We start from the raw sequence: 46,092 nt of genomic DNA on the forward strand, positions 1-46,092 counted from the left end.
CCACGAGCGCTGGGCCCGCAACATCATCTGCGCCCTCGGCCGGCTCGACGGCCAGGTGGTCGGCATCGTCGCCAACCAGCCGCAGACCCTCGCGGGCGTCCTCGACATCGAGGCCAGCGAGAAGGCCGCGCGTTTCGTGCAGATGTGCGACGCCTTCAACATCCCGATCATCACCTTCCTGGACGTCCCCGGCTTCCTCCCCGGCGTCGACCAGGAACACGGCGGAATCATCCGCCACGGCGCGAAGCTGCTCTACGCCTACTGCAACGCGACCGTGCCCAGGATCTCCCTGATCCTGCGCAAGGCCTACGGAGGTGCCTACATCGTCATGGACAGCCAGTCCATCGGCGCCGACCTCACCTACGCGTGGCCCACCAACGAGATCGCGGTGATGGGCGCCGAAGGCGCGGCCAACGTCATCTTCCGCCGGCAGATCGCCGAAGCGGATGACCCGGACGCCATGCGGGCCCGCATGGTCAAGGAGTACAAGGCCGAACTCATGCACCCCTACTACGCGGCCGAACGCGGCCTGGTCGACGACGTCATCGACCCTCGCGACACCCGCGAAGTGCTGGCCGCAGCGCTGGCCATGCTGCGCGGCAAGCACGCCGACCTGCCCTCCCGCAAGCACGGCAACCCCCCGCAGTGAGCAATTGACTTGAAGTTCGGTTCAACTTCTACGTTCGTCGACGTACGCCTTCAGTCGACGCACGCCCTCACTCTCGTAAGGAGACTCGTCATGTCCGCCACCCCCTTGCGGATCATCGTGATCAGCAGCAGTGTCCGGGAGGGCCGGTTCGGTCCCACCGTCGCCAACTGGATCACCTCGCTGGCCAAGGAACGCGAGGATATGCAGGTCGATCTGATGGACCTCGCCGAGCATCCGCTGCCCCACTCGCTGTCCTCCGGCCCCAGTGAGGAGGTGGCCGCCGAACTGGCGAAGGTGTCACCACGGCTGACCGAGGCCGATGCGTTCATCGTGGTGACGCCCGAGTACAACCACAGCTTCCCCGCCTCGCTGAAGACCCTGATCGACTGGCACAACACGCAGTGGCAGGCCAAGCCCGTCGGCTTCGTCTCCTATGGCGGGTTGTCCGGCGGTCTGCGCTCGGTGGAGCAACTGCGTCAGGTCTTCGCCGAGTTGCACGCGGTGACGGTCCGCGACTCGGTGAGCTTCCACAATTGTTGGGGCCAGTTCGACGAGACCGGCGCCCTCAAGGAGCCGGAGGCGGCGACCCTCGCCGCCAAGACTCTGCTGGATCAGCTCACCTGGTGGGGCAAGGCATTGTCCGAGGCCCGGTCGAGGACTCCGTACGGAAGCTGACCCCGGCTCGCCGGATCCCCGTGGGGTGTGCCCGGTGCCGCCGGGCACACCCGCCGCCGTACGCCCCCGTCGACCGTCGTACGCCCAGCGAAGGAGATCTGCCATGACCATCGACCAGACGACGCATCAGCCCGTGCGCCGGCCCTCGGAGGCCGCGGTCCCGTCCGCCGAGGACTCCGTACCCGTCGCGCCGACGGCTCCCGTGCCGCCGACGGCTCCCGTGGCGTCGGCAGTTGCCTTCCTGCCGGCCGGGGAGGACGAGATCGACGGGGCGGAACCACATATCGTCCGGGGAATCGACTGATGCCCCGAGGGCGTTCCGTTCTCCTCGTCCTCCTGGCCGGCTCCACCCTCACCGTCATGACCGGTACGGTCCTCAGTCCCGTTCTGCCCCTCATCCGCCGCGAGCTCCAGTTGGGCGGCACAGCGGCCGGGCTCCTGCTCACGGCGCACGGCCTGGCGCTCGCCGTGGCCAGCCCGCTGGCCGGGTGGCTGCTGGACCGTTACGGCATCCGCCGTCCCCTGGCCGCCGGACTGCTGCTGTACGGCGTGGCCGGCGGCTCGGGTCTGTTCATCGACTCCTACGGCGTGCTCTTCGCCGCGCGACTGGCCTTCGGGGCCGGCGCGGCGGCCGTCTTCTCCGGCACCACGCTCGCCCTGCTGACCCTCTATCAGGGGCCCGAGCGGGAGCGCGCGATGGGCCGACGCTCCACAGCCATCAGCCTCGGGGGCATCCTGTGGCCTCTGCTGGGCGGGGCACTCGGGACGATCTCCTGGCACGGCCCCTTCGCCATCCATCTGATCGGCCTTCCGCTCGCCCTCGGCGTACTGCTCCTGCTGCCCGCCGACACGGGCACCCGGACGGCGGGCGGCGGAACCGCGTTCACCCTGTTGCGCCTGCGGCCCCGGCTGCTGGGCCTGTACTCGATCTCGTTCACCAGCTCGCTCCTGTTGTATGTGCTCTCCGTGTTCCTGCCGCAGCGGCTGGCCCAGGCGGGCATCGACGAGCCGGCTCTCATCGCCCCTTACACCGCGGCCAGTTCGCTGGCGGCGAGCGCGGCGGGGTTGGCGTACGCCAGGGCCAGGGTGTATCTGGGGTACTCCGCGTTCCTGCGCGTCGCCGGGGCCTGCTGGACGCTGGGGCTCCTGGTCGCCGGGACGGCCAGCCGTCCGGCAGCGCTCCTGGCCGCGCCCGCGCTGTTCGGCCTGGGCATGGGCATGTCCGTACCCGCCATGACCGTGCTGATCAACCGCACGGCTCCGCCTCATCTGAAGGGGCAGGCCACGGCGTTGTCGGGTACGGCCGCGTTCTCCGGGCAGTTCCTGTCCCCGGTGTTCTTCGGCCCTTTGGTCGCCGCCACCTCGCTCGCCCACGGATTGCTCGCGGCGGCGGGCCTGGCGGCCGTCGTCCTGCTGGCCGTGCTGGTCCTGCCCCTCCCGCTCCCCGACGCCGGCGAGGCGCTCCCGTCCTCCACAGCCGGCGCGCACCGGCTCTCCCGGACCGATCCGGCCGGGACGCGACATCCGTAGGAGTACCGATGCCCGTCGAATGCGCCAACTCCCTGCCTGCCTCGGCGATTGAGAACGTACGGGAGGTGGTACTGGACGGCGGCCGCAGCCCGCTGTCGGCCCTGCTGGCGCTGCCGCGCGACGCGCCGCCCCGGGCGGTCGTCGTCGCCCTCCACGGGGGCGGCATGCGCGCCGCGTACTTCCATGGCGCGGCCCATCCGAGCCTGTCCCTGCTCAAGCTCGGGGCGTCCCTGGGGTTCGCGGTGCTGGCCGTCGACCGTCCCGGCTACGGGCTCTCGACCACCGTGGTTCCCCGGGGGGAGAGCCTGGTCGAGCAGGCCGGTACGCTCAGCACCGCCCTCGAGGACTTCACCGCCCGTCAGGCCACCGGGGCGGGGCTCTTCCTGGTCGGTCACTCCTACGGTGGCAAGGCCGCCCTCGCTGTCGCGGCCCACCCCGGCGAGGTGGCGGGCGGTCCTCTCCTCGGCCTCGACGTGTCGGGGGTCGGCCACCGGTACGCGATCGACGTCAACGGCCTCGGCGGCTTCCACGGCCGTCGCACGACACGGCTGCACTGGGGACCGCTGCGGCTCTACCCGCCGAACACCTTCCGCCTGGCGGAAGGGCTCGTCACTCCCATGCCGGAGAGAGAGGAGGCAGAAGCCTCGCTCTGGCCCGAACTCTTTCCCGGTGTCGCGGGCCGGGTACGGGTACCCGTGCGCTTCACCTATGCCGAGTACGAGCGGTGGTGGCTCCACGACGAGGCCACGCTCGAAGAGATGACGGGGCTTCTCACCGCACCCCGGGTGGTCGTCGACCGTCTGCCCCGCGCCGGCCACAACATCAGCCTGGGCTGGGCGGCACGGGCGTACCACCTGCGAGCGCTCGCCTTCCTGGAGGAGTGCCTGTCCGGTCGGGAACAGTCCCCGCGCTAGCCGTGCACCGCGCCGGTCAGGCGTCGGCGGCGAAGCGGAAGCCGACGCCGTGCACGGTGGTGATCCACCGACCGCCGCCCAACTTGCCGCGCAGACTGCTGACGTGGGTGTCGATGGTGCGTCCGGTGCTGTTCCATCTGTCCCCCCAGACCTTCGTCATGAGTTCCTGGCGGGACACCACAGCGCCGGGACGCGAGGCGAGCGTTCGGAGGAGGTCGAACTCCTTGTCGGTCAACCGGACGGACCGGTCGCCCAGCACGACCTCACGCGTGTCGAGTTCGATGCGCAGCGGACCGAACGACATCCCTCTCGTGTGGTAGGACTGCAGCCTCACCCGCCGCATCACCGCGCCCATCCTGGCCGTCAGTTCCCGGAAACCGTACGGCTTGTCCAGGCAGTCGTCGGCTCCCGCCCGCAGTACGAGGGTCCGGGTGAACTCGGAGTGGTGCCGCGACGCCCCGATCACCGGGATGTCGGAGACGGCTCTGATGCGCCGACAGGCCTCCACTCCGTCCATGTCGGGAAGGTCGAGGTCGAGCAGGACGAGATCGAATTCCGTCAACACGCGCAGGGCATCCTCGACGGCGGAAAGACCCACCGCACGGTGACCGCACCTCCTGAGCCCGCGGACGAGGCAGGCGGCAAGCTTCTCGTCGCTTTCTAAAAGGAGAACGTCCAAGGCGAACCTCCGAGGGGGAGTGACAACATTCGACTCATGTCACCTTCCGCAGTGAGCCAAACGATGCGCACTGTTAACAACGGATGATGCGACGAAGGTCACTCCTTGCCGGGCCCTCGCCCAAGGACGAATCCGGCGCCGCGTACTGCCACGATCCAGTCACGTGAACCGAGTTTTCGGCGAATACTGCTCACATGACTGTCCAGGGTCCTGCCCGTACCTGGCTGAATGTCGCGCCACACCTCCTGGAGTATCTGCCGGCGCGGTATCACCTCATCAGGACGGCAGGCGAGAAGTGCGAGCAGGTCGAATTCCTTCCGGGTGAGCGACACAATCCGGCCATGGAGGCGCACTTCCCGTGACTCCAGATCGATCCGCAGCGGACCGCTTTCGATGATCTTCGGCGGCTGTCCGGTCAGCGAGCCGTGGAGCCGACGGGTGACAGCCTCGATGCGTGCCGTGAGTTCATGCAGGCCAAAGGGTCTGACCAGGCAGTCGTCCGCGCCCGCCTGAAGGGCCAGGACCCGGTCGAGTTCCTCGGTGCGGACGGTGACACACACAAGGGGCAGATCGCTCAGTTCCCTGACGCCCCGGCAGACGTCCAGGCCGTCACGATCCGGTATGTCCAGATCGAGCAGGACGAGGTCGACCCGGACGAGATCACGCAGGGCCTCCGCGCCGGCGCGGACGACCTCGACGGTGAACCCGCTCCGGGTCAAGGGGGCTTCGAGGGCCGCGATCCTGGCGTCGGCCGTCACAAGACGTATGTGCAAGGGGGTCACTCTCCCTCGGCGGCAGGCATCGGTCTCGCCAGATGCGGGACCCGCGCCCGCGCCCATAGGACCTTTCGGGACAGCTTCGGGCGGCAGCGGTACGGCCGGATCCCCTGACCGGCGGCGCCACCGATCAGTGCTCCGCTCCGGGGGCAGCGGAGCACGACCACGGAACGACTACGGACGGGGGGCAACGGATCACCAGAGGTGACGGGGCGCCTGACGGCGCGGGAGCAAGGGCTTCCACGGCGGACACCGGCGCGGGAAGGGTGAAGTCCTTCGCGGTGAACCGAGACGCCGAGACGACATCGAAGAAGATGTGTCGGAAGACGCCTCGGAAGACGTGTCGCTTGACCGCGGGCCGAAAAAGGGCACACGTCGACTGCCCGAAGAAGCGTGACACCCCACTCACTCACTGTCAACACGCACTCGTCCCGACCACCCTGGGTGACGGGAGTTGCCTGGCAATTGCCGGGGGCGAGCGACAGCCGCAACGCAAAACGACAATATATGACCGCTTCGTGATCTTCCTCTCCCTGCCGGGCTTGACGAACTCCTTGAGGCTTCATCAAAATTGACCCAGGCAATCGCTTCCGTGCTCTGCACCTGAGGAGCACTTCAAGGTAGATCGCTCACCCAGCCCATCAAACGTCTGCCAAATCAGCGTCAGATATCCCTGCACCGTGCGACAGCCATCTTCCTGCCGGCCGCAGCGCGATTCGTTTTTGTGATTCATGAACATGTCTCCGGGGCCGGAGGGAGAACAATCGTGCCCTCATCCAGGAAATTACCTCCAACTCTTCACATATCCCTCAACACATCTCTCGAAAGCGTCCATGCGCCAAGCTGCCTCCGAGCAGAGGGCCTGCGCGTCGCTCTGCGCAAAGTCGTGAATTTCCACCACGAGAGCGAGCACGAACTGACGTCGTCCGCGCACGGGCTGCGGGAGCGTGTCAGCGGCAGCAGGCCGATGGGTATCACCCTCGACGAGTCCGTGCTCGCCCTGCGGTCGCGGATCACCGAGCTGCTCACCTCGTGGGCCCGGCTGGTCATCGAGGAGCGCGGAGTCGCCGCGCCCCGGAACCGCAGCGTTCCGGGCCTGGCCGAATTCCTCGGCCGACACCTCTCCTGGCTGACGGAGCATCCGGCGGGACCGGACTTCGACCGGGAGGTCACCGCGCTGATGCGCTCCTGCCACTCAGTGCGCGAAGAGACCAGGTCGGCACGCCGGGAGTTGGGCGGCTGCCCGGAGCCAGGCTGCTCCGGAACGCTGTACGCAGTGCTGCGTCCGACCGAAAGCGCCCCGGGACGGCCTGGTTCAGGCGTGGTGTGCGACCAGGGGCATGCCTTCGCGCCGCACGACTGGCTGCTGCTCGCCGGTCCACGGCAGTCTGCCGGGATCCGGCCGTGACCACCGGGGAAGGCAAGCACACCGTACCGACCGAACTCGCGGCCCTGGCCATGGGGGTCTCGTCGGCGACCATCCGGAAATGGGCCAGTCGAGGAAAGATCACCCGTCTTGGCACCGCACAGCGCGCGGAGTACGACCTCGACGAGTTGTACAGGTTGCGACAGACCCGACACCACGAAGCCCCGAGCCGGGCCAGGACCGTCGATGACGCAGCCGACTCCGGCCCGGATTGAAGAGGGCCGGTGCGGTCACGTGAGCTGTTCGCGTACACATTTCGAGATTTCGCGTAGACATGCAGTGCAGGACCGGAGCTGACGTGTGGTCGGCCCGCCACGAGGCCGGTGGGCACGGTCTCGTCGCCGTTGCCTGCCACCCTCACCACACGGCACTTGCGGCCCGGCCGCTGAGCCGAGGGACTGCTCCCGTTCCCGGACGAAGTCCCCGCAGGACGTGCTGCGGCGGCTGCTGCCCGCGGCGCCCGCGCGCGTACTGGACGTCGGCGGCGGCATCGGGGGGCACGCGGCCCGACCTAGGCGCGGGAACTCGACGACGGCCGGCGCCACGGACTCGCCGGCGGCCCGGGCGGTCCCTGGCGGGCCCCTCTCTCCGACACCGTACTCTTAGGTAAGCCTTAGCTGATTAAGGGGCCGGGAAGTGATGGAGAAGGGTGCATGTCGGGAGTCGTAGGACACCGTGTCGGCCGATTGGCCGCCGCCCTTCTCCTGTTGTCGCTGGCCGTGCTGCTGAGCCTCGCGGTCGGCAGCCGTACGATCCCGCCGTCGGCGGTGTGGGACGCGCTGGCGCATGGCGGCACGACCGATGACGCCCAGGTCGTCCGGTCGTTGCGGGTGCCGCGCACGGTCATCGGTGTGCTCGTCGGCATCGCGCTGGCCGTCGCCGACACGGTCCTGCAGGGCATCACCCGTAACCCGATCGCCGAGCCCGGCATCCTCGGCATCAGCCAGGGCGCCTCGCTCGGCGTCGTCTGCGCCATCGCCTTCCTCCACGTGCACACACTGACCGGGTACGTCTGGTACGCCTTCGCCGGTGCCGGAGTCGCGGCGGTCTGCATCTACACCGTCGCCAGTGGCGGGCGTGGAGGGGCGTCGCCGGTGAAGCTGGCGCTGGCCGGGGCGGCGATGAACGCGTTCCTCGCCTCCGTCGTCTCGGCGATCCTCACCACCAACGCGCGGGCGCTGGACGAGTTCCGCTTCTGGGACGTCGGCTCGATCAGTGGGCGGGACGCGACGGTCGCCGGCCAGGTCTGGCCGTTCCTGCTCGCCGGTCTGCTGCTGGTGCTGGCCATGGCCCGCGGCCTGGACGCGCTCGCGCTCGGCGACGACATCGCCCGCGGGCTCGGCCGCAACGTCGCTCTGCTGCGGGCCACCGGCGCCCTGGGCGCGACCGTCCTCACGGGCGCCGCCGTCGCCGCAGCCGGCCCCATCGCCTTCGTCGGCCTCGCCGTACCGCACATCGCCCGCGCCCTCGTCGGCCCCGGCCATCGCCTGCTGCTGCCCATGGCCGCGCTGCTCGGCCCCGTCATGGTGCTCCTCGCGGACGTCCTCGGCCGGATCGTCGTACGGCCCTCCGAGGTGCCGGTGGCCGTCATGACCGCGCTCGCGGGCGTGCCGTTCCTGATCGTGCTGGTGCGGCGGAAGGCGGTGGCGGCCGCATGACGTCCGTCGATGAACCACGCGCTTCCCTCTCTGTTCGTCCCGCCGGGCACGCTGTCGTGCGGGCCGGGCGAGGAAGCAGTTTCCTGGTGCACCGGCGGGCGCTCGCCGTGGCCGTCGTGCTGGCCGTGCTCCTCGCGGCGGCTGTGGTGGTGTCGTTGTGTGTCGGGGAGGCGTTCGTCCCGCCCGCCGAGGTCGTGCGGGTGCTGCTCGGGCTGCCGAGCCCGGACGAACTGGTCGTCGGCACGCTGCGGTTGCCGCGACTGGTGACCGGGCTGCTGGTGGGGGCCGCGTTCGGGCTGTCCGGGGCGCTGATCCAGACCATGGCCCGCAACGCGCTCGCCAGCCCCGACGTCATCGGTGTGACACACGGCGCGGGCGCGGCGACGGTCGCCGCGATGACGTTCGGCCTCACCTCCTACGCCGTCCTGCCGTACGTCTCCGTCGTGGGCGGGCTGCTGGCCGCCCTCCTCGTCTATCTGCTCGCCTGGCGGGGAGGGCTCTCCGCCTCCCGTTTCGTACTCGTCGGCATCGGCATCTCCGTGGCGCTCGGCTCCCTGACCCGGCTGCTGGTCACCAAGGGGGACTATCTGGTCGCCCAGCAGGCCAAGGTGTGGCTCACCGGGTCGCTCAACGGCCGCGGCTACGACCAGGCGGCCCCGCTCGCCACGGTCCTGCTGCTGCTCGTGCCGTTCCTGCTGTGGGCGGCCCGCGCGCAGCGGAGCGCGGCGTTCGACGAGGACACGGCCACCGCGCTGGGCATCCGGCTCGGCCGGGTACGGCTGGGGCTGAGCGTCCTGGGTGTCGTCCTCGCCTCCGCCGCGACCGGGGCCGCCGGTCCGGTCGACTTCGTGGCGTTGCTCGCCCCGCAGATCGCCCGGCGCCTGACCCGCACCCCGCAGACCCCGCTGGTGTGCTCCGCGTTGACGGGCGCGCTGATCGTGGTCGTCGCGGACGTGCTGGCCCGCAAGCTCCTCTCGCCGCTGGAACTGCCGGTCGGCGTCTTCACCGCCCTCGTGGGCGCCCCCTGTCTGATGTGGCTGATCGTCCGCACCCGCGGCAACCGCTCCGGAGGAACCGCGTGACCGACGAACGCCCCGCCGAACTCTCGCCCGTTCAGGACGCCGTTCCCGCTCAAGTCCCCGTAGGCAACCGGTTGGCCGCACGCGGGCTCACCCTCGCCTACGAGGACCGTACCGTCGTCGAGGATCTGGACCTGGAGGTGCCGGACGGGAAGGTCACCGTCATCGTCGGGCCGAACGCGTGCGGCAAGTCGACGCTGTTGCGGGCCCTCGGCCGGCTGCTGAAACCGCGTCGGGGCGCCGTGCTGCTCGACGGCGCCGAACTGGCGCACGTACCCACCCGGCGGATCGCCCAGGTGATCGGGCTGCTGCCGCAGACGCCGATGCCGCCGGAGGGGATCACGGTCGCCGACCTGGTCTCGCGGGGACGGCAGCCGCACCAGAAGTGGTGGAGGCAGTGGTCCGACTCCGACGAGGCGGCCGTCGCCCACGCCATGGAACGCACGGGCACCACGGACCTCGCCGAGCGTCCGGTCGACGAATTGTCCGGCGGTCAGCGCCAGCGCGTGTGGATCGCCATGGCCCTCGCCCAGGACACCGACCTGCTGCTGCTCGACGAGCCGACCACCTACCTCGACATCGCACACCAGGTCGAAGTCCTGGACCTCGTACGGCAGTTGAACAGGGAGCGCAGCCGTACGGTGGTCGCGGTGCTGCACGACCTCAACCAGGCCGCCCGCTACGCCGACCATCTGATCGCCATGCGGGCGGGCCGGGTCGTGGCGCAGGGCCCGCCCGCCGACACCGTCACGGCCGACCTCGTCCAGGAGGTCTTCGGCCTCGCCTCGGTCGTCGTACCGGACCCCGTGACGGGTGGTCCGCTCGTGGTGCCGGGCCCGCCCGGTGTCCGAAGGAACACACCCCGCGGGCTCCCGGCCCACAGGAAACCCATAAAGTAAGGCGTACCTAAGTTCTACGACGGGAGCTCTCCCATGTACCTCCGCCGCCGCGGCACCGCCGCCGCAGCCCTCGCCTCCGCGCTGACCCTGACCGCGTGCGGGAGTTCCTCCGGCGGCGAGGGGTCGGGCGCCGGGTCTTCCCAGGGGGCCGCCGGGAAGAAGGACGTTGCCAAGGGCGGCAAGGACTTCGCGGACGCTGCGAGGAAGACAGCCGCGATGGGCACCGACGCCAAGGCCGGCGAATGGCCGCGCACCGTCGAGCACGCCATGGGTGAGACGAAGATCGAGGCCCAGCCGAAACGCGTGGTCGTCCTCGACGTCGGTGAGCTCGACAACGTTGTTTCGCTGGGCATCAAGCCCGTCGGACTCGCCCCCACCGAGGGCTCCCCCGAACTGCCGTCGTACCTGAGGAAGGACGCGGGCAGCCCGAAGAACGTAGGCACCATCAACAGCCTCAACCTGGAGGCGATCGCCGCGCTGAAGCCCGACCTGATCCTCGGCAGCCAACTGCGCGCCGCGGACAAGTACGACGAGCTGTCCAAGATCGCGCCGACCGTGTTCTCCGTCCGGCCCGGCTTCACCTGGAAGGAGAACTACCTCCTCAACGCGGCGGCCCTCGACAGGACGGCCGAGGCGAAGGACGAACTGGCGTCGTACAAGGCGAAGGCCGACGCGCTGGGCAAGAAGCTCGGCGCCGACAAGCCGACGGTCTCGATGGTCCGTTACATGCCGGACGGCGTCGTCCGCCTGTACGCCAACGCCTCGTTCATCGGCACCATCCTCAAGGACGTCGGCGTGCCCCGCCCGAAGAACCAGGACATCGAGGACCTCGCCGCCGAGATCAGCGCCGAGAACATCGACCAGGCCGACGCGGACTACATCTTCACCGGCGTGTACGGCGACCCGAAGGCCACGGACAAGTCCAAGGCCCAGGGCAACCCGCTGTGGAAGAACCTCTCCGCCGTCAAGGCGGGCCACGCCTACGACGTCCCGGACGAGACGTGGTACCTCGGCCTCGGGGTGACCGCCGCCGACGAGGTGCTCGGCGATCTGGAGAGCTACCTCTCCGAGTAGCGGTCGAGGCACGGCGTCGGGGCCAGGGTGTTCTCAGTGGAGAAGATCGAGTTCCGCTGCACGGCTTCGAACTCACCGCATGGGGTTCGCCAGCACGGTGCGCAGATCACCGCCGATCGTGACAAGGCAGCCCGCAGGACCCGGCCGGCGACCGCATCACCGCGGCGCTCACGGGCGCTCCGAGCACCGGCCTCGCCGCCGTGGCGGAGCTGACCGGCACCGCCCCCCGTTCCTGTTCGCGACCGGGTCCGTGCGCGGCCGCCCTTGGGTGGTGGGCTCGGCGCCGCCGGACCGGCTGCCGCGGACCGACCCTGTCCCGGCCCACCCGGGCCCAGTGAAGTGCCACTACCTCTTCAACGGGTTGACCCGTAGGGGCAGTTGTTGACAGCACTGGACAATCATCGCCTCCGTCACCGTGAGTACGACGTTGCCCAGGTGGTGCCACCCCCCTCCCTCTGGGCCGTGTTCTGGTCACGTATGAAGTCGAGCAGGGCGTAGTGCGCCACGGCCTGCTGGGGTTCGGTGATCACGAGACCACCGTCAGCACGATCTTGCCTTGGATGTGGCCCCGCGTGGCCCGCGTGTGTGCGCTGCCCGCCTCGGGCAGCGGATATGTGCTGTCCACCCCGACCTGGAGCTTGCCCTCGTCGAAAAGGCGCCCGATCTCGGCGAGCTGGGGGCCGTTGGAACGTACCTGAATGTTGGAGACGGTGATGCCCAGACGCGCCGTCTCTTCGGGGTCGTACTGGGCGAAGAACACCGGAAGCATGGTGCCGCCGCGCTTGAGCACGGTCAGGAAACGTGAGCTGTCGGGGCCACCGACGGTGTCGATCACCAGGTCGACGCCGCCGACCACGTCCGTGGCCTGCGTAGTGGTGTAGTCGATGAACTCGTCGGCACCGAGCTCGCGCAGGAACTGCTCGTGCCGGCTTGAGGCCACCGCGATGACGTGTGCCCCCTTCCATTTCGCCAACTGCACCGCGAAGTGGCCCACTCCACCGGCGGCCCCGTTGACCAGCACGGTCATCCCTTGCGTGATCGGCACCGGCTGGTGCACCCGGCCAGTGAAGGGAGACGGCACGTCGTGGCCGAGATCAACCAGGTACTGCCAGGCCGTCAGCACGGCCATCGGTGCCCCGGCCGCCTGCACGTGGTCGATACCGGCCGGCTTGTGAGCCAGGTCCGAAGCCGGCGCGGCCACGTACTCGGCGTAGGTCCGGCCGTCGAATCCGGGGAACCGCAGCATGCCGAAGACCTCGTCACCGACGGCGAACCCCCGCACATCCGGAGCGACCGCCTGGACCACGCCCGACATGTCCGTGCCGGGGATCAGAGGAAACTCCAGCACCGGCCTCATCTCGGCCGGCATGACTTTCATCCCCTCACGCAGGTACCAGTCCGGCGGGTTGATGCCCACGGCGTGCACCCGCACCAGCACCTCACCCGGGCCGATCTCGGGGACCGGCACCTCGTCGTACTGCAGAACTTCCGGCCCACCTGCTTCGTGGAACTGGATCGCCTTCATCGCGCCTGTCGCTTTCTCGGGGAGACGTTGCTCCTTCAGTCAAGATCCAGGACGGCATGGCCGTCCAAGACCGGTTCGGCAACCTCGTCATTCCGAAACGGCATGACACGTACGCTGCAAGGGTGAACGATCTCGGACAGGACCTGGAACTGCGGCTGGTGCGCTACTTCACCGTGGTGGCGGCGCACCAGCACTTCGGCCGGGCCGCCGCCGAACTGCACGTGGCCCAGCCGGCGCTCAGCCGCCAGATCCAACGGCTCGAGAAGTATCTCGGCACACGACTCCTGGACCGCACTCCCCAGGGCACCCGGCTCACTCCGGCCGGCCAGACGTTCCTCCCCCAGGCCGAAGCCCTGCTGCAGGCCGCCCACCGGGCCGAACTGGCCGTGCGCGAACAAACCCAGATCGAACGAATCGCCATCGGCTACCTCGAAGACCTCGTGATCACTGCCGCCGTACGGGAACTGCGCCGCCGTCAGCCTGACGCGGAGATCAGTACCCGGCATCTGAGCTGCCGCGACGTCGGGGCGCTGTCCGACAGGCGTGTCGACGCCCTGATCGCGCGGGTCCCGCTGCCGCTCGCCGCCGAGGACGTGGTCACCACCCCGCTGTACGAGGAGCCCCGGATGCTCGTGGTCCCGCACGGTCATCCCTTGGCCGACCGTGCGTCGGTGACCGCGGAAGAGCTGGCCGGCGAAGAGGCGGCGCCGTGCGCGTTCGAGACCGCGGACTGGACTTCCTACCGGATCCTCGGGGCCGGCGTGCCGCCGATCGAGAGCTACGAGGACAAGCTCGAACTCGTCGCGAGTGGTGAGGCGATCGCCGTGCTACCGGTCGGCGATCGGCGCAGCTCACTGCGTCCCGACCTCGTCACCGTCCCGATCGAGGGCGCTCCCCCCAGCAGGGTCGTCCTGGTCAGCCGCAAGGGCGACCCGAATCCGATGATCAGGAATCTTCGGCTGGCGGCCAAGGCCGTCCTGACCGCCCCGCTATCCTGACCGGGACCGTGCCGGCCGATGACCAGAGATGGCAAACATCGTCCAGCTGAGGGGTACAACCCAAGCGCGGCGTCGACTTCGCCCCAGCGCGCGAGCACGACGCGACCACGGCAGTTTCGACCGGGCTGCCCGTTGCCGAGTCCGTGGTCACATGGCGGAGTTGCCGCTCTACCTGGTCGTACGGCACGGCAAAGTGCCAGGCGGCCTCGCGGACCTGTGCGTAGCGGAGGACCTCGACGGGGTTCGTGATCAAAAACCACTTGGGTGATCTCGTCGGCGTCGTCGAAGTGGAGCAGGCCGACGAGGTGGGAGTCGAACAGCCAGAAGTCCTCGCGCGGCAGGCCCAGCTCGTCCGCCCAGGCGCGGGTGAGGACGCGGATGTGTTCGCCCACCGCGGCGTTCCGGCGGGCGTTGTCGAGGAGGTACAACTGGCCGGGCGTCGGCGGCTCGTCGAGGATACACACCCGCTCGAACCTCTTCCCGGGCGCGGACTGCTCGCGCCGGCCCCGGCACCACTCGTCGTCGAAGTCCAAGTCGACGCGGCCCTCGGCGAGGAACTGCGCGTAGGTGTCCCTCTCTCGCCGGAGGCGTACCGGCGGCGGGTGGACGGGCTCCTGGGGGCCGAAGTTGGCGAGCAGCTCCCGGGTGTTTGCAAGCACTTCTGCTCTGCAAGATCTGCGCCAGAGCCCGAAAGTCACTGGCTTACAGTCGCCCTCCTGCGGTGAAATCGCCGCTGTGTCGCTTCACCAGGACGAGATCCCCGTTGACGAAACGTTAGTCCGGTCATTGCTTCAGGCACAGCTGCCAGAGTGGGCTGACCTGCCGTTGTCGCCCGCCGGCGCGGGCACGGACAACACCATGTATCGGCTGGGCGAAGACCTGCTCGTGCGACTGCCGCGAACCGCCGCCACGGGACAGTCCGTGCGGAAAGAGCAGGACTGGCTTCCTCGCCTGGCGCCCTTCCTCCCATGCCGGATTCCCGAACCCGTCCACACGGGGAAGCCCACCGATGCCTTCCCCCTGATCTGGTCGGTCTACCGCTGGATCGACGGTGAGGAAGTCGGCCCGGACACCGTCCACGACTGGGCCGCCTTCGGAACCGACCTCGCGGCGGTGGTACGGGAACTCCACGGCATTGACCTCATGGGAGCAACTCGCACAGCTGACCTCAGCTGGTACCGCGGCGGCAGCCTGGGGCCATGCGACCAGTGGATCAGCACGTGTCTCGACGACTGCCGAACCACCGTGAGCTCTCAGCTCAACGTTGACCTTCTAGAACAGTTGTGGCGAGACGCGCTCACGCTGCCCGAGCCCTCCGGACCTCACGTGTGGCTCCACGGTGACCTCAAGCCAACCAACCTCCTGGCCCGGGACGGCAAACTCCACGCAGTCATCGACTTCGGAGGACTCTCGATCGGCTTTCCCGACGCCGAGCACTCCACACTCTGGGACCTGCCGCCACAAGCACGACAAGCCTACTGGGACGCCTTGAACCTCGACGATGCGACCTGGGCCCGCGCCCGCGCCTGGGCCATCGCGGTAGGCGTCAGCGGCATCTCCTACTACTGGCACACCTTCCCCGCCTTCGTCGACGAGTGCCGAACACGACTTCAGGCAATCGTCGTCGACGCCGCCGCGCGTTGAGCGGCCCCCTGATCCGAGAAGAAGAGCCACACAGCGTACCGACGACCTTCACCAGGCCTCTGCGCCCGGCACTTGATCCCGTGCCGGCGCACGGTTCGAAAATACAGTGGCAGAGAGACCCGCCCCCGTGCCAGGCTCCAACCACCGAAGGGGCGTAGCTCAGCCCGGCCAGAGCAGCGGATTCCAAACCCGCACGCCGCAGGTTCAAATCCTGCCGCCCCTGCACAGCAGAGCGGCCAGATCCATGAGGACCTGGCCGCTCACTCATGAGCCGACGGGCTGGGCAGGCGCCGATGTCCTGCAGGACCGCCAGGCACCACCCGCAGCCTTGTACTCAGCCGAAGTCGGGTCGCCCGGCTATAGAGGCGCATGTCCAAGGTGCCGGGGTGGGGTTGTCGGCGCCCAGGCCCGCTGACAGGCGGGAAGCGTCCAGAGACCAGGGAACTCTCCCTGGGAGCAACCCGGTACAGGCGGCTACCGACGTGACCAGCTGTTTCAGCGCTCTGGCAGCGACGGAAGCGGAAGCCGATGGCAGCCGTGCCATCCTGGGCCGCGCCCGGCCCTCGCCAACCGTCCCCGCAGGTGCGAGGAGCAGGTGGAGCCGTGTGCCTCCAGGCGGTGGATGTCGGGACCATCCCCGCGGGCACGGTGAGCACTTGGCGCATTTCAGTGCCTGGGCTTCGGCGAGGGCTGAGCAGCGGGTCAGTGCGCGGCCGCCGGCGTAGTAGCGGGCGAGCGTCAGCAACCCGCAGCCGTACGCCTTGGTCTTGCCCAGGCCATGGACGCACCGGCTGACGATGGCCCCTGAAGGGCTCCGGCGACGAATTGAATGCCGGAGCCCGCGCGCCCTGCTCCAGGCGCTCGGTGGCGCCTGCCGCCCGTCCGTCACACGCTGAGCGCTGCTCGTACGGTCTGCTCGGACTCCGCTCCTCCCGATCCCGAGGAGGTGACTCGTCCGGCTTCCAGTACGTAGTACTGCTGAGCGGCGCGCATGGCGAAGCCGACGTGCTGTTCGACGAGGAGGACGGACAGGCCGCCGCGCCGGGTCAGGGCGAGGATCGTCTCCTCGATCTCGGCGACGACGGAGGGCTGGATGCCCTCGGTCGGTTCGTCGAGGAGGAGGAGCCTGGGTCGGGTGATCAGGGCGCGGGCGATGGCGAGTTGCTGGCGCTGGCCGCCGGAGAGCAGGCCGGCGCGGCGGCCGGACAGCTCGCGCAGGACGGGGAACAGGTCCAGGGCCTCGGCGATGGCCTCGTCGCCGTCCGGGCGGCCGTCGGCGACGAGTTGGAGGTTCTCGGCGGTGGTCAGGTGCGGGAAGGACTGCTGACCCTGGGGGACGTAGGCCATGCCGCGGGCGACCCGCTGGTGCGGAGCGAGGCGGGTGATGTCCTCTCCGTCCAGCAGGATCGTCCCGTTGGTCGGCTTGATCAGGCCCATGGCCGCACGCAGAAGGGTGCTCTTGCCTGCGCCGTTGTGGCCGAGCACGGCCGCGACGCCGTCCTTCGGTACCGCGACGGTCACTTCGTGCAGCACGGTGGTGCGGTCGTAGCCCGCCCGGACGGTGTTGATCTCCAGCATGGGCGTCACGCCTCCTCGGCGACGGGAACGGCAGCGGGCTCGGGTTCGGAGGCGCGCCCGAGGTAGACCTCCTGGACCTTGGCGTCGGCCTGGACCTCGGTGACGGAGCCTTCGCTGAGCACCTTGCCGGCGTGCAGGACGGTGACGCTGCGGGCGAAGGAGCGCATGAAGTCCATGTCGTGCTCGATGACGACGACCGTGTGGTCCTCGCTCACACGCTGAAGGAGTTCACCGGTGGCCTCGCGTTCGTCGTGGCTCATGCCGGCGACGGGCTCGTCGAGCAGCAGCAGCTTCACGTCCTGGACGAGCAGCATGCCGATCTCCAGCCACTGCTTCTGGCCGTGGGCGAGCACGCCCGCCGGGCGGTCCCGCAGCTCGGTCAGGCCGGTGGTCTCCAGTGCCTTCGTCACCGCCTCGGGGACGCCCTTGCGGCGCCGCAGCATCGTCAGCGGACCGCGCCTGGCTCCGGCGGCGATGTCGAGGTTCTGCAGAACGGTCAGCTCTTCGAAGACGGTGGCCGTCTGGAAGGTACGGCCGATCCCGAGGCGGGCGATGCGGTGCACGGGCTTGCCCAGGAGTTCCTCGCCGCCGAAGCGCACGGACCCGGTGGCCTTCACCAGTCCGGTGACCGCATCGACCAGGGTGGTCTTGCCGGCACCGTTGGGGCCGATGAGAAAGCGCAGGTCTCCGGGGCGGATGTCCAGGTCCACGCCGTCGACGGCCTTGAACCCGTCGAACGTCACCCGCAGGTCGCGGACGGTCAGTCCCTCGCCGCTCATGCGGTCTCTCCAGTCGTACGGGTAGGGATACGTCGCTTGCGCAGAACGGTCACCAGCGAGGCCAGACCGCCGGGCAGGAAGCCGACGGCCACCACGAACAGCAGGCCCTGGAGGTACGTCCACGCGGCGGGGTAGGCGTCCGAGAGCGTGCTCTGCGTCCAGGCCACCGCGACCGCGCCGAGTACGGCGCCCACCAGGCTGGCCCGACCGCCGACCGCCGCGCCGATGACGAAGCCGATGGACGGCACGATCCCGATCAGTGCCGGGGAGATGATGCCGACGGCGGGGACGAAGAGCGCGCCGGCCAGGCCCGCCATGCCGGCCGCGACGACGTACGCCACGAGCTTGACGTTGGCCGGGTTGTAGCCGAGGAAGCGCACCCGCTCCTCGGAGTCCCGTACGGCGATGAGGAGTTCGCCGTAGCGGCTGACGAACAGTTGGCGGGCGGCGGCCATGAGCAGGAGCAGCACAGCGGCGATGATGAAGTACACCGTCCGCTGGTTGACCGGGTCGTTCAGGTCGTAGCCGAAGAAGCCCTGGATGTCGGTCAGGCCGTTGGTGCCGCCCGTGGTGGCCTGCTGGCCGACCAGCCAGATCGCGAGGGCCGCGGCGAGTGCCTGGCTGAGGATCGCGAAGTACGCGCCCTTCACCCGGCGGCGGAAGACGAAGAAGCCGAGCAGCGCGGCCACCGCCATCGGCAGCAGCACCGTCATGGCGAGCGCGAACGCCGGGTTGGCGAACGGCTTCCACCACCAGGGCAGGACGTCACCTGTGCCGTACAGCTGCATGAAGTCGGGCAGTGTCTGGCCGGTGGCCGCGGCGTCGGCGAGCTTGAGGTGCATGGCCATGGCGTAGCCGCCGAGACCGAAGAAGACACCCTGGCCGAGGACCATCAGTCCGCCGCGGCCCCACGCGAGGCTCACACCTACGGCCACGATGGCGTAGCACAGGTACTTGGCCAGGAGGTTGAGCCGGAAGTCGGACAGGACGATCGGGGCGATGCCGAGGAGGAGGACGGCGCCGAGGAAGAAGGCGCCCGGGACGCGGAAGCGTTCCAGAAGGGACGCCGACGGCTGCGCGACGGACGTCGTCGTCTTGGCCGGGGAGGTCGTTGTCGTCATGCCAGGCTCCGGGTGCGCAGTGTGTACAGGCCCTGGGGTCGCCATTGGAGGAAGGCGACGATCGCCACGAGCACGATGACCTTCGCGACGCTCACGGTGGTCGAGTACTCCAGGACCGACTGCAGCACGCCGAGCGCGAAGGCGGTGATGATGCTGCCCTTGAGCCGGCCGATGCCGCCGACGACCACGACCAGGAAGGCGTCGACGATGTAGTTGGTGCCCATCGTCGGGCCGATCGGGCCGACCAGGGTGAGCGCGACGCCGGCCACACCGGCCAGGCCCGAGCCGATGAAGAACGTCGTACGGTCCACCCGCTCGGTGGCGATGCCCGACACCTCGGCGAGGTCGCGGTTCTGCACGACGGCCCTGATGCGGCGCCCGAGCGGGGTGAGCCGCAGGATCAGCGTGAGGCCGAGGACGCACAGGAGCGCGAGGCCGAGGATGAACAGCCGGTTGTTGGCGAGGGTGGTACCCGCGACCGAGATGTTGCCGGTCAGCAGGTCCGGGGCGGCGGTCTGCACGTTGGGGGCGCCGAAGATGTCACGAGCGAGCTGCTGGAGCATCAGGGAGACGCCCCAGGTGACCAGCAGGGTGTCCAGCGGCCGGGTGTACAGGCGCCGGATGAGCAGCCACTCCAGGAGCGCTCCCATGGCGCCGGCGACGAGGAAGGCCAGTGGCAGAGCGACGAGCAGGGAGAGGCCGGCGCCGCTGATGGACTTCTGCAGCACGTAGGTGGTGTAGGCGCCGGCCATGATGAACTCGCCGTGCGCCATGTTGATCACGCCCATCTGCCCGAAGGTCAGGGTCAGGCCGAGCGCGATGAGCAGCAGGACGGCGCCGATGCTGACGCCGGTGAAGGACTGGTTGAGGATGACCGTCATGAAGCGGCTCCGGGTCCGGGACGAGAGGTGCGGGCTGTCCATGGGCGTGACCCGGCCTCACGACGAGGCCGGGTTCCACCGGTGGAGGACTGGGCTCAGGAGAGGCCGGAGGCCCAGTCGTAGCCCTTCAGATAGGGGTCCGGCTTGACCGGCTTGCCCGAGTTCCAGACCTCCTCGATGAGGCCGTCCGAGCGGACCTTGCCGATGCGGGCCGTCTTGTGGACGTGCTGGGTGGCACCGTCGACGGTGACCTTGCCCTCGGGGGCGTCGAAGGTGATGCCGTCGGAGGCGGCCTTCACTTTGGCGACGTCGAAGGAGCCGGCCTTCTCGACCATCGCCTTCCACAGGTAGACGGAGATGTAGGCGGCCTCCATCGGGTCGGACGTCGGCTTGTCCTTGCCGTAGGCGGCCTGGTACGCCTTGACGAACTTCTCGTTCGCGGCGCCCGGAGTGGTCTGGTAGTAGTTCCAGGCCGTCAGTTGGCCTTCCAGGTACTGGGTGCCGATGCTCTTGACCTCCTCCTCTGCGATGGAGACCGACAGCACCGGCAGGCTCTTCGCGGTGAGCCCGGCGGACTTGTACTCCTTGAAGAAGGCCACGTTGCTGTCGCCGTTGAGGGTGTTGAACACGGCGTCCGCGCCGGAGTCCTTGACCTTGTTGACGATGGTGCTGAACTCCGTGGAGCCCAGCGGCGCGTAGTCCTCGCCGAGCACCTCCATGCCGTTGGCCTTCGCGTACGCCGTGATCTCCTTGTTGGCGGTGCGCGGAAAGACGTAGTCGCTGCCGACCAGGTAGAGCTTCGTCAGGCCCTGCTTCTTGAGGTAGTCCAGCGCGGGCACGATCTGCTGGTTGGTGGTCGCGCCGACGTAGAAGATGTACGGCGACTGCTCAAGGCCCTCGTACTGCACCGGGTAGAACAGCAGCGACTTGTTCCGCTCGAAGACCGGCTTGACGGCCTTGCGGCTGGCCGAGGTCCAACAGCCGAACGTGGCCACGACCTTGTCGTCCGTGATCAGTGTCTGCGCCTTCTCGGCGAAGGTGGGCCAGTCGGAGGCTCCGTCCTGGCTGATCGGCTTGAGCTTCTTGCCGAGCACACCGCCTGCGGCGTTGATCTCCTTGACCGCGAGCAGCAGCGCGTTGTGGACGGTCACCTCGCTGATGGCCATGGTGCCCGAGAGCGAGTTCAGCAGACCGACCTTGACGGTGTCGCCCGAGGTGTCCGCCTGCGCGCCGGCGGAGGACGTGTCGCTGCCGGTCTTGGCGCCGCACGCGCTGAGGGCGGCCGAGGCGCCGAGGGCGGATACGCCTGCCAGGAGACCGCGCCTGCTGATGTTGAGCCCGGACATGCAAAACCTCCTTGCCCCGAAGGGCGATGTGAAGCGAGCGGAAGACTCTGGGGAGGAAAGGAAAGAGGTGGATCAGACGCGCTTCAGTGGCGGCGGCGTTGGCGCGCGACTCCCCCAGCCGTTCCGGGGTGGCCTCCGGGCTGGTCGCTGAAGTGCGTCCACAGCCTGCGGCGGAACTGTTTCACACGCGTTTCGGCGCAATTGAAGAACAGTTTCCAGCGGAAGTATCAATGTGGGTCAAGAAAGAGAGAAGCCGCCATTGGTGACTCACGACTGACGGCATCTCAGTGACCACATTTATTGCTTCCAGCAGAAAGGTTTAGATCTGGGAATGCTCTGACAAGAGTGAGGTGATCGACGGTAGGCTCACAGCATCCCCGCCGCGGGGAGGTTGCGGACGCAAGCTGAGGAGTGCAATGGCGAGGCGGCCCCATGAACTGCTCCACCTGCTGACCCGGGCCGAGCGCCTCTCGGTGCGCCGAGTGCAGTCCGTGCTCGACGAGTTCGACTGCTCCATCGAGGCGTGGCGGGTGCTCGACCTGCTCTCCGACGGCGAGGGGCACAACATGACGGCCCTCGCCGACCATGCCTTCCTGCCGGCACCCACCCTGACGAAGCTGATCGACCAACTCGTCGACCAGAACCTGGTCTTCCGCCGCATCGACCCCGCCGACCGGCGCCGCGTCCTGGCCCAGCTCACCCCACGGGGCCGAGAGCGCTGGCAGCGACTGTCCCGCGCGGTCCGGGTCGACTGGGGCGACGTGGAGCCTCCGCTAGCGGAGGACGAGGAGGAGCAGCTGAAGATCCTGCTCGATCAGCTGGCCGGAGCACTGGAGGGCAACGGCTCCGTCACAGCAGCTCGTGCGGAGCGCGGAGTTGGGCGAGCACGTTGAAGTCGAGGCCGTCCGCTTCCGCCAGGTAGATGCGCTGGCGCACGTGCCGTCCCTCCAGGCTCAGCAGGCCGCGCGGGCCTTCGTAGGCGACGTGCTCGGCGGCCGCCCCGATGGCGGAGACGTCCAGGGTGCGGGCCCGTTCGATGAGCGCCGCGAGCAGCAGCACGCCTTCGTAGCAGGACTCGCCGAGACTGCCGGGCACCGGTGCGTCCACGCCGAAGCGACCGGCGTACCGGCCGTGGAAGTCCATGGTGTTCTGGTCGGCCAGTGAGGCGAAGAACCCGGCCGTGCTGTGGAGGTCGGCGGTTGCCTCGGGGCCGCTCGCCAGCAGCATGCTCTCGTCCATGAGCGTGCTCAGCCGCAGGCAGCGCTGGTCGAGGCCGGCGGCACCGAAGGCCCGGTTGAAACGGACCGCGTCGCTGCCCACCAGGAGCATGAGCACGCCGTCGGCGTCCGTCCGTTCGATGCGCCGCAGGACGTCGGTGAAGTCGTCGGTACCCAGCGGGAGGTACGCCTCGCCGCAGACGCGGCCCCGGCACTCGCGGGCGTAGCGGCGGGCGGCCTGGGCGGTGCGCCGGGGCCAGACGTAGTTGTTGCCGACGACGAACCAGCGGCGCACGCCCCGCGCCTCGGCGAGCAGCCGCATGGCGGGCAGCAGCTGCCAGGCGGGGGTCTCGCTGGTCATGAAGACGCCCTCGGTGCTCTCGCCGCCTTCGTACAGGGCCGTGTAGACGTACGGCACCCGGTGCGCGATCCGCGGAGCCACGGCCTGCCGCACCGAGGAGATGTGCCAGCCGCTGACGCCCTGCACCGCGCCCGTGGCCACCAGGGCCTCGACCTCGTCCGCCACCCGCTGGGGATCCGCGCCGCCGTCGACCTCGAGCAGCCGCAGCTCCTTGCCGAGCACGCCGCCCGCCTTGTTGATCTCCTCGGCGGCCAGCCGTCCGCATGCCTCACAGGTGGGCCCGAAGATCCCGGCAGGCCCCTGCATCGGGTACACGAACGCCACATTCAGGGTTGACTCGTCGGCCGTGAACCACTCGGGGGCGTGGAGGCGGAGCGACGGCGGGTACATGGGCCCATCTTTGCCGCACCGCCCTCGGCGCCCAAGCGGTGGCCCGGATCGAGACCGATTCGTAGAAATGCAGAGATGGGGCGCGACTCGCTGTCTCGGCAGCCGGATCAGGTCTGCGCTGCCCGGTTCTCGTCGGCGATCGGTGGCAGGATCTGATCAGCGTCCCAGATCTTGGCTGCTGTCTGGGCCGCGACCAGGTCGAGATCGCCGAGGAGGGCCTCGCCCGCGGTCTGCGCGTTGGCGGGGAGCAGGCCGAGGAGAGCGGAGGCGAGGACGGACTTGCCGCAGCCGCTCTCACCGGTCACAGCCAGGCACTCCCCTGCCACCACGGCGAAGTGGGCGTCGGTGACGGCGGCGACGCGGCGCCCACCGGGCATGAGGAAGCGCACCGACAGCCCGCGCACCGAGAGCACAGGTTCTCGCTCGGTCAAAGCATCAGATCCGATCGGCGGCGGGGGTTTGCGCCGCCACACCGACCGCGAGACCGGCAAGACCACCATCAAGACCGTTTACGCCGTCACCAGCCTCACCGCTGAGCAAGCCAACCCCGCCCAGCTGGCGACCCTGATCCGTGATCACTGGCAGATCGAGGCCCTGCACCACGTCGGGGACCCCACGTTCGCCGAAGACGCCTCCCAGCTGCGTACCGACAACGCGCCCCGGACGATGGCCACCTGCCGCAACCTCGCCATCGGCGCCCTGCGGCCGACCGGCGCGCCCTACGTTGCCGCCGCTGCTGCCTGCGTTGGGCTTGACCAGCTGAACACCGTTGCCACCAAGGCTGCTTGAGGCAGCCAGGGGTTGTCAGTGGATGGTGGCAGGATCACCGGCATGGTTTTCGTACGTACGACTCCGCCGCGGCCTGTGGATGTGACTGCGGTCTTTCCCGAGCTGGCGCCGTTGGCACGTCCTGCGATCCGGCTGCATCCCCGTCCCGGGTCGCCTTCGGTCGAGGAGAGCTCGGTCGGGGGGCCGTTGTTGTGGCCGGTGGACGAGCCGTGGCCGCACTGTGAAGCCTCGCACCTGCACTATGACAGTGGGTTCCGCCAGTCACCGGCCGACGTCCGGCTCATGAGGCGCAGGGCGGCCCGGTGGCATGGTGATCACAGTGGTCCCTGGATGACACCCGAGGAGCAGGCGGTCAAGGAGCAGAACGCCGCGGTGCTCGCGGAGCGGCTCGGCACAGGCGCTCCGCCTGCGGACTGTCCGGTCCCCATGCTGCCCGTGGCCCAGCTGTATCTGCGCGACATACCCCTGTTGCGGCCGCCCGGCAAGGCCGATCTACTCCAGGTTCTCTGGTGCCCCTACGACCACGAACCGTATTGCAAGCCGTCGACCGCGCTGTTTTGGCGGTCCGCCGCCGAGATCGTCGATATCCTCGCCGCACCGCCCGAGCCGTACGAAGTGAACGATGACGGCTACCTGCCGGAGCCGTGCCTGCTGGCACCGGAAGCGATCATCGAATACCCCAACAGCCTCGATCTGAGCCCGCAGATGCAGCTGATGGTGGAGGACTGGAGCAGATGGCAGGCAGCCGGCGCCGACGTGGACAGCTCCTACGCGGACTATCCACGGGACTTCTATGACCCTGTCCTGGCAGACGCGCCCGGCTGGAAGGTAGGTGGCTGGCCTCCGTGGGGACGCACCGACCCCAATCCCCTGTTTTGCACCGCCTGTGATGCGCGGATGGTCCCGCTGCTGACCATCGCCTCCTTCGAGTGGGACGGCGGCGAGGGACTCAGCTGGGCACCCTACGAAGATCAGGCCGCCGCCCACGCCAGCGGTCATTGCTGTGGCCAGGGCCCCTCGCAGCCGACCCAGGTAGAAGTGGGCAGCACCGACAACATGCAGATCTACGTCTGCCCGACCTCCCCCGAGCATCCCCACACCGACCTGATCCAGTGAGCTGCCAGGCCTGTCACGCACCCTCCCGCAGCCGGTGACAGAAGGGCCGCCGAGCCAGGGTGCGTGACGGGCCGCTCGCCTCACGGCGGCGGGACCCGCAACGCACGAGGCTCCTGTGCCGCTGGGTGAGGTGTTCGAAGCCCTGACCCGTCGGCACAGGAGCCTCGTTGGTTCCCCACCCTGCCGCACTCGACCTGCCGCACGCGCTGCAGCCCAAATCGAATGTCGTCAATCGCGGCCGCGGCCCTCAACACAGCGCGCGGACCGAGCCGCCAGCCGACGTAATCGCGGACATCGTCCCGGATCGCGTCGGCATCCCAGCAGGCCCCGTGCAGCAGATGCTGCAGGCCCGCCGGATCGCGGTGGCCAGCCCATTCGGCCAGCTGCCAGCCGTTCTTCCGCTCGACCGGCGCCAGCAGACCACGCACGTAGTCCCGCATCCGCCGTCGCAGATCCACCCGGGCGAACCGGCCCGCCACCCACGCGAACACCGATTCCAACTCCGCCTGCCACCGGTCGACTTCAGTTGTCGCCTCCGTACCCGACAACGACAACCACCAGCTCAAGAAACAAAATCCAACCGGATTCCTAGGCCCAGTGCGCAGAGGACCGACGGCTGGTCCTGACCTGTGCGGGTCGGACCAGTCGGCCCATGCTGCGAGGGGTGGCGATGGCCATCCTGAGCGTAAGCGAGCGCTCTGTGGAAATCACGAGCCAGTAAGGTAGCTGGTGATGTTGTATGTGCCGCTGCGGGGCAGTGTGTACCAGCCGGACTCCATGTAGGCCGGGTCCGATCCAGCCTTCTTGATCGAGCAGTAGTTCTCGTAGTAGCCATTCGCCGGCGAGTAGATCGTGCACGTCCAGTTGTAGGTTCCCGCACCCAGGTAAAGGCTGCGGGAGCCAAGGCTGTCGACGTAAGCGACGTTGTCCGAAGTGGCCACCGACCAGCCGTAGGTGTCGGCCGCCAGGTAGATGGTCCTGCTGACGGATGCGGAGGCACCCATCGTTGGCGAATTGGTCAGCTGTAGTTGGCGGTTGAGCGTAGCCGTGCCGGCTGTGGCCTGAGTGGCGGCGAGCATCACGGCACAGACGCCAGCGGTCGTGACTGCTGCCATTCGCGAAAGCGCGCGCCTGCCTAGGTCAGAGGCATAAGTGGTTCCCCCACATCATCTTCTTCACTCCGGTCAGAGCAGCCACAGCCTTCCCATGCAGTGCGGACGGGTCAATGGGAGTGGACGCTCAGCCAACACTTTGTGTTCTCGTTGCCAAACGAGCCGATGTCAGCGGCGGTAGCACCGCGAGTTACACCCGGCTGATGGAAACCGACGGCATCTGCGACCAGCTCCCCGGTCTCTTGCGCGGCTACGTCCCCCAGACCGAAGCGCACTAGGTGGTCAATCTTCTGCCCGGGAAGATCCCGATCAGCAAAGGGGATCTCGAGCCCCCCGGCGGCCCAGAACCTAACGAAGCACTACTAGGACTTGTCCGGGCGATCAAGATCCGGACCACACGCGGGCCAACACTCTTCGATCGCGGACCCGACTTCCGCTCTGCCTGGTCAACCACTATGCGGGGCATACGACCAGCAGACCAAGAACCTGCTGGCCCTCGTCAGCGCAGCGCTTTTCGGATCGGGCGCAAGCCGCGCTGCCGACAAACACCCGTGACATCGGAATCTTATGGAACCTCAACAAGGCGCCAGTGCGAGCGCCCCCATCCTCCCGGCACGCCTGACTCGACCGCCAGCCAGGTCAGCATCGGTCCACCGACCCAGGCACCCTGCCGGAGAAGGCCACCTGGTACCGGGCCACCAACCGGCCCCTCCCCGATGCCCCGCACGCGGCAACCAGCCCGCACACACCCGCCGACCTCGCCGAGACTGTCCGCCTCTACCGGCTGCGGCCCTGGATCGAGCAGAGCTACAAACAGATCAAGGACGAACTCGGCTGGGCCGACTTTCAGGTCTGCTCCGACCGCGCGATCCGCCGTCACCAGACCCTGGTCAACTGCGCCTTCACCTTCTGCTGGGACCAGTGGTTCGCCCCGCCCGGGGCCTGGCGCCACCGCACCGGACCCTGCCCCGATGACCGGCCAGAGAGGGGGCACCACCACACCCCACCAGCCCCCAACTGCCTTGCCGACCGCGGGACTTGCGGGCCGTCCGCTCCTGGCCCACCCCGGCCAACACCCTGACCCGGCGTGGCGAGCCTGGACCGACCAGGACCCGCCGCCCGATTCCACGCCCTCCTCGACACGGTCACCGCCGGCAGACCCCCAGCGGTTCTTGCGCGGCAGGTCCGACAGCAACCCCACCTCCAAGTCCCGTACCCGAAACCGGGGTTCAACCCGCGCGAACCGGCCCCCTGTCCGGGACATCAGGACCTCGAACGCCTCCTGCCAGCGGGCAGGGTCTACGCTGTGACTCGCCGCCACCGCATGATCTTCAGTCTTCGCACACCGATGATCAACGGTGGCCGCGCCCGTCTTCACCGCCCCTCGGTCACGACGTACGAAGACGGGGCCGCATCCCTTCCGTGTCCCGCACGGGGCACGGGGCGTTCGTCCGCCGTCTCGTGCCAGGAGGACACATGCAACGCGGTGAAGTCTGGTGGGTCGACTTCGATGAGCGACGCCCGGTCGTGCTGCTCTCGGACGAGGAGTCATCCGGGTTTCAGGCGATGCAGGTCGTTGCGCCAGCGGGCGTCGACATCAGCGGCCTGGGAGTTGAAGTGACCGTAGGAGCCCCGGAAGGACTGCCCTTCGAAGGCGTGCTGCGGTTGGCGTTCCCGCGTCCAGGCCTTACTCCGTGCACATGGCTGACCACCGTGGCCCGGGACGACCTGATCGAGCGGGCGGGCGTGTTGTCCTCCGCGAAGCTCAGCGAGGTTGGAGAAGCCCTCCGTGCCGCTGGAGAGAGGAGGGAGTGGAGCCCGATGACGGCTGTCAGGATCAGCGAGATCAAAGATGCCCGCCGTCGCGAAGGACTCGAATAGCGGACGCCTGCGCTGCCCAGCTCGGTCTCGTCAACGACTGACCGCTGCCCCCTCTCCACCGCACTCCAGCAACAAGATCACGGTCTACGGCTGGAAAACGCTCAGTGGTCACAGCCCATGGCGGTGAGCGCTCCCTGCAACGGCCTGTGTCAGAACGATCTCAGGCCCACGAACGGGATCTCCTACCCGTGCCCGGCCTGTGTCGGATACCCGGGCAGAGCAGCGTCGACTTCGCGGCGCGTCCAGCCGGCATGGCTGAGGGGCGGCAGGGCATCCGAGATGAAGGGGTCGGGTGGACCGCGCCTCCGGTGCCGCCCGTCGATGTCAAGAGCTTCCTAGGGGTGAGAAGGTGAAGGGCTTCCGCAGCTTCATCCTGCGCGGCAACGTGGTCGACCTGGCCGTCGGAATCGTCATCGGCGCAGCGTTCACCGCCGTGGTGAACGGCTTCGTGAGTGCCTTCCTGACACCACTCGTCGGGCTGGCCACCGGCGCCACCGGCAACATGAGCCGCAAGACCTTCACCGTAGGCGCCACCGAGTTTCCCTACGGCGCCTTCATCAACGCGGTGATCAGCTTCGTCCTCCTCGCCAGCGCCCTGTACTTCCTGGTCGTGCTCCCGATCAACAAGCTCCACGAACGCCTCGCACCGCACCAGGACGTCCAGGCCCCCAAACGGGACTGCCCCGAATGCCTCAGCCCCGTACCCGCCCAGGCCCGACGCTGTGCCTCCTGCACCGTCTCCCTGCCCGCCGTACCCGCTCAGGCCGGTGAGACAACCCAGCGCGCCGGGTGACCAGCCTCCACTGATTCGTCCATGACAGCTCAACAGCCTCAGCGCTCAGCGCCCGGCCAGTTGCTCTTGAGGCGCGCTCCCAGCCCTTCGGTCGGCGCGGCCCAGCACCTCACGCACCGTCGGCGATGGTGGCGCCTTCGGAGACGTCGTGGGGAGGTCGTCGTACGAATCTCCTGCAACGTGCCTCGCTGTTTGCACCCTTCGCAGCGGGTCACTCGACGCAGTAGCCACAACGGCGACTGCGACTGGGAGTGATCAGCGGTGGCTCGAGATGAGAAGGCAAAGGCCAAGATGGAGCAGGCCAAGGGCAAGGCCAAGGGAGTCATTGGCCGCGCGACGGACGATGAAGGTCTCGCGGCCGAGGGCCAGACCAAGAAGTCGAAGGGCGACATGCGTCAGGCGAAGGAGAAGATCAAGGACGCCTTCCGGCGCTGACAGCCGGATACGCTCGGTGGGCCCCCGCGCGGGGGCCCACCGCTTGCTCGTAAACCCCGCCGATCACGGAAGCGCGCCCTCGTGAGCGGCTCAGGCCACGGCTGCCTGAAACGTCTTCATGCAGGGGAACAGTGCTTGTCCGTCGGTTCCTGCCTGCTGATCCCGTGGGGCTTGACGACCTGGCAGTTCGCCCGTTTGCCGACCGCTTCGCCAGTATGGGCGGGCCACCCCGACCGACGCTTTGCCGCACTTGAGGTGGGATCGCGCAGAAGGTAGCCGTTGACTCCACCACCAGCACCCGGGGCATCGGCGTGCGGCCTCCCTGTCTTCGGTGGACGGGGTCTTCGGTGGACGGGGCAAGGCATTCAGAGCCGTGCCCGGGGCCGAGCGGGAGCTGTCGTCCCACCCCGCCCCGGCCGCGGTCCCTCCCGCCGGGATTGTCAGTTGTCGGCCAGTTCCTTGAGCGCGATGTTCAGTTCGAGCACGTTGACGCGGGGCTGGTCGAGGAAGCCGAACGTGCGGCCACTGGTGTGGTCGGCGACCAGCTTTTGCACCTGGGGGACGGGCAGAGCGTTGGCCTCGGCGACCCGCTTGACCTGGATGTCCGCGTACTCGGGCGAGATGTCGGGGTCGATGGCGGAGGCCGAGCCGGTGACCGCGTCGGCTGGCACCTCGGACGCGGGGACGCCGTTGAACTCGGCGACCTGGTTCCTCGCCGCCTTCACGTCCTTGACCAGGGTCGGGTCACTGGCACCGAGCTGGCCGGAACCAGTGGCCAGCGGGTCGTATCCGCTGTTGGACGGGCGGCCCTGGAACCACTTGGGGTCGGGCCTGTCGGTACTACCCGGCAGGTTCCAACTCTGTCCGATCAGCTTCGAACCGACCCCCTTGCCGTCGACCTCGACCATCGAACCGTTCGCCTTGTCGTGGAACGCTGCCTGCCCGATGCCGGTCACGACCAGCGGGTAGACGACGCCGGTCACCACGGTGAGGACGAGCAGCATGCGCAGCGCCGCCCACAGCATCCGCGCGGTGTTCACCACAGAAGTGTTCATGTCCTTCACCCGATCCCGGGGATCAGCGAGATGAGCAGGTCGATGAGTTTGATGCCGATGAAGGGGGCGATCAGTCCGCCCAGTCCGTAGACGCCGAGGTTGCGCCGCAGCATCTTGTCCGCGCTCATCGGCCGGTACCGAACGCCGCGCAGGGCGAGCGGCACGAGGGCAATGATGATCAGCGCGTTGAAGATCACGGCGGAGAGGATCGCCGACTCCGGCGAGGCCAGGCCCATGATGTTGAGCTTGTCGAGGGAGGGGTAGGCGACGGCGAACATCGCCGGGATGATCGCGAAGTACTTCGCGACGTCGTTGGCGATGGAGAAGGTCGTGAGCGCGCCCCGGGTGATGAGGAGTTGCTTGCCGATCTCGACGATCTCGATGAGCTTGGTCGGGTTGGAGTCGAGGTCGACCATGTTGCCGGCCTCCTTGGCGGCCGACGTACCCGTGTTCATGGCCACGCCCACGTCCGCCTGCGCGAGCGCCGGGGCGTCGTTCGTACCGTCACCGGTCATCGCGACCAGCTTGCCGCCGGCCTGCTCCCGTTTGATGAGGGCCATCTTGTCCTCGGGCGTGGCCTCCGCGAGGAAGTCGTCGACCCCGGCCTCGTCCGCGATCGCCTTGGCGGTGAGCGGGTTGTCACCGGTGATCATGATCGTCTTGATGCCCATGCGGCGCAGTTCCTCGAACCGCTCCCGCATGCCGTCCTTGACGACGTCCTTGAGGTGGATGACGCCGAGGACGCGAGCACCCCGGTCGTCCTGGACGGCGACCAACAGCGGCGTGCCGCCCGCCTCCGAGATCCGGCCGGCGATGGTGTCCGCGTCCTCGGCGACCGTGCCGTCCTGCTCCCGCACCCAGGCGATGACCGAACCGGCCGCTCCCTTGCGGACCTTTCGCCCGTCGACGTCAACGCCGGACATCCGGGTCTGAGCGGTGAAGGCGATCCACTCGGCGCCGCTCAGCTCACCCTGGTGGCGCTCGCGCAGCCCGTACGTCTCCTTCGCCAGTACGACGATGGAGCGGCCCTCAGGTGTCTCGTCGGCCAGGGATGACAGTTGAGCGGCGTCGGCGACCTCGGCTGCGGTGACTCCTCGTACCGGCACGAACTCGGACGCCTGCCGGTTGCCGAGTGTGATCGTGCCCGTCTTGTCGAGCAGGAGGGTCGACACATCACCGGCGGCCTCGACCGCCCTGCCGGACATGGCGAGCACATTGCGCTGCACCAGCCGGTCCATCCCCGCGATCCCGATGGCCGACAGCAGGGCGCCGATCGTGGTCGGGATGAGGCAGACCAGCAGAGCCGTCAGCACGATCATCGAGGTCTGTTTGTCGGCACCGGCGTAGATCGCGAACGGCTTCAGCGTCACCACCGCGAGCAGGAAGACGATCGTCAGCGACGCCAGCAGAATGTTCAGCGCGATCTCGTTGGGCGTTTTCTGCCGGGCCGCGCCCTCGACGAGGTTGATCATCCGGTCGATGAACGTCTCACCCGGCTTCGTCGTGATCTTGATGACGATCCGGTCGGACAGCACCTTCGTCCCGCCGGTGACGGCACTGCGGTCACCACCGGACTCCCGGATCACCGGAGCCGACTCACCGGTGATCGCCGACTCGTCCACGGAGGCGACGCCCTCGACGACGTCACCGTCACCGGGGATGACGTCGGCGACCTCGCACACGACCAGGTCGCCGACGCGCAGCTCCGTGCCTGGTACACGCTCCTCGGTCTCCCCGACGAGGCGCCGCGCCACGGTGTCGGTCTTGGCCTTGCGCAGGGTGTCGGCCTGCGCCTTGCCCCGGCCCTCGGCGACGGCCTCGGCCAGGTTGGCGAAGACGACGGTCAGCCACAGCCAGCCGGTGATGGTCCAGCCGAACCAGTCGCCCGGGTCCTTGACCGCCAGAACGGTGGTGACCACCGAGCCGACCAGCACCACGAACATCACGGGGGACTTGACCATCACCCGCGGGTCCAGCTTGCGAAAGGCGTCCGGTAGCGACTGCACCAACTGCTTCGGGTCGAACAGACCCGCGCCGACGCGGCCCTCGGCCGTCTTGTGCCCGGTCGGCATGTCCTCGTGCGGTGCTCGGCTCGGGATGGCCGTGGGCATCAGGTCCTCTTGCTTCCTGGTGTCGGTGGTCATGTGGCCAGCCCCTCGGCGAGCGGGCCCAGCGCGAGTGCCGGGAAGAACGTCAGACCAGTGATGATCATGATGGCGCCGACCAGCAGGCCGGTGAACAGGGGCTTTTCCGTGCGGAGTGTGCCCGCGGTCTCCGGGACTGGCTTCTGCTCGGCGAGCGAGCCCGCCAGTGCGAGCACGAACACCATCGGCAGGAATCGTCCGAGTGCCATGCACAGGCCGAGCATCGTGTTGTGGTACTCGGTGTTCGCGGCGAACCCGGCGAAGGCGGAGCCGTTGTTGTTGGACGCGGATGTGTAGGCGTAGAGGACCTCGGAGAAGCCGTGCGCGCCGATGTTCGTCATCGACGACTCGCCCTTGCCCAGCGCCATCGCCAGCGCAGTGCCGATCAGCACGAGGGCCGGGGTGACGAGGATGTAGCAGGCGGCGAGCTTGATCTCCCGGGTGCCGATCTTCTTGCCCAGGTACTCGGGGGTGCGGCCGACCATCAGACCGGCGATGAACACCGCGATGACCGCCATGATCAGCATGCCGTAGAGGCCGGAGCCGACTCCGCCGGGCGCGATCTCGCCCAGCATCATGCCGAGGAGCAGCACGCCGCCGGACAGTCCCTGGAAGGAGTCGTGGAAGGAGTTGACCGAGCCGGTCGAGGTCATCGTGGTGGAGACCGCGAACAGGGAGGACGGGCCTTCACCGAAGCGCTGCTCCTTGCCCTCCATCGAACCGCCCGCGATCTGCGAGGCGGTGCCCGGGTGGGCGAACTCGATCCAGGTGACCGCGACCACCGCCAGGAGCCAGATGGTCCCCATCGCCGCGAGGATCGCGTAGCCCTGCTTGACGCTGCCGACCATCTTGCCGAAGGTGCGCGGCAACGAGAACGGGATCACCAGCAGCAGGAAGATTTCCAGCAGGTTGGTGAAGCCTCCAGGATTCTCGAACGGGTGGGCGGAGTTGGCGTTGAAGAAGCCTCCTCCGTTCGTTCCCAGGTCCTTGATGGCCTCCTGGGAGGCCACCGCGCCCGGGCTGATGGCCTGCTTGTCGCCGGTGAGCGTGGTGATGGTGTGGATGTCGCCGAAGTTCTGGACGGCGCCGGCCGCGATCAGCAGCACCGCCGCGACCACGGAGATCGGCAGCAGAACACGGACGACACCGCGCACCAGGTCCGTCCAGAAGTTGCCCAGGTCGCCGGTGCGGGACCTGGCGAAGCCGCGCACCAAGGCGACGGCGACGGCGATGCCGACGGCCGCCGACACGAAGTTCTGCACGGCCAGTCCGGCGGTCTGGGTGACATGGCTCATGGCCGCCTCACCCGAGTACGACTGCCAGTTGGTGTTCGACACGAACGACACGGCCGTGTTGAACGCCTGGTCCGGTGTGATCGGCTTGAATCCGAGCGACAGCGGCAGCTTGTCCTGGACGCGCTGGAGGACGTAGAGGAAGAGCACGCTCACCGCGGAGAAGGCGAGGACCCCGCGGAGATACGCGGGCCAGCGCATTTCCGCGTCCGGGTTCGCTCCGACCGAGCGGTAGATCCACTTCTCGACGCGCAGATGCCTCTTGGAGGAGTACACGGCGGCCATGTAGTCGCCGAGGGGACGGTGCACCAGGGCGAGCGCGCCGATGAGCGCGGTCACCAGGAGCACGTCAGCGAGGACGGGACCCATGGGCGTACTCAGAACCTCTCCGGGAAGATCAGGGCGAGGACGAGATAGCCCAGCAGGGCGACGGCCACGACCAGGCCGGCGATGTTCTCGGCGGTCACAGCTTCGTCACCCCCTTGGCGACGAGCGCCACAAGGGCGAACACCGCGATCGTGGTGACGACGAAGGCCACGTCGGCCATCGCAAGCTCCTCGAAGAGGTTCGGGTAAGAGCGGACCTCTGGAGAAAACCCCTTTTTCGGGCTGCTTCGACCGCCCTTGACGCCTCCCTGACGGCGATCCCCTTGCTTTTGACGGCTTCTATACGGCAGGGCTCGCCCCGGCGCGGTTCAGCTCAGCTCGGCGAAGGTCTCCACCGCGTGGGTCTTGCCGGTGACCACGATGACGTCGCCCTTCTGGACGACCGTGTCCGCGGTCGCGTACGTGAAGTCCTCACCGGGGCGCTTGATGCCGACGACCGTGACGCCGTACCGGCTGCGGACGTGGCTCCGGCCGAGGGGGACGCCGGTGGCGATGTCCGGGGCGACGGTCTTGACGAGGGCGTAGTCGTCGTCGAACTCGATGAAGTCCAGCATCCGCCCGGTGACCAGGTGTGCGACGCGTTCGCCCATCTCGTGCTCGGGCAGGACGACGTGGTGGACGCCGAGGCGTTCAAGGATCTGGCCGTGCTGGCGGCTGATGGCCTTGGCCCAGATGTTGGGGACCTCGGCCTCCAGCAGGTTGGAGCTGACCAGGATGGACGCCTCGATGTCGGTGCCGATACCGACGACCGCGCTGGTGAAGTCGTGCACGCCGAGCTGGCGCAGCACCTCGGGGTCGGTGCAGTCGGCGACCGCCGAGTGGGTCAGCCCGTCGCTGTACTTCTGCACGAGCCGGGTGTCGGTGTCGATGCCGAGGACGTCCCAGCCCCGGTGCATCAACTCGTTGGCCAGCGAGCTGCCGAAGCGGCCGAGGCCGATGACCGCGACCCGCTGGTCCCCGGCGTGCTGCTTCTGTTGGTGGTCCAGGTGCTTGCGGCGGCGTCGGCGCAGGGAGTGCAGGTAGTTAACCAATGACGGGTCGCTCCTCGGGCAGTTCGTAACGGCGGACGCGTTCGCGCAGGGCCAGCGCCGAGACCAGGGTGACCGGGCCGAGGCGGCCGATGAACATCAGCAGGACGAGGATCAGCTGCCCGGCGTCGGGGAAGTCGGCGGTGATGCCGGTGGACAGACCGACCGTGGCGAAGGCGGAGACGACCTCGAAGAGCACTCCGTCCAGGGGCAGCGAGGTCATGCTGAGCAGGGCCAGCGTGGCGGCCATGACCAGGCCGACGCCGAGCAGCACCACGGTCAGCGCCTGGCGCAGGCTGTGCGGGGCGAGCCTGCGGCCCAGGACCGTGGAGTTGGGTTCACCGCGCACCTCGGCGATGATCGCGACAGCCAGCACGGCGAACGTGGTGACCTTGATGCCACCGGCGGTGCCCGCGCTGCCGCCGCCGACGAACATGAGCATGCAAGTCATGAGGAGCGTGGAGGCGTGCATGGCCCCGATGTCGAGGGAGTTGAACCCGGCGGTGCGGGTCATGGCGGAGTGGAAGAACCCGTTCAGCAGTTTCTCGGGCCAGTCGTGCCCGCCGAGAGTGGCTGGGTTGCTCCACTCCAGCAGACACGTCAGCAGCGTGCCCACGCCGAGCAGGACGGCGGTGGTGACGAGCGTCAGCCTGGTGTGCAGGGTCCAGTTGCGGCGGCCGGTGGTGCGATGGCGGTTGCGGTGGCGGAGCAGCTCCAGAAGAACGGGAAAGCCAAGCCCTCCGAGAATCACCGCGGCGGCGACGGGCAGTGTGACCCACGGGTCCTGCGCGTACCGGGTGAGGCTGTCGGCGTGCAGGCCGAACCCGGCGTTGTTGAAGGCGGACACGGCGTGGAAGTAGCCCAGATACACGGCCTCGCCGATGGAGGTGCCGTAGCCGAAGCGGAAGCGCAGGGAGAGGACCGCGCCGACCGCGAGTTCCACGATCAGCGTCGTGCCCGCGACGCCGAGCAGTACCCGCCGCACGTCGCCGATGTCCAGGCTCTTGGTCTCCGCCTGCGCGGTGAGCTGCAGTCGCAGCCGCAGCTTCCCGGAGACCAGCAGAGCGAGCAGGGAGGCCATGGTCATGATGCCGAAGCCGCCGACCTGGATCAGCGCGAGGATCACGCCCTCGCCGAACCCGCTCCAGTACGTGCCGGTGTCGACGACGGCCAGGCCGGTCACGCACACGGCCGAGGTCGATGTGAACAGGGCGGTCACCAGTCCGGTCGCCGTACCGTCCTCGGCGGCGACCGGCAGCGCGAGCAGCCCGGTCCCGAGGGCGACCGCGGCGGCGAACGCCAGCACGACCGTACGAGCCGGGTGCGCGGTGAACAGCGACCTGCGCGGATGCGCGGAACGTCCCGCCACGGCTCCCCTTCGCGTACGTCCAGTCCGTCAATAGTTGATATGGGCTTCGGCCGGGACCATCTCATCCCGCGAGGCCGTCACCCGAGCCGCGTCGACGCCCACAGACCGTCGAGCCGAGACACTGCGGCGTCGTCAGAATCCCGATGCCAGGTACCGGTGTCCCGAGGACCACGAGGGAACCACCAGCGCTCACGACCTGCTCTGGGGGCTGTCCCGGCGGATCCGGTACAGGCCGTGCAGGCTGAGTACGACCATCCCGCCTGCGATCATCGGCCACCACGGCGAGGCGCCATGCCTGGTCAGCTCTATGCCCTTCATCAGCAGAGCAGTCGAAACCAGGACGGCGAGCCATCCCATCGCGATGTCGACCGCACCGCCTCGTCTGAACGCACCCTTCACGTTGAACCCCTTGTCGTGAGACTCACATCGTCAATAGTGGTGATCCGTCGAGCGGCCGTCGTCTCGTCAGCTCGCGGCACCGTCACCGCCTCGGGCGGCGCGCTGGTAGACGTCTGGAATTCCGTCGGCGTCCTCGTCCCGGTTCTCGGCCTCCCACAGTCGGCGGTAGATGCCGTTGCGGCGTTTGATCAGCAAGGCCGCGACCGCCGCGGCGATCAGGGAGCCGAGAAGGACGGCCGCCTTGATGTGCTCGACGTCAGCCGGATCGGTGAAGGCGAGTTCGCCGATGAGCAGGGCGACGGTGAAGCCGATGCCGGCCAGTACGGCCAGGGCGAACACGTCCGCCCAGGCCAGGTCGGGGTTGAGGCGGGCGCGGGTGAAGCGGGCCGCGAGGTAGGTGCCGGCGAAGATCCCCACCGTCTTGCCCAGCACCAGTCCGAGGACGACTCCCAGCGGTTCCGGACTGGTGAACACCTCGCCAAGGGCTTCGCCGGACACGCTCACTCCGGCGGCGAACAGCGCGAACAGCGGCACCGCCACCCCGGCGGAGACCGGCCGCAGCAGGTATTCGGTCCGCTCACCCGGAGATGCCTCCTCGCCGTCTTCACGGGTGGTGCGCAGGATCAGCCCCATGGCCACACCGGCCACGGTGGCGTGTACTCCGCCGTTGTACATCAGCGCCCAGATCACCAGCCCCAGCGGCACGTACCACCACCAGCCGCGCACCCGGAGCCGCTGCAGCACGTAGAACACGATCAGGCCTGCCGCAGCCCCGCCGAGGGCCACCGGGTTCAGGTCATTGGTGAAGAAGAGCGCGATCACCAGGATCGCCCCCAGGTCGTCGACCACTGCCAGGGTCAGCAGGAAGGCCCGCAGCGCGGACGGCAGGTGGGTGGAGAGCACCGCCAGCACGGCGAGCGCGAACGCGATGTCGGTGGCCATGGGCACCGCCCACCCCTGCGCGCTGCCTCCACCGAGGCCGACGGTGGCCAGGTAGACGCCGGCGGGGATCGCCATCCCGCACAGGGCGGCGACCACCGGAAGGGCGGCCGTGGCAGGTGTCCGCAGTTCACCGACCACCAGCTCACGCTTCAGCTCGATCCCGGCGACCAGGAAGAACACGGTCAGCAGGCCATCCGCCGTCCAGTGCCCAACAGAAAGGTCCAGGCCGAGCGCAGGTATCCCGAAGTGGGCATCGCGCAGGTCTTCGTACGCTTCGCTCCACGGGGTGTTGGCCCACACCAGCGCCACCACCGCCGCCGCGAGCAGGACCAGTCCGCCGACCGTCTCCGTGCGGAGGGCACGCGCCATGTGAACCCGCTCGGGCCAGGGCAGCAGACCGAGGAATACGGAACGCTCACGCTGGCCGTCACGCATACGGGAAGACCTCCACAGCATCGAGTTACGGGCACACGTGCCCCTTCGACGCCGACCAGACTTCCCGGCACACCCCGCGCCCTTGACGCGTTCTTTACACACTAACCGCCATGGCTCGGGGCATGCGCCCGGAGCGCTTCTCATACGGCCACAGCGATGCGATGATCATCACGTTTGGATGGCAGCGCCAGGGGCGATTCAGAGGGGTTGCGTCGGCCAGTCCAGCAGCCGGGCGCCGATCACCGCGGTCTGCAGGGCGTAGCGGTGGACCGGGTCGGACGGGTCGGCGCCGGTGAGCTTGTGGATGCGTTCGAGCCGGTATGTGAAGGCCCGCACGCTCAGCGACAGCCGCCGGGCCGCCTCTGCGGAGACGCAGCCGGAGTCGAAGTAGGCGGTGAGGGTGTCGAGAAGCGGCTGGGCACCGCCCCGGGCCCGGCGCAGGGGGCCGAGTGCGTTCTCCACCAGGTCGGCCATGGCCTGCCGGTCACGCGTGAGGACGGGGTAGACGAGGAGGTCGGCGGCGCGGAGCACCGGGTCGTCGAGTTCGAGGCGTTCAGCGAGGTCGAGGGCGTTCAGGGCCTCCTCGTACGACTGGACGACGCCCGCCGGGCCAGGGTGCGGGCGGCCGATCGCCACCTTTCCGCCGCCGGTGGCGGCGAACGCCTGCTTGGCGAAGTGCGCGAGGACGTCGTCCTGGTCGCCCGGGGCGACACAGACGAGTCGGCCGTCCTTGGTGGTGAGGAGGATGCTCCGGTCGCCGAACCGGCCTCTCAGGGCGCGTTCCACCTCCCGGAGTACCGGGTCGCCTTCTTCGTAGGCGGCCGTTCCGCACGCCACGGCCACGGCGTGCTCATACGCGAGCCGCAGACCGTAGCGTTCCGCCCGCTGGGCGAGTCGGCCCAGGTCGCTGCGGCCGTACAGCAGGTCGTCGATGAACTCCCGGCGGGCGGCCTCCTCCTGCCGCACGGCGTGCCGCTGGGCCCGTTCGTAGCCCTCGGCGAACGCGTCGAGGGCCTGCGCGGCAACGGACAGCACGTCGTCCACGGATGCGCTGCTCCCGGCGGCCCGTGTGGCCGCCATGTGGGCCCCGACCAGGGACCGGAGCCCGATCCCGGCCTCTGCGGCCTGTTCGCCCAAGGAGCGCCGGGAAGCGAGTTCGTCCCGGGACAGTCGGCGGCCGGTCGCGGAGGCATCGGCCAGGATGCCGGCGTATCCCTCCAGATATACCTCGTGCCTCTCTGACACTTCCCGCGCCGCCATGCAGGTCCCCCCGATTCCAGTGCGCCGTTTTCGTCTTCTTGACGCACGACCGCAGGAGCGTACTCCGTGCACGCCGAGAACGCTGCCCATTCCCGGCAACGAGCGGCAGGAACGGTGAACTGAACAGGCGCCCGGCCGGTACGACGTCCAGGCTGTCCGCAGGTGTGCCGGGAAGTCTGGTCGGCGGTCATGTCGGCCTGCCCCGGAGTCTGTGATGCACCTCTTCCGTTTCCGCCGTCGACAGGCAGGTTCCCCGTCGACTCCGAAGCACGTAGCGGTGCGGCTGCGCGGTGGCCTCGGCTTCCGAAGCGTCGCCCGGACAGGGCGCGCCACCTCCACAGCCTCATCAGGCAGGGCCCGGAGGTCCTGGAGGTGGACCTGACGAGGGTTGACCATCTCAGCCCCGAAGGAAGCGCGGCTCTGTCCAGGGCAGTACCGATGCCGGAACCCGGCAACGAAGGAAGGTCCGTAGTTGCGCATCAAGGGCCTGTCAACGCCGCGTAAAGAACGTGTAGGGTTCGCCGCGGTGTGCCGGGAAGTCTGGTCGGCGGTCGAGAGAGCTCTCTTCGCTGATCGGGGTCCTGTTCATGGTGCTCGTCGTCGTCTTCGGGGTGGCGCTGCTGATAGCGGTGCTGCTCTCAGGGCTCGCCGCCCGTACGGTGCTGTCGACATCGCTGCTCTTTCTCGTGGGCGGCGCGCTCGTCAGCGACGGCTTCCTGGGCTGGATCCACATCACACCAGACAGTGAGATCGTGTCGGTGACGGCGGACTTGGCGCTGTTCGCCGTGCTGTTCACGGACGGCATGCACGTCTCCTTCCCCAAGCTTCGCGCGAACTGGCGCAACCCGGCCCGGGCACTGGGACTCGGCATGCCACTGGCGTTCGTCGGCATGGCGCTGATCACGCACTACCTGGCAGGGCTGGACTGGACGACGTCCTTCCTGGTCGGGGCCGTGCTCGCGCCGACCGACCCGGTCTTCGCCTCCGCGATCGTCGGCCGCAAGGAAGTCCCGTCGAAACTGCGGCAGTTGCTCAACGTGGAAAGCGGCATCAACGACGGGCTCGCCCTCCCGGTCGTGCTCATCCTGATCACCGCGGCCGGCCCGACCTCCGGGCAGGCCGAGGCGTCTCTCGGGATGATCGCCCTGGAGCTGGTCCTGGGGCTGGTCTTCGGCATCGTCCTGCCCTACGTCGTCATCGAACTCGTACGGTTCCGGCTGCTGGGCGCCGAGCCGAAGCTCCAGCCGCTGCTGCCGCTGGCGATCGGCGTGATCCTGTACGCGGTCTGCCATCTCACACACGCCAACCCCTACCTCGCCGCGTTCTCAGCGGGGGCCGTGCTCACCGCACGCTCGCTGGAGGCGAAGGAGGCGTTCGAACCACTGGGCGAGGCGCTGGCGGAACTGGCGAAGTTCGCGGCACTGCTGGTCTTCGGCGCGCTGCTGACACCGCAGCTGTTCGGTGACCTGTCCCTCGGCGGATACGCGGCGGTCGTCCTGGCCATCGTGCTGATCCGTCCGGCGTCGCTGCTGCTGTCGTTGCTCGGCACGCGGTTCACCCGGCAGGAGAAGCTGGTCGCGGCCTGGTTCGGCCCGAAGGGCTTCGCCTCCGTGGTGTACGGACTGCTCGTGCTCCAGGCCGGGATCCCGCAGGGCGAGGAGGCGTTCACCCTCATCGCCGTGTGCATCGCCCTCTCGATCATCGCGCACAGCTCCACCGACGTGCCCATCGCCAGACTCTTCCAGGTGGACGACCTCGCGGGCGTCCCGTCCGGCGCCGACAAGGGAGCCGCCCGTGTTGGCGCGTGACCTCGCCGAGCCCTACCCGTACGTCACCACCGACGAGGACGCCGCCCACGCGGTCCGGCTACTGGCCCGGCACCGTTTACCGGCGCTGCTGGTCGTTGACGCGGACGCCATGCCGTATGCCCTCGTGCCTTGCGGCCACCTCCTCGGGCGACTCGTGTCCGACGGACGGGAGCACGGCGTGGTGCCGACGAGGGTCGACGGCCTCACCGTCGCGGACTGGCTTCCTCCCGCCGCCTCCGGCCCTCCGACGGTGGAGGAGAGCGCAAGTCTCACCCAGATCGCGGACGTGATGACACGGACGCACAGCCCGTTGGTCGCCGTCGTCGAACGCGACGGCCACCAGCTGTGGTTGGCGGGCGTGGTGACAGCCGCCCGGCTGATGGAACGACTCGTCGGAGGCGAAGCATGAGCGGCCGGGAGAAGCAGATGCGCGTCGTCGTCGGCAGGGCCGAGTGCAGCCAGGCCCTCATCTCCGCCGTGCCGGAAGCCCCGGGCCGTGAGGCACGGGTGTCCGGCGGACGTCACCGTCCTCGTCCCGGCGGGCAGGGAGGTGTCGTATGACGGTGTTCCCACAGCCCGCGAGGCGGGTTCCTCGATCGGGCCACATGATCGTGTGCGGTGACGACACGCTCGCCGAGCGGCTGTCCGCCGAGCTCGCCACCGTGTACCAGGAGCAGGTCACCCTCGTCGCACCGCCGACGCCCTCGACCGGCACCGTCCCGCGCGTCCGTGCCTCGGCCCTGTTCAGCAGGATGCAGTCCGTGATCGGGCGTACGGACACCGGCCCCGACGTGCCACGCGTCCTCCGAGCCGCCGAGCTGGACGAAACCGTGCTCGCCGAGGCCGGGGCGCACGGGGCCGCCGCACTGGCTCTGGTCCATGAGGACGACGAGACCAACATCCGTGGCGCACTCGCCGCACGCCGACTCAACCCCCGGCTGCGCCTGGTCATCCGGCTCTACAACCGCAAGCTCGGCCAGCATCTGGAAGAACTCCTCGACCAGGCCGCCGCCCTGGCCGTTCCCGGCCTGGACCCGGCCGCACTGGACACCTCCACCACCGTCCTGTCGGACGCGGACACCGCCGCGCCCGCGCTCGCGGCGACCGCCGTCGCGGGCACGAGCAAGGTCGTCCAGGCCGACGGGCTCCTGCTGCGCGCAGTGGAACGCACACCACCGGCCGAGGGCACGGTGGCCGACCCCGGCCTGTGCACGCTCGCCCTGCTGTCGTCCACCACCAACGACCCGGCCGGCTCAGAGGGCTCGGACGACAGCGGCCGAGAGGGACCCACTCTGCTGCCCGACGAGGCGACGGTGGCCGCCGCCACCGGACGCGGCACGGTCGTCCTGGAGACCATTGCCCACACCGGCACCGCTCCCCCACCAGGGCGCCTGGCCGGACGAGGGCTGCCGCTCGCCACTCTGTTCCCGGCTCGGCTGCGCTGGTCTCTGGCAGGGCTGGTGACCTGTGTGCTGGCTCTTGCCGTCGTCACCGCGCTGAGCACCGGCGGTCACCCGCTGCACGCCGCCTACCTCACTTTGCTCGACCTGTTCGCCATCAACGACCCCGCCCTCGACGAATCCACGAGCCGTCAGGTACTCCAACTCCTCGCCGGCCTGGCCGGACTGCTGTTCCTGCCCGTGCTGCTCGCCGCCGCCTTGGAGGCGTTCGGCACCTTCCGCTCCGCCTCCGCACTTCGCCGACCGCCTCGTTCCCTGTCCGGCCACGTCGTCCTGCTGGGCCTCGGCAAGATCGGCACCCGGGTCCTGGCCCGGCTGCACGAACTCGGCATCCCCGTGGTGTGCGTCGAGGAGGATCCCGAAGCACGCGGCATTGCCGTTGCCCGCCGCCTGCGCGTGCCCACCGTCCTGGGTGACGTCACCCAGGAAGGAGTGCTGGAAGCCGCACGGATCGATCGCGCGCACGCTCTGCTCGCCCTCACCAGCAACGACACCACCAACCTCGAAGCCGCCCTGTACGCCCGCTCCGTCGCCGGCCGACTGCGGGTGGGGCTACGCCTGTATGACGACGACTTCGCCACCGCCGTCCACCGCACGATGCGGGCCGCCCACCCCCAGGCCCTCACCCGCAGCCGCAGCGTCTCCACCCTCGCCGCGCCCGCCTTCGCCGGTGCGATGATGGGCCGCCAGATCCTCGGCGCCATCCCCGTCGAACGCCGTGTCCTGCTCTTCGCCGCACTGAACGTCGCCGGGCACTCACAGTTGGAAGGGCTCACGGTCGCCGAGTCCTTCCGCCCCGGCGCCTGGCGCGTCCTCGCCCTCGACACGGCCGCCCCCGACGACCGCATCCCGGACCTCGCAGCCGCCCCGGCCCACAGCGAGCGGCCGACCGGTCTTGTGTGGGCGCCGCACCCCGGGTACGTGCTGCGCCCACAGGACCGGGTGGTTCTGGCCACCACCCGCCAGGGCCTGGCCGAACTCCTGGGACGGCAACCACGGCCTCGCACTCGGCTCTCCAGTCCCTGAGGCACCACCACGTGGGTCACCGCGGAGAATCGGCTCCCGCATTCGTCGTCCGGGTTGGTGGCAGGCACGTGCCCGTGGAACCACGCCATCGGCTTCCAGATGGGCAGAGCCAACGGGAGGGGCGCCCTCGATGACCGGATTCTTGGACGACGGCTGCCTCGACGGTCGATCGTTACGGCTGAACCGCGTCACCGTCGCTCCGAGCAGTCCGGCCGAGCTGGTCCTGACCGGGCCGTGCGGGAGCGTCATCGGCCGACTTCGGTTCCGCGTCTGCCGGACGTGCCGCGCGGGGCGGATCATGAGCCTCTGGATCTGCGACACATGGCAGCGCCAGGGGTTGGGGCGAGAGCTCGTGTACTTCCTGTTGGCCCAACATCGCGGCTACCGGTGGAATACCACCCCGCAGAGCCGCCTCGGACGGGCGTTCTTCGCTGCGGTGGCCCAGGAATCCGCTGTGAGCCTTCGCCGCGGCAGCCCGTTGTGCCCCCATCTGATGGGTTGGTGCCGCTGGACCTGGCGCCGCCTGCTGCACAGCCGCTGACGGGTCCGCTCGGCCGACACACGGTGGGGCCGGAAAGCCGGCTGCTCGGACCAGTCAGCCGGTGACAGCAAACGAGACAGCGGAGTCCTGGCGCTTCCCGGTCGGTCGTCACGGCTGCCCGCTTGCGTCCTCGGCTCGGGCGGCTGTTCGCAGGGCCCGCCGATAGAACCACTCTCCCAGTTGCGATCCGGCGACGAGCCCTGCCGCGAAAACGAGGAGTCCGCCCTGCGTCACGGAAGCGAGGAATCTGGCATCCACCGAGTCCAGGTCGCTCCACCGCAGCAACGGGCCCGAGAGACCGCCCAGCCAGATCACCGTCAGCGCGACGCCCCGGACGCGGATACTCCATGGGCTCGTGCGGCTGCGGACTCGCTTCGGCGCCCAGCCCCGCAGCGAGGCCACGGCCAGAGGCAGGACGAATGCCGACCAGCCGATCAGCCAGAGCCACAGAAACATCGGTCGGACCTCCGTACGAAAAGCCGCCTCAGCGGCGAAGAAACCCGCACCCTGCTCGTGCGGTGCCGCACGACCGCGGCGTCGACTCGCAGAAGCCCGGGCGGTCGGTTGCCGGACCCGCCCGGGCCTTTCCTCTTCCTTGTCTGCGTCAGCCGGTGATCTCGACCTTCCCGTTGGCCTCGGCGGACGCCGTCGGCGCGGGCCGCGCTGCGCCGACCCGCCCGGTGATGCCCTTCAGGAGTTCGGCAAGGTCAACCCCGGTGGTCGATCCGAGGAGCTCAAGGCCCTGAGCCACGTTGTCGGCGACCGTACGGGACAGCTGCGAGGCACCGTCCGTGGAGATCACCGTCATCTTGTCGATCGCGCCGAGCGGCTCGGACGCCTTGGCGACGACCTGCGGCAACACCTCCACCAGCATCTGCAGCACGGCGGCGTCGCCGTACTGAGCGAAGGCGTCGGCCTTCTTCTGCATCGCCTCGGCCTCCGCGGCGCCCTTGGCACCGATGGCGGCGGCCTCCGCCTCACCCTCGATACGCACTGCCGCGGCGAGCGCGGCGCGCTGTGCCTTCTCACCCTCACCGGTCAGCCTGGCCCGCTCGGCGGTCGCCTCGGCCTCCTTGACGAGCGCGATCCGGCGAGCCTCCGCCTCCTGCTCGGCCTGATACCGGGCCGCGTCCGCAGGCTTGCGGACCTTGGTGTCCAGCTCTCGGTCGGTCAGCGCGGCCTGTCGTTCGGCGACCTTCTCCTGCTCGCTCAGCACCTCCTGCATCCGTGCGGCCTCGGCCAGCGGACCGGCCGCGGCCGCACGGGCTGCGGCCTCGTCCGTCTCGGCCTTGATCTCGGCCTGCTTCAGAGCAAAAGTTCGTTGCGCGATCGCGATCTCCTCCTCGGCCTTCAGCCGTGCCTGCTCGGCGGCCCGCCGGGCCACAGCCTCGGCGATGTCGGCCTCCTGCTTGGCGCGGGCGGCCTCCGGCCGGCCGAGGTCCTCCAGGTAGGAACCCTCGGTGGTGATGTCCTGGATCTGGAAGGCGTCCAGCACCAGACCCTGCCCGGACAGACTGGCCTCCGCCTCCTCCGCCACCTGGCCCGCGAAGGCGGCCCGGTCACGGATGACGTCCTCCACGGACATCCGCCCGACGATCGCCCGCAGCGCACCCGACAGCACT

The 46,092-nt window shown here is 68.9% G+C and carries 44 protein-coding genes, 1 tRNA gene and 5 pseudogenes; 25 read left to right on the plus strand and 25 right to left on the minus strand.

The annotated features are described in order from the left end of the window. From M8J73_RS39060 to M8J73_RS39080, 5 genes are all read left to right on the plus strand, one after another. A partial coding sequence (locus M8J73_RS39060; protein WP_283947442.1) for an acyl-CoA carboxylase subunit beta occupies positions 1–649 on the plus strand: 649 nt, incomplete at its 5' end. A 90-nt stretch (positions 650–739) separates the two neighbouring features. After that, a complete protein-coding gene (locus M8J73_RS39065) occupies positions 740–1,324 on the plus strand; it encodes an NADPH-dependent FMN reductase (protein ID WP_055537417.1) in 585 nt (194 codons plus the stop codon). A gap of 103 nt (positions 1,325–1,427) precedes the next feature. Continuing rightward, on the plus strand, positions 1,428–1,628 hold the full coding sequence (locus tag M8J73_RS39070) for a hypothetical protein (RefSeq protein ID WP_063799162.1): 201 nt from the start codon (positions 1,428–1,430) through the stop codon (positions 1,626–1,628). Then, positions 1,628–2,854 carry an MFS transporter gene (locus M8J73_RS39075; RefSeq protein WP_063799161.1) on the plus strand — a complete coding sequence of 409 codons (1,227 nt, stop codon included), beginning with the start codon at positions 1,628–1,630 and terminating at the stop codon, positions 2,852–2,854. The genes M8J73_RS39070 and M8J73_RS39075 overlap by 1 nt, the downstream gene beginning before the upstream one ends. A gap of 8 nt (positions 2,855–2,862) precedes the next feature. Next, positions 2,863–3,768 (plus strand): alpha/beta hydrolase family protein, encoded by a 906-nt coding sequence (locus tag M8J73_RS39080; RefSeq protein ID WP_055537416.1) that lies wholly within the window; start codon positions 2,863–2,865, stop codon positions 3,766–3,768. Between the two features lie 16 nt (positions 3,769–3,784). Here M8J73_RS39080 and M8J73_RS39085 read toward each other — a convergent pair whose 3' ends face one another. Further along, complete coding sequence (locus M8J73_RS39085; RefSeq protein WP_055537415.1) at positions 3,785–4,447, minus strand: response regulator transcription factor; 663 nt, start codon at positions 4,445–4,447, stop codon at positions 3,785–3,787. A 98-nt stretch (positions 4,448–4,545) separates the two neighbouring features. Next, entirely contained in the window at positions 4,546–5,220 is a 675-nt protein-coding gene (locus M8J73_RS39090) for a response regulator transcription factor (RefSeq protein ID WP_240501042.1), read from the minus strand. Between the two features lie 889 nt (positions 5,221–6,109). On the opposite strand from M8J73_RS39090, the gene M8J73_RS39095 reads away from it, so the two are divergent. From M8J73_RS39095 to M8J73_RS39120, 6 genes are all read left to right on the plus strand, one after another. After that, entirely contained in the window at positions 6,110–6,631 is a 522-nt protein-coding gene (locus M8J73_RS39095) for a hypothetical protein (protein WP_055537414.1), read from the plus strand. After that, a complete protein-coding gene (locus M8J73_RS39100; RefSeq protein ID WP_055537413.1) occupies positions 6,628–6,864 on the plus strand; it encodes a DeoR/GlpR family DNA-binding transcription regulator in 237 nt (78 codons plus the stop codon). The genes M8J73_RS39095 and M8J73_RS39100 overlap by 4 nt, the downstream gene beginning before the upstream one ends. A 438-nt stretch (positions 6,865–7,302) precedes the next feature. Continuing rightward, positions 7,303–8,307 carry a FecCD family ABC transporter permease gene (locus M8J73_RS39105; RefSeq protein ID WP_055537412.1) on the plus strand — a complete coding sequence of 335 codons (1,005 nt, stop codon included), beginning with the start codon at positions 7,303–7,305 and terminating at the stop codon, positions 8,305–8,307. Next, entirely contained in the window at positions 8,304–9,389 is a 1,086-nt protein-coding gene (locus tag M8J73_RS39110) for a FecCD family ABC transporter permease (RefSeq protein WP_055537411.1), read from the plus strand. The genes M8J73_RS39105 and M8J73_RS39110 overlap by 4 nt, the downstream gene beginning before the upstream one ends. Further along, the gene (locus tag M8J73_RS39115; RefSeq protein ID WP_107423917.1) at positions 9,386–10,285 is read left to right on the plus strand and encodes an ABC transporter ATP-binding protein; all 900 of its coding nucleotides are present in this window, start codon (positions 9,386–9,388) and stop codon (positions 10,283–10,285) included. The genes M8J73_RS39110 and M8J73_RS39115 overlap by 4 nt, the downstream gene beginning before the upstream one ends. Positions 10,286–10,318: 33 nt before the next feature. Next, on the plus strand, positions 10,319–11,359 hold the full coding sequence (locus tag M8J73_RS39120) for an ABC transporter substrate-binding protein (RefSeq protein WP_055537410.1): 1,041 nt from the start codon (positions 10,319–10,321) through the stop codon (positions 11,357–11,359). Positions 11,360–11,885: 526 nt separating this feature from the next. On the opposite strand, the gene M8J73_RS39125 is transcribed toward M8J73_RS39120, so the two are convergent. Then, on the minus strand, positions 11,886–12,884 hold the full coding sequence (locus tag M8J73_RS39125) for an NADP-dependent oxidoreductase (RefSeq protein ID WP_055537409.1): 999 nt from the start codon (positions 12,882–12,884) through the stop codon (positions 11,886–11,888). Positions 12,885–13,006: 122 nt separating this feature from the next. On the opposite strand from M8J73_RS39125, the gene M8J73_RS39130 reads away from it, so the two are divergent. Next, positions 13,007–13,882, plus strand: a complete 876-nt coding sequence (locus M8J73_RS39130; protein ID WP_055537434.1) for a LysR family transcriptional regulator — start codon at positions 13,007–13,009, stop codon at positions 13,880–13,882. A 299-nt stretch (positions 13,883–14,181) separates the two neighbouring features. Here M8J73_RS39130 and M8J73_RS45685 read toward each other — a convergent pair. Beyond that, positions 14,182–14,580: pseudogene (locus M8J73_RS45685) on the minus strand (DUF6879 family protein); the annotation flags it as partial. A gap of 37 nt (positions 14,581–14,617) precedes the next feature. On the opposite strand from M8J73_RS45685, the gene M8J73_RS39140 reads away from it, so the two are divergent. Beyond that, positions 14,618–15,526 carry an aminoglycoside phosphotransferase family protein gene (locus M8J73_RS39140; protein ID WP_055537407.1) on the plus strand — a complete coding sequence of 303 codons (909 nt, stop codon included), beginning with the start codon at positions 14,618–14,620 and terminating at the stop codon, positions 15,524–15,526. 148 nt (positions 15,527–15,674) lie between these two features. Beyond that, positions 15,675–15,749, plus strand: a tRNA-Trp gene (locus M8J73_RS39145). A gap of 662 nt (positions 15,750–16,411) precedes the next feature. Here the strand turns inward: M8J73_RS39145 and urtE are convergent. From urtE to urtA, 5 genes are all read right to left on the minus strand, one after another. Further along, a complete protein-coding gene (gene urtE, locus M8J73_RS39150) occupies positions 16,412–17,104 on the minus strand; it encodes an urea ABC transporter ATP-binding subunit UrtE (protein ID WP_055537406.1) in 693 nt (230 codons plus the stop codon). 5 nt (positions 17,105–17,109) lie between these two features. After that, positions 17,110–17,883, minus strand: a complete 774-nt coding sequence (gene urtD / locus M8J73_RS39155) for an urea ABC transporter ATP-binding protein UrtD (protein WP_055537405.1) — start codon at positions 17,881–17,883, stop codon at positions 17,110–17,112. Next, positions 17,880–19,004, minus strand: a complete 1,125-nt coding sequence (urtC, locus tag M8J73_RS39160; RefSeq protein ID WP_055537404.1) for an urea ABC transporter permease subunit UrtC — start codon at positions 19,002–19,004, stop codon at positions 17,880–17,882. Before urtC ends, urtD begins: the two co-directional genes overlap by 4 nt. Further along, complete coding sequence (gene urtB / locus M8J73_RS39165; RefSeq protein WP_055537433.1) at positions 19,001–19,885, minus strand: urea ABC transporter permease subunit UrtB; 885 nt, start codon at positions 19,883–19,885, stop codon at positions 19,001–19,003. The genes urtC and urtB overlap by 4 nt, the downstream gene beginning before the upstream one ends. Before the next feature lie 95 nt (positions 19,886–19,980). After that, positions 19,981–21,231 (minus strand): urea ABC transporter substrate-binding protein, encoded by a 1,251-nt coding sequence (gene urtA / locus M8J73_RS39170; protein WP_055537403.1) that lies wholly within the window; start codon positions 21,229–21,231, stop codon positions 19,981–19,983. Positions 21,232–21,647: 416 nt separating this feature from the next. Between urtA and M8J73_RS39175 the strand changes: the two genes are divergently transcribed. Further along, positions 21,648–22,124: a MarR family winged helix-turn-helix transcriptional regulator gene (locus M8J73_RS39175; protein ID WP_055537402.1), complete on the plus strand. Its 477-nt coding sequence runs from the start codon at positions 21,648–21,650 to the stop codon at positions 22,122–22,124. Here M8J73_RS39175 and M8J73_RS39180 read toward each other — a convergent pair. Both M8J73_RS39180 and M8J73_RS39185 read right to left on the minus strand, forming a co-directional pair. Continuing rightward, the gene (locus tag M8J73_RS39180) at positions 22,081–23,199 is read right to left on the minus strand and encodes a substrate-binding domain-containing protein (RefSeq protein WP_055537401.1); all 1,119 of its coding nucleotides are present in this window, start codon (positions 23,197–23,199) and stop codon (positions 22,081–22,083) included. The two genes, M8J73_RS39175 and M8J73_RS39180, sit on opposite strands and share 44 nt — an antisense overlap. Positions 23,200–23,384: 185 nt before the next feature. Further along, positions 23,385–23,576, minus strand: a pseudogene (locus M8J73_RS39185) (ATP-binding cassette domain-containing protein); the annotation flags it as partial. On the opposite strand from M8J73_RS39185, the gene M8J73_RS39190 reads away from it, so the two are divergent. Together M8J73_RS39190 and M8J73_RS39195 are read left to right on the plus strand one after the other, a co-directional pair. Continuing rightward, positions 23,575–23,988, plus strand: a complete 414-nt coding sequence (locus M8J73_RS39190) for a transposase (RefSeq protein WP_240501048.1) — start codon at positions 23,575–23,577, stop codon at positions 23,986–23,988. The pseudogene M8J73_RS39185 and the gene M8J73_RS39190 sit on opposite strands and share 2 nt — an antisense overlap. Positions 23,989–24,030: 42 nt before the next feature. Beyond that, complete coding sequence (locus M8J73_RS39195) at positions 24,031–25,104, plus strand: hypothetical protein (RefSeq protein WP_055537399.1); 1,074 nt, start codon at positions 24,031–24,033, stop codon at positions 25,102–25,104. A 179-nt stretch (positions 25,105–25,283) separates the two neighbouring features. On the opposite strand, the pseudogene M8J73_RS45805 reads toward M8J73_RS39195, so the two are convergent. After that, positions 25,284–25,544: pseudogene (locus M8J73_RS45805) on the minus strand (transposase); the annotation flags it as partial. A gap of 267 nt (positions 25,545–25,811) precedes the next feature. Next, positions 25,812–26,219, minus strand: a complete 408-nt coding sequence (locus M8J73_RS39205; protein WP_157873062.1) for a hypothetical protein — start codon at positions 26,217–26,219, stop codon at positions 25,812–25,814. Positions 26,220–26,865: 646 nt separating this feature from the next. Between M8J73_RS39205 and M8J73_RS45810 the strand changes: the two are divergent. Then, positions 26,866–27,371: pseudogene (locus tag M8J73_RS45810) on the plus strand (IS701 family transposase); the annotation flags it as partial. Here the strand turns inward: M8J73_RS45810 and M8J73_RS45815 are convergent. Next, positions 27,340–27,537, minus strand: a pseudogene (locus M8J73_RS45815) (IS701 family transposase); the annotation flags it as partial. The pseudogenes M8J73_RS45810 and M8J73_RS45815 sit on opposite strands and share 32 nt — an antisense overlap. Positions 27,538–27,692: 155 nt before the next feature. On the opposite strand from M8J73_RS45815, the gene M8J73_RS39215 reads away from it, so the two are divergent. The 3 genes from M8J73_RS39215 (at position 27,693) to M8J73_RS39225 (ending at position 29,325) form a co-directional block, all read left to right on the plus strand. Beyond that, positions 27,693–28,097: a type II toxin-antitoxin system PemK/MazF family toxin gene (locus M8J73_RS39215; protein ID WP_055537397.1), complete on the plus strand. Its 405-nt coding sequence runs from the start codon at positions 27,693–27,695 to the stop codon at positions 28,095–28,097. Positions 28,098–28,446: 349 nt separating this feature from the next. Beyond that, on the plus strand, positions 28,447–28,890 hold the full coding sequence (mscL, locus tag M8J73_RS39220) for a large conductance mechanosensitive channel protein MscL (protein WP_055537396.1): 444 nt from the start codon (positions 28,447–28,449) through the stop codon (positions 28,888–28,890). Positions 28,891–29,151: 261 nt separating this feature from the next. Beyond that, the gene (locus M8J73_RS39225; RefSeq protein WP_079054691.1) at positions 29,152–29,325 is read left to right on the plus strand and encodes a CsbD family protein; all 174 of its coding nucleotides are present in this window, start codon (positions 29,152–29,154) and stop codon (positions 29,323–29,325) included. 440 nt (positions 29,326–29,765) lie between these two features. On the opposite strand, the gene kdpC is transcribed toward M8J73_RS39225, so the two are convergent. From kdpC to M8J73_RS39270, 9 genes are all read right to left on the minus strand, one after another. Continuing rightward, positions 29,766–30,380, minus strand: coding sequence for a potassium-transporting ATPase subunit KdpC (kdpC, locus tag M8J73_RS39230; RefSeq protein ID WP_055537432.1), 615 nt, complete (start codon positions 30,378–30,380; stop codon positions 29,766–29,768). Positions 30,381–30,385: 5 nt separating this feature from the next. Continuing rightward, a complete protein-coding gene (gene kdpB / locus M8J73_RS39235) occupies positions 30,386–32,524 on the minus strand; it encodes a potassium-transporting ATPase subunit KdpB (protein WP_055537395.1) in 2,139 nt (712 codons plus the stop codon). Further along, the gene (gene kdpA, locus M8J73_RS39240) at positions 32,521–34,185 is read right to left on the minus strand and encodes a potassium-transporting ATPase subunit KdpA (RefSeq protein WP_055537394.1); all 1,665 of its coding nucleotides are present in this window, start codon (positions 34,183–34,185) and stop codon (positions 32,521–32,523) included. Before kdpA ends, kdpB begins: the two co-directional genes overlap by 4 nt. An 8-nt stretch (positions 34,186–34,193) precedes the next feature. Beyond that, positions 34,194–34,283, minus strand: coding sequence for a K(+)-transporting ATPase subunit F (gene kdpF / locus M8J73_RS39245; RefSeq protein WP_037655415.1), 90 nt, complete (start codon positions 34,281–34,283; stop codon positions 34,194–34,196). Positions 34,284–34,510: 227 nt separating this feature from the next. Beyond that, positions 34,511–35,233 (minus strand): potassium channel family protein, encoded by a 723-nt coding sequence (locus M8J73_RS39250; protein ID WP_079054690.1) that lies wholly within the window; start codon positions 35,231–35,233, stop codon positions 34,511–34,513. After that, positions 35,226–36,599 carry a TrkH family potassium uptake protein gene (locus M8J73_RS39255; RefSeq protein WP_055537393.1) on the minus strand — a complete coding sequence of 458 codons (1,374 nt, stop codon included), beginning with the start codon at positions 36,597–36,599 and terminating at the stop codon, positions 35,226–35,228. The genes M8J73_RS39250 and M8J73_RS39255 overlap by 8 nt, the downstream gene beginning before the upstream one ends. 189 nt (positions 36,600–36,788) lie before the next feature. After that, positions 36,789–36,998 carry a hypothetical protein gene (locus M8J73_RS39260; RefSeq protein WP_157873060.1) on the minus strand — a complete coding sequence of 70 codons (210 nt, stop codon included), beginning with the start codon at positions 36,996–36,998 and terminating at the stop codon, positions 36,789–36,791. A 66-nt stretch (positions 36,999–37,064) separates the two neighbouring features. Beyond that, positions 37,065–38,375 carry a Na+/H+ antiporter NhaA gene (nhaA, locus tag M8J73_RS39265; protein ID WP_055537392.1) on the minus strand — a complete coding sequence of 437 codons (1,311 nt, stop codon included), beginning with the start codon at positions 38,373–38,375 and terminating at the stop codon, positions 37,065–37,067. A 198-nt stretch (positions 38,376–38,573) separates the two neighbouring features. Then, on the minus strand, positions 38,574–39,635 hold the full coding sequence (locus M8J73_RS39270) for a PucR family transcriptional regulator (protein WP_055537391.1): 1,062 nt from the start codon (positions 39,633–39,635) through the stop codon (positions 38,574–38,576). A 587-nt stretch (positions 39,636–40,222) separates the two neighbouring features. On the opposite strand from M8J73_RS39270, the gene M8J73_RS39275 reads away from it, so the two are divergent. The 4 genes from M8J73_RS39275 to M8J73_RS39290 are packed head-to-tail and all read left to right on the plus strand — an operon-like array spanning position 40,223 to position 43,929. Next, positions 40,223–41,443, plus strand: a complete 1,221-nt coding sequence (locus M8J73_RS39275; protein WP_055537390.1) for a cation:proton antiporter — start codon at positions 40,223–40,225, stop codon at positions 41,441–41,443. Continuing rightward, the gene (locus M8J73_RS39280; protein WP_055537389.1) at positions 41,430–41,852 is read left to right on the plus strand and encodes a CBS domain-containing protein; all 423 of its coding nucleotides are present in this window, start codon (positions 41,430–41,432) and stop codon (positions 41,850–41,852) included. Before M8J73_RS39275 ends, M8J73_RS39280 begins: the two co-directional genes overlap by 14 nt. After that, entirely contained in the window at positions 41,849–42,004 is a 156-nt protein-coding gene (locus M8J73_RS39285) for a hypothetical protein (protein ID WP_157873059.1), read from the plus strand. The genes M8J73_RS39280 and M8J73_RS39285 overlap by 4 nt, the downstream gene beginning before the upstream one ends. Next, positions 42,001–43,929: a potassium channel family protein gene (locus M8J73_RS39290; RefSeq protein ID WP_079054689.1), complete on the plus strand. Its 1,929-nt coding sequence runs from the start codon at positions 42,001–42,003 to the stop codon at positions 43,927–43,929. Before M8J73_RS39285 ends, M8J73_RS39290 begins: the two co-directional genes overlap by 4 nt. 649 nt (positions 43,930–44,578) lie before the next feature. On the opposite strand, the gene M8J73_RS39295 is transcribed toward M8J73_RS39290, so the two are convergent. Together M8J73_RS39295 and M8J73_RS39300 are read right to left on the minus strand one after the other, a co-directional pair. Further along, positions 44,579–44,926 (minus strand): hypothetical protein, encoded by a 348-nt coding sequence (locus tag M8J73_RS39295; RefSeq protein WP_055537386.1) that lies wholly within the window; start codon positions 44,924–44,926, stop codon positions 44,579–44,581. 148 nt (positions 44,927–45,074) lie between these two features. Next, a partial coding sequence (locus tag M8J73_RS39300) for an SPFH domain-containing protein (RefSeq protein WP_249829698.1) occupies positions 45,075–46,092 on the minus strand: 1,018 nt, incomplete at its 5' end.

It is taken from the genome of Streptomyces neyagawaensis (genome assembly GCF_023516595.1).
GTDB classification, from domain to species: Bacteria; Actinomycetota; Actinomycetes; order Streptomycetales; family Streptomycetaceae; genus Streptomyces; species Streptomyces neyagawaensis.

Excerpts from the sequence above, each read along its gene's own strand:
- M8J73_RS39065 (WP_055537417.1), top strand. The coding sequence starts at position 740 with ATGTCCGCCACCCCCTTGCGGATCATCGTGATCAGCAGCAGTGTCCGG.
- M8J73_RS39070 (WP_063799162.1), top strand. The coding sequence starts at position 1,428 with ATGACCATCGACCAGACGACGCATCAGCCCGTGCGCCGGCCCTCGGAG.
- M8J73_RS39075 (WP_063799161.1), top strand. The coding sequence starts at position 1,628 with ATGCCCCGAGGGCGTTCCGTTCTCCTCGTCCTCCTGGCCGGCTCCACC.
- M8J73_RS39080 (WP_055537416.1), top strand. The coding sequence starts at position 2,863 with ATGCCCGTCGAATGCGCCAACTCCCTGCCTGCCTCGGCGATTGAGAAC.
- M8J73_RS39105 (WP_055537412.1), top strand. The coding sequence starts at position 7,303 with ATGTCGGGAGTCGTAGGACACCGTGTCGGCCGATTGGCCGCCGCCCTT.
- M8J73_RS39110 (WP_055537411.1), top strand. The coding sequence starts at position 8,304 with ATGACGTCCGTCGATGAACCACGCGCTTCCCTCTCTGTTCGTCCCGCC.
- M8J73_RS39120 (WP_055537410.1), top strand. The coding sequence starts at position 10,319 with ATGTACCTCCGCCGCCGCGGCACCGCCGCCGCAGCCCTCGCCTCCGCG.
- M8J73_RS39125 (WP_055537409.1), bottom strand. The coding sequence starts at position 12,884 with ATGAAGGCGATCCAGTTCCACGAAGCAGGTGGGCCGGAAGTTCTGCAG.
- urtE (WP_055537406.1), bottom strand. The coding sequence starts at position 17,104 with ATGCTGGAGATCAACACCGTCCGGGCGGGCTACGACCGCACCACCGTG.
- urtD (WP_055537405.1), bottom strand. The coding sequence starts at position 17,883 with ATGAGCGGCGAGGGACTGACCGTCCGCGACCTGCGGGTGACGTTCGAC.
- urtC (WP_055537404.1), bottom strand. The coding sequence starts at position 19,004 with ATGACGACAACGACCTCCCCGGCCAAGACGACGACGTCCGTCGCGCAG.
- urtB (WP_055537433.1), bottom strand. The coding sequence starts at position 19,885 with ATGACGGTCATCCTCAACCAGTCCTTCACCGGCGTCAGCATCGGCGCC.
- urtA (WP_055537403.1), bottom strand. The coding sequence starts at position 21,231 with ATGTCCGGGCTCAACATCAGCAGGCGCGGTCTCCTGGCAGGCGTATCC.
- M8J73_RS39175 (WP_055537402.1), top strand. The coding sequence starts at position 21,648 with ATGGCGAGGCGGCCCCATGAACTGCTCCACCTGCTGACCCGGGCCGAG.
- M8J73_RS39180 (WP_055537401.1), bottom strand. The coding sequence starts at position 23,199 with ATGTACCCGCCGTCGCTCCGCCTCCACGCCCCCGAGTGGTTCACGGCC.
- M8J73_RS39190 (WP_240501048.1), top strand. The coding sequence starts at position 23,575 with ATGAGGAAGCGCACCGACAGCCCGCGCACCGAGAGCACAGGTTCTCGC.
- M8J73_RS39195 (WP_055537399.1), top strand. The coding sequence starts at position 24,031 with ATGGTTTTCGTACGTACGACTCCGCCGCGGCCTGTGGATGTGACTGCG.
- M8J73_RS39205 (WP_157873062.1), bottom strand. The coding sequence starts at position 26,219 with ATGGCAGCAGTCACGACCGCTGGCGTCTGTGCCGTGATGCTCGCCGCC.
- M8J73_RS39215 (WP_055537397.1), top strand. The coding sequence starts at position 27,693 with ATGCAACGCGGTGAAGTCTGGTGGGTCGACTTCGATGAGCGACGCCCG.
- kdpC (WP_055537432.1), bottom strand. The coding sequence starts at position 30,380 with ATGAACACTTCTGTGGTGAACACCGCGCGGATGCTGTGGGCGGCGCTG.
- kdpB (WP_055537395.1), bottom strand. The coding sequence starts at position 32,524 with ATGACCACCGACACCAGGAAGCAAGAGGACCTGATGCCCACGGCCATC.
- kdpA (WP_055537394.1), bottom strand. The coding sequence starts at position 34,185 with ATGGGTCCCGTCCTCGCTGACGTGCTCCTGGTGACCGCGCTCATCGGC.
- nhaA (WP_055537392.1), bottom strand. The coding sequence starts at position 38,375 with ATGCGTGACGGCCAGCGTGAGCGTTCCGTATTCCTCGGTCTGCTGCCC.
- M8J73_RS39270 (WP_055537391.1), bottom strand. The coding sequence starts at position 39,635 with ATGGCGGCGCGGGAAGTGTCAGAGAGGCACGAGGTATATCTGGAGGGA.
- M8J73_RS39275 (WP_055537390.1), top strand. The coding sequence starts at position 40,223 with ATGGTGCTCGTCGTCGTCTTCGGGGTGGCGCTGCTGATAGCGGTGCTG.
- M8J73_RS39285 (WP_157873059.1), top strand. The coding sequence starts at position 41,849 with ATGAGCGGCCGGGAGAAGCAGATGCGCGTCGTCGTCGGCAGGGCCGAG.
- M8J73_RS39290 (WP_079054689.1), top strand. The coding sequence starts at position 42,001 with ATGACGGTGTTCCCACAGCCCGCGAGGCGGGTTCCTCGATCGGGCCAC.
- M8J73_RS39295 (WP_055537386.1), bottom strand. The coding sequence starts at position 44,926 with ATGTTTCTGTGGCTCTGGCTGATCGGCTGGTCGGCATTCGTCCTGCCT.